This window comes from Meridianimaribacter sp. CL38 (assembly GCF_004328055.1).
GTDB lineage: Bacteria > Bacteroidota > Bacteroidia > Flavobacteriales > Flavobacteriaceae > Gaetbulibacter_B > Gaetbulibacter_B jejuensis.
On record NZ_QKWS01000001.1, the window covers coordinates 1,038,085 to 1,095,755 of the forward strand.

Consider the following 57,671-nt stretch of genomic DNA (forward strand, 5'->3'; position numbering starts at 1 on the left):
ATAGTTTCCTGAATTTAAATGTGAAACATCAATAGAGTTTTGACTAAGTTTAGCATTTACTACACGTTTGCCAGTAATATCGAAAATGGTGTAAAAAGCATCTGCTAAATTGTCTATTCTTCCTAAGTTTAAAATATCTTTAGTTGGGTTTGGATAAAGAATTAAATCATTAACCATTGAATCTTCTAGTCCTAATGTATTAGCTCCTTCTATAATTGTAATGCTTCCGTTAATTGAAGGGTTGTTAACTTGATCGATAATTCCTGATGGCCAATAAATTCTTATATAGTTTATAGAGCTATCTGTACCAATACCAAAATGTGTATTTAATGTACTCATGTGCCTAAAACCAGTTCCGCTTTGAACATCTCTAATTTGAGTTCCTAAAGCAGAATTAATTTCTACTCTAGCTCCAATACCATTAATATTACTATAACCACCAGCTTGATCTCCAATGGTAATAATTTTTATCCAGTTATTACTGTTGCCATCATTTACATAAACGCTATTAGTAAAGACATCTAAGAAACCATCATTGTTTATATCGCCAATTGAGCCACTAGGAGGACCACTATATACATTAAATTTTAATGTGCCATCACCAAACAAAATAGATCCATTTGAAAGCACATCTAAATACCCATCATTATCAAAATCACCTGCAACACACTCTATTCCTTGATTAGCGCTACTTATACCTGATCCTGCAGTAACATCAGTAAAAGTACCATCATTATTGTTGCGCATTATTTTATGGTCGTTTGCAGTACTTGAGCCAATGTAAACATCCATATCTCCATCGTTATCAAAATCACCCCAAGCCGAAGACCAAGTTTGCATTATATCGTCTAAACCAGCTACAGTTCCTACTTCGGTGTAAGTTCCATTTCCATTGTTTCTGTACAACTGGTTTGTTCTTCTTTCGGTACTACCGCCACATTTAGCCATAAACATATCTATATCTCTGTCGTTATCATAATCGACCCAAATAGAACCATAGTTTCCACCCGAAGCATAATCTCCTAATCCATTAGTGTTTTCATAGATGAGATTATTAGAACCATCATTAATATAGGATACGCTAGGAGCCGTGTCATGACAAACAAATGCATCTAAATGACCATCATTATTAATATCAACAAAGTTTGAACGTTGTGAAAAAACATATTCAGGACCAGAGATTTCGGTATATGCAGTTCCTGTTGAGTTAGCTTTCATGAATGTTACGCCAGAGTTCCCTCCATATAAAAGATCATTGTACCCATTAGCATCCCAGTCTCCTGCAGCTAAACTCCAAGACGGTTTATAATCAGGATAAGAAGTAACTATTTTGGTTTTTTGAAATGCTCCTCCAGCTAATTGATAACGAATAAAGATATAAGGTTTTTCAACAGTTGTGTAAATAGGGTCACCTTCAATATCATATCCTGAAACGTAAGTTGAATCGGTATTAACGGCAACTAAATCGTCTAGAAAATCGCCATTCATATCTACCATACCTCTTTTGTAAGAACCAGACATTCCAGAAGCCTGAGTTGTAAATGTAACAGGAACAGGAGGAGTTGGAGGATTTTCGGTTAATTCAAAGTCAAAGTCATTACTATCTGTATACTTGTTGTCCCAAACAATGTAGTACGTTTGATTTGCAGTTACCTCTACTGTTAACACAGATAAATACGAACCAGTATTTGTTCCTGTAAATGTACCTGAATCATCATCACCACTAACACAAGTTAAGCTTCCACAGGTTCCTGTGTAAATGTGTAAGCGAGTATCTTTATTTCCATTAACAGGAAGGTCAGAGCTCACCGTAATTGAATAATCAGCAGTTGGCACATATTTAACCCACTCAGCAGCAGTAACACTTGAGCTACTACCTGTTATACAAAAATCACTTGGTTCATCGCCATCTATTGTTCCTACAGAGTAAGTTCCGGCAGTAATTGTTGGAGCATTAAACGCATCAGTACATGAGTTATAACTTTGAGCGTTTACTGAAACAGTAACAAAAAAGGCAAAGATTGATATTATTATAGGTTTCATAATTAAGTTATATAAGTAGTATTATTATTCACATATAGTATTTAGCGAGTTTATCCATTCTTCTATTAAGTCAACACCTTCTTTGTGTATTAGTGTTCTTCCTAATAGAGGCATTCTCAAGGATTCCTCTGTTGTATTTAATCTTGTTGGTATTACAGAGCGTTGTATGTTTCCTGGGCTTACAATATAAGTTAACGCAGGATCAATAACTGTATGAGGTTCAACACAAACGCCTAGGTTGGTAATATCTTCTGATTCATTAAAAGCAAATCTTACAGGTCTATAATCGCAGTGTCTATCGTCTGAATGGCAATGCGCACAATTAATGTCTAGATAAGATCTAACACGAAGCTCTAGAGGCTCGCTTTCATCACTCCAGTCAACAACAGAGTAGATGTTTTGAGGAACACTTCCTGTTAAATAACCCATTTCAATCCATTTTTGAAGTTGGTTTTTTGTACCATCTTCATATAAAAAACTTTTGTTTAAGTTTTGTGGTTTAGGGCCTATTGGAATTGAAGTGTCACTAGATGATTTATGACAGGTTAAACATTCTGCTTCTGCAGGAATACGATAATTTACATTTCTTTCAATATTGTTTTCAGTAAAACTGAAAGCTTCAAAACTTCCGTTTAAATCAAAATTGGCTTCAGTTTGTTCTTCGTTCCATTTGTAATTTGCAAATACCCAACCTTCTTCCTTTAAAATCATTAACCTTGTTTCTAGAATTTTGGTTTGCGAACCAGGAGAAACAGTATCAAAATAGAAGTTTTTGATGAGAATTGTTCCAACAGGGAAGTTAAGAACAGAATGGTCATTAACATAGCTAGCACTTACATCTTCAGGCATCCAAACAAATCGTTTTTTGTGAGCATAATCTGAAAACAGAGGAGAAATTAAATCATAAGGTAAAACACCATAAACAGGGTTTAGGTTTGATAAGTCTCCTTCAAAGAAATTATATTCAGAAAGCGTTTGATAAGGAACAGACTCAATGTCAAAAACCACTGGAGACGTTTCAATAGGGTCTTCGTCTTGAGGTAAAGAAATGTAATTGTCGTCTTTGGCACATGAAAACTGTACCAAAACCAACATAATCAGACCGATACGCTGTAAGTAATTTTTTAGCATTTACAGTAAAATTTGGACACCTAAGATAACTATTCATGTAAAGCAAATAGAATTAATTAGTTGTACTACACGTTTTTACTGTTTATTTGAGTTAAAATGCTATTTTTTATATTAAATTTTCTTTAATCAAGTACTCAGCAATTTGAACTGTATTTGTAGCTGCTCCTTTACGAAGGTTATCGCTTACAATCCAAAGGTTTAAGGAATTGGGTTGTGAGCCATCTCGTCTTATTCTTCCAACAAAAACATCGTCTTTACCGTGTGCATTTATTGCCATTGGGTAAGAGTTGTTTTGTAAATCATCTTGAACCACAACACCATCAGTGTTTTCTAAAATATTTCGTACTTCTTTAAGGTCAAAATCATTTTCAAACTCTACATTAACTGCTTCACTGTGACCACCAGCTGTAGGTATTCTTACAGCAGTAGCAGTGACAGCAATAGTTCTATCATCAAGAATTTTTTGAGTTTCTCTTACGAGTTTCATCTCTTCCTTTGTGTAACCGTTTTCTTCAAACACATCGCAATGTGGAATGGCGTTTCGGTGGATTTGATATGGATAAGCCATTTCTCCTTCTACTCCTGCCATTTCATTTTCTAGTTGTTTTACAGCTTTTACTCCTGTTCCAGAAACGGATTGGTAAGTAGAAACTACAATACGTTTTATTTTATATTTTTTATGAAGAGGAGCCAACGCTAAAACCATTTGAATTGTAGAACAGTTAGGGTTAGCTATAATCTTATCGGTTTTTGTAAGTGTGTTAGCATTAATTTCTGGAACCACTAGTTTTTTGTCTAGATCCATTCTCCATGCCGAAGAATTATCAATAACAGTTGTTCCTACTTCAGCAAATTTTGGAGCCCATTCTAATGAGGTTCCTCCACCAGCAGAAAATAAAGCAATATCAGGACGCATTGCAACAGCATCTTTTAGTCCAACAACAGTATAGTTTTTACCATTAAACAAAACCGATTTTCCTACAGAACGTTCTGAAGCTACAGGAATAAGTTCGGTTAAAGGGAAGTTACGCTCGCTAAGAACATTTAACATTACTTCTCCTACCATACCTGTTGCACCAACTACAGCTACTTTCATTTTTTAATGCTTTTATAAATTAAGTTAACAAAGCTAAGTATTAATTCCTTTGTATTGAACGAAAAAAGCCTTCGTTTTTTTATCAACAAAGGCTTTTTAACAATAAATTTTCAATTGTTAAATTATTAACAAGAAACTACTTTTTTAATAAGTCTCTAATTTCTGCTAATAACTCATTATCTGATGGTCCTGCAGGAGCTGCTGGAGCAGGTTCTTCTTTCTTCTTCATTTTGTTAACTCCTTTTATAACCATAAACATTACAAAAGCAACAATTACAAAGTCGATAACGTTGGTTAAGAAATCTCCCCATAATACAGCAACTTCACCAACGGTTTCACCTGCATCATTTAAGGTGCCTTCGGTAATGATCCATTTTTGGTCTTTGAAGTCTGATTTGAAAATTAATCCAATTAAGGGAGAAACAATTCCGCCTGTAAACGAACTTACTACTTTGTTAAAAGCAGCACCCATTACAAAGGCAACAGCAATATCTACCAAGTTACCCTTCATTGCGAATTCTTTAAATTCTTTAAGCATAATAAATTGTTTTATAGTTAGTATGTTACTAAAATAACTAAAAAATTATTACAACACATTGAGTTAATCAATAAAAGTTCTTTTGATGCGTTGGGATATAGCAGTTAAAATTTCGTAGGAAATGGTACTTGCCGAGGAAGCAAGGGCTTCAGCAGTATATGTATTATCAAATACAATAACCTCATCTCCTTCTTCGCAGTCAATAGCTGTAACATCTACCATAATCATGTCCATACACACATTGCCAAGTATGTATGCGCGTTGATTGTTTATGGTAACAAACCCTTTTCCTTTACCATATTGTCTTCCAATACCATCAGCATGCCCAACAGGTATTGTTGCGGTTTTAACTGGGTTGTTGGCGACAAAACCTCTGTTGTAACCAAGGCTTTCTCCTTTATTAATATGATGAATTTGCGAGATTACAGATTTTAAACTTGCAATGGGTTTTAAGTTTTTGTTTTGTTCAGCTGAATTACCAAAACCATACAAGCCAATACCACTTCTAACCATATCAAAATGTGCTTCAGGGTAATTTAAAATACCAGAAGTATTGCACATGTGTTTTAAAACAGAATAACCTAGATTGTTTTCAAAAACGGATATGATGTTTTTAAAACTTTGTATTTGAGATCGCGTAAATTCTTTTTCGTTTAAATCTTCACTAGCTGCCATATGCGAAAAAATAGATTTCACTTTAACAGCATTAGTTTTTTTTAAGGTGTCAATAATCTCTTTACTGTCATTCTCATTAAAACCTAATCTATTTAAACCTGTATTAAATTTAATATGAATAGGATATTGCTGCTGCTTTTCTTTTTCAGCTTCAGCAATAAATGCTTTTAAAACTTTAAAGCTATATATACTTGGTTCTAAACAGCGTTCAATAATTGTTTTAAAATTTGTAGGTTGAGGATGAAGCACCAAAATAGGTTTGGTGACACCAGCATCTCGTAATGTTATACCTTCTTGTACATAAGCTACCGCAAAATAATCAGCATTTAAATCTTGAAGTTTTAATGCAATTCTACCAGGATCACTTCCGTATCCAAAAGCCTTAACAACAGCAAGAAACTTAGTGTTTTCTGAGGTTTTGGAAGTAAGGTAATTATAATTGTGCTCTAAAGATTTTAAGTTAATCTCAAGCGTAGTTTCTTGAACTTTAGGCATTGTCGTCTTGTGGTTTATTAGAAAGATCCTCAGGATCATTAACCTTCATGTTTCTTACCTTATCACGCAACATGGTTTTATAAAAAGCAGCTCTACTTAAAGGTTCGTATTCTTCAACTTCACCTAATAATACAAGATTATCATTTTTAGATTTTCTATAGCTGTACTGAGCCAGATTTCCTGTTTTTGTGCATATAGCGTGTACTTTTGTAACATATTCTGCAGTTGCCATTAAATAAGGCATTGGACCAAAAGGATTACCTTTAAAATCCATGTCTAAACCTGCTACAATAACTCGAATACCTTTGTTAGCTAAGTCGTTGCAAACTCTTACAATTTCATCATCAAAAAATTGAGCCTCATCAATACCTACAACATCACAACCATCAGCCAAAATAGGAATGTTGGCAGCAGCAGGAACAGGAGTTGAGCGAATTTCGTTAGAGTCGTGCGACACAACTTTTTCATCGTCATAACGTATGTCAATTGCAGGTTTAAAAATTTCTACTTTTTGTCTTGCAAATTGAGCTCGTTTTAATCTGCGAATCAATTCTTCGGTTTTACCCGAGAACATTGAACCGCAAATAACTTCAATCCATCCAAATTGTTCTTTATGATTTACTGTATTTTCGAGAAACATTTTGTAATTTTAACACTAAAACAGGGAAAATTCCCGTTTGCATAAAGGTGGCGTAAATTTATTAAAAATCAAAAGTATAATTTGGATTAAATTTTAAAAGTTATGAAGAAGAAATTGGAATCAGAATTAATTAGCATTGCGCATCGAATTCTTAAACTAAAAGGAAGAGAAGATGTTGATAAAATGCATGCTGAAGTATCTGCTCTGTATGAAAAACTTACCGTTTTAAAGTTTGCCCAAGAAAACTTTGAAGATGATATGCCAACCATAGGTGGAGACTCGTCGTTTTTTGGAATGTTGGATGTTGCTTTCAATAATAAAGTAAGTGACAATATTGAGGTTGAAGACAAAATTTACATAAACCTTGACGATGTTGAAGACGATGGCATTATGGAGCCAGTAATGGAAAAGATTAAGGATATTGTTGCCCAAATGCCTGAAGAAACCCAACAAATTGACGAAGTGTTTGAAAAAGCGATTCCTAAAACCAATTATCATAAAAACGATTTAGAAGAGTTAACAGCCGATTTTAAAGAGATGCCAATTTTTGAACCTGTTGCCGAAGCTAAACAAGACATAAAGAAGTCGCTTAACGATAAGCTAAAGCGAGGAGGAATTACTATTGGTTTAAATGATAAAATTGCATTTATCAAGCATTTGTTTGATGGTAAAAATGAAGATTACGATAGAGTGCTTTCTCAAATAAATACATCAAGCTCTTTTCAAGAAGCGAGTCATTTAATTCAAAATATCGTAAAACCTGATTACAACCAATGGGAAGGAAAAGAGGATTACGAAGAACGCTTCATGGAAATTATTGAAAGTAAGTTTGATTAATAATTTAAGTACAACCAACCCATAATAGGTTTTTGTAGTTCTGGTATTTCTAGTATATAATAATATGTGCCAACAGGTAATAAGCTAGAAGTTTCTGGGAATCCCATATTTGGTTTTCCATCCCAATTATTTCTGTAGTTATCACTTTGATAAATTTGAACTCCTAAACGGTTAAAAATCTTAATTCGGTTTTCAGGATAATCTTCAATACAAGGAATTACTAAAAAGTCATTTGAAGAATCATTGTTAGGAGAAATTCCTTGAGGTATTTCTAAGCAATTGTTTACAGCAACTTCGGCATTATCGCTATTGTTTGTATCGTCCCTATCAGTTTCATTTACTGTGCCCAATAAAGCAATGTTTAATAGGTTTTCAGAGGATAAAACACGAGCAGTAATCGTTAAAGTTTCTAATTGACCTGAAGTAAGTGAAGCAATAGACCAAGTAAAGCTTGATACATCAAAAACGCCTTCAGAAACAGTTGAAGATATGTACTCATAACCACTAGGTAAATTGTCAATAACCTCAATAAGTGTAGCTGTAGTTTGACCTAGGTTACTTGCGGTAATTGTAAAAATCACCTCTTCACCAATAGAAACTTCTTCTGGCGAAACAGATTTTAAAATTTCAATATCTACATCAGTAGTGTCTTGTAAAACCGTTAACTCAGCATAGGCTTGCGAAGTGTCAATATTGTTTTGGTCGCTAAAGTTAGAGCTGTCATTAATATGAGTGCCAATGCTACTAGATGTCACCGAAACTGCAAAAGTACAGCTTGCAACACCTTCAGGAAAGGTTAGGTTAGTTACGCCTACAAAGGTGTCTCCACCTGTTCCTGTAAATGTTGATGTACAACCATTGTCTTCAACCCAATAGGCTTCTCCAGAAAGTACTACACCAGCAGGTAAATTATCGGTAAATGAAATGTTGGTTTGCGAAGGGTTTGAAGCAATATTGTAAACTGTAAAAGTTAAAGTGCTTTCTTGACCTTCAAAAATAGTATCAGGATCAAAGGCTTTAGTTAAAGTAGGTGCAATAACTTGAACGTTGCTTATTGAAATATTTGTTTCAGGAGTTAACTCATTATTTTCAGCAATATCAGGTGTTGCTTCGGCTGTATTGTTAAAAGCTCCACCAAAACTCGGTGCAGTAACAGGAATTCGTATTCTAACAGTTGAACCAGATTCCATATTAGGAATCACTCCCGAAATAGTATTTCCGGTTACCGAAAAGCCACTCATGCAAGTAGCAGTACCAGCAGTAACGCTACATGTTGGAGTTCCAACAACTGTAAAGTTAGCGTCTAATATATCTTCAAAAAATATGTTTGTAGCGTTAGAGCTTGTTGTGCTATTACTTATGTCAATTATCCAATCAAAAGGCTGGTTAACTGTAACTTGAGTAAACTCAGGAAAGGTTTGTACAATTAAATCTACACAAGGTGCTAAATATGAAGTTACTTGAGAACTGTTATTTGAAGGACTTGCATCAATAATATCATCACCAATATGATTTGCTGTAACATTATTTATAACAGGAATAGCAGCGCTTGAACAACCAGGTTGCCAATTTACAGTTGCTTGAAATGTTACTGAACTTTGCGCAGGTAATTCCCAATTGTCTTCAACGGTAATTCCCCAAAATTCATCAAACTCACCATCTTCTGGTTCACCATCAAAAACCACATCTATGTTTGCGTTTGTAATAGTAAAACATTCAGCAGTACCAGTTGTTGAAACACATTCAACAGAAAGTAAACTAGCAGAAACAGGGATGCTTCCAGCTAAAGTCATATAATCTGAAAGCTCGATAAAAGTATCTACATCACCAGCATTTGTAACGGTTATTTCATAAGTGATTGGTCCCCAATCTGTAGTGTTGTTAACGTCTCCACCTTCAGGTAATTCTGGTGCAATTTGTGTTTTTATAACTTGTATATCAGATGCAGGACAAGATGCAGTAGGAGGTAATGTAACAAAATCACTTTGAGCGCTATTTTCAATATTTGAATCAAAAAGCTGACTTTGCATAATGTTGGTTCCGCTTCTTACATGAGCAAGTGTATTTTGTGTACTTGTTGAGCACTCTGGTTCTAGGAAAATTACTGTTGTTTCAATAGTAATGGTTGCTCCAACAGGCATAGTAAACGTATCACTAGCCCACAACGTATCCATATCAGTAATAGTAAAATCATCACATGTTACATCTCCTGTTGTGCCTAAACAGGTTATACTAATTATATCCCAAGTTACTGTAGTAGATAGGTTTTGTAGAAAGAAAACAATAGGAGCGTCAAGAGGTCCATTATTACAAACTGTAGTTTCAAAGGTGACTTCTTCTCCCCAATCAACAATGGTAGAAACATCAGGATTTGTTTGAATAGTATCAATACAAATATCAGTCACATTACATAATTCCGCAGTCAATAAATTAGTTTGAACTAAATTAGAACTATCCGAAGATTCATTAACGTGGTTTAGCTCAATATTAATATAACTATCTACAATTATTTGCTGTGGATCAAAAGCACAACTAGGTTGTAGAAATTGATAAACAACCTGAAAAGTTATAGAGCCGCCTGAAGTAAACACATGAGGTGTGCCATAACTAAAAATAGCTGACGTTGTATTTACAACAGATAACGGACCATTTACAGTAGAGAGATCTGGACACTCTGTTCCGTTGGTTGAGCCAACACATTCTATAGATTGTAATTGTACAACTGGTTGACCATATTCAAAAGGAGATTGCAATGTCATAAACCCAGTTATTCCATATAAAGGGTATGAAACACTACTATTATTGGTGATTGTAAATTCATAAGTTACAGTATCATTCCAGGCGCTAATTCCTGTTCCTTCAGCAGGACTTATTTGTGAATATACTACCGAAAAATCAATAGGTATGTCAATAACATCAATAGAAATTATAGACTGGTTGTTTGATGTATTGGTGTCGGTAGTGCCTGATGGAGGAGAGACTAATGCATCAAAAGCAATTCCTCCAATATCTGTAGGCGCATTAACATTAATTCGTATTTCAACACTAGAGTTATTGGGTAAACTAGCAACACTTCCTGTGAGGACGTTATTGAGGTCAAGGTTGAAGTTTTCAGCATCACTTGCACCTCCTAAATTGTTTTGCGAAACATAAGAGTTAACAACAACGTCATCATTAAGGTTTAAAGAAAAAGTAGCGTTACTTACCGCATTTCCAGAATTTATAATTGTAACTATGTACTGAAATTCTTGGTAGATTTGAACCTGAGAAACATCGGTACCATTCAGGTTTTGAGCCTCTACAACTACTGCTAAATCTGTCGTTTGAGCAGATAATTTAAAAAAACAGAGACAAAAAATCACGAGGCTTAAAACGCTTTTGTACATAGGTTGGTTTTTACAAATAGATGTCAAATAATAAAAATGGTTGTGTGAAGATAGTTTAAAAGATTGTAAATTTGACTGTTACTTAGCATTTATGAGCAAACTTTATATTGTACCCACACCAATAGGAAACCTAAAAGACATGACTTTTAGGGCTGTTGAAGTATTAGAACAAGCCGATTTAATTTTAGCTGAAGACACACGTACTTCAGGGAAATTACTAAAGCATTTTGAAATAACTACTCCTATGCAATCGCACCACATGCATAATGAGCATAAAATGGTTGAAAATTTAGTAAATAAACTAAAAAGCGGAACAACAATAGCGCTTATAAGCGATGCAGGAACACCAGCAATTTCAGATCCTGGATTTTTATTAACGAGAGCTTGTGTTGAAAACGCTATTGAAGTAGAGTGTTTACCAGGAGCAACCGCTTTTGTACCTGCTTTAGTAAATAGTGGTTTGCCTAACGATAAATTTGTGTTTGAAGGCTTTTTGCCTGTTAAAAAAGGGAGACAAACACGATTGACTTTTTTAGCAGAAGAAACCAGAACCATGATTTTTTATGAAAGCCCTCACAAACTTATAAAAACACTTACTAATTTTTGTGAGTACTTTGGTGAAGATCGCCAAGTATCTGTTTCTAGAGAGTTAACAAAACTCTATGAAGAAACGGTTAGAGGTACTGCAAAAGAGGTTTTAGAATACTACACAAACAAGCCACCAAAAGGCGAAATTGTAATTGTGGTTGCTGGGAAGAAGTAATTTGAAATTCTGAAATTGGATTCAGAATTAAAAACTGTTTTATGCAAGAACTACTAAACAACATAAAGCAATGTACTATCTGTAAAGACCATTTGCCACTTGGTCCAAACCCAGTTGTTTCAGCACATAAAAACTCTAAAATTGTAATTATTGGTCAAGCACCAGGAACCAAAGTACACGCATCTGGAATTCCTTGGGATGATGCTAGTGGAAAGCAACTTAGAACATGGCTTAATGTTACTGACCAAGAGTTTTACAACCCTGAACATTTTGCCATTATACCTATGGGTTTTTGTTATCCAGGAAAAGGGAAGAGTGGCGATTTACCACCACGACAAGAATGTGCTCCACAATGGCATGAGTTGTTGTTACAGCAAATGCCCAAAGTAGAACTTGTGATTTTAATAGGTATGTATGCGCAGAAGTATTATTTAAAAGAGAAGGCGAAGCAAACACTTACCAAAACAGTAAAAGACTTTAAAACGTATTTGCCACACTATTTTCCGTTACCTCACCCAAGCCCAAGAAACCGATTTTGGCTAAGCAAAAACCCTTGGTTTGAAGTTGAGGTGTTGCCAGAGTTGCAGAAGAGAGTTATAAGAGTTTTATAAACTTTTCTTGTTGTTTTTCTTCCAATTAGGTATCGAATATTTACTGTTCTTCTCATAATTTCCAATAGATTCAATTTTTGAATTATTAATTTTTTTAAATTGTTTAATTCTATATGATTTACCTATTTCTTTTATAATAACAATGATTATAGTTGCTAACCATAAATGCTCAATAAACGCCATTATTTTAAATTTTAAACTAAATTAAACTAAGCTGATAGATACAACTGTGACAAGGTTTAAGTTGTCATATTTATATAACGAAAAGGCATATTTTCTGTTTGAAATTCAAATCAGATTCATTAATACCTAATACAACAAGTAGCTTCGAGAAGAGCAATATATATCTAGGAAATCAATACAACAGCAAACAAAGTTGTATTTGATTTTAAAAAGAAATTAAGTGAAGAATCAGTTGTTTTATAACCCAATAAAATACTTTTGGTATTCTAATAGTTCTTGTGGGTTTTCTTTTGCGTTTAAACGTTTTATCTCGTTGCCATCTTCATCAAGTTCAATAAGGTAAGCTGTATCACCATCTTCAAAAAATCGTAAAAACTTAGCAAGACTCCCGTCTTCATTATAAAATTTGGTGGCTTCAAAGCTGTCGTAGTTGGAGTTAATCTGTTCACTATATACTTTACCGCCTCTTATGGTTTGGGTAATAGTTCTACCGTCTTTTATAAAGGTTTGCGATACAATATTTCCTAAAATGTCATAAGATGAAGACTCTACAGATTTTCCGTCTTTATAAGTTGCTTTAGTGGCAACTTGACCGCTTTCAAAATACGTTTCAACAGTTCCAGTTATCACATCATTGGCATACATAACGGTTTTTTTCAACGTCCCAGAAGGGTAATACGTTTTTTCAGCTCCATGTTTTTTACCTTTAGAATAAATGGCATGAGAGAAGATTTCGCCATTATTATGAAAAAGTAAATAATCACCATCTAGCAAGCCTTCTTTTACACTAAACTCTTCCCATTTGGTAAGTTCATTACCCACAACATAGTAACCATCCATTATTTTTTTATTCTTTTTATCTCTGTAAATAGAATGACCATTATAAGAATCAACCACATACTGTCCTTGCTCTATAAAAGTAAAAGACTTATCTGTTTTTTCAGTTTGGTTTTTACAAGCAATAAAGAATAGTGATAAAAGAAAAAGGCATAGTGTTTTTTTCATGTGATGTGGAGTGTTAAATATGTTTCCCTTTATTCCAACCGTGTTTTCCTAAATACTGTTCTCCACTTTCAACAGCTCCATTTTCAATACTTGTTCCCATGCTATCATTCCAACGGTTTAGGTAACCAAACAACGAAATGACACCTAACATCTCCACAATTTCACCTTCGTTCCAATGCTCATACAATCGTGTTTTTATGGAGTCGTCAACAGCATTTGGTACTTGACTAGCAGCCAAACTAAAATCAAGAGCTGCACGTTCAGCTTCAGAAAACGCAGGATGCGTTCTATACTCCCAAATATTATCTAGTTGTTCCTGTTCTGCTCCATAGCGTTCCGCTGCTCTTATAGCATGCGCTTGACAATAACGACAACCTGTAGCGTTGCTACTCACCCAAGCAATCATACGCTTTAAGGCCGAAGTAACTTTACCTTCATTCGCCATAACTGCTTTGTTGAGGTTGATAAATGCTTTTGAAATGTCAGGACGACGTTGCATAGTTAATACCGAATTTGGACAAAACCCTAAGGTTTCATTGTAAAAATCGGCTAGTTTTTGAGTTTCAGCATCGTGGTCTGGAGATAACGGAGTGACTAATGGCATAATCTATTTTTTAGTGGTATTTTTGAAGTAATAAGACACCTCTTTTTTGTAATTTAATGAAATTTTAAGAGGTCTTTTACGTCTTAAGTAATTAAAAATTTATTCATTACAATAAACAAAAAAATCTTCAAACATGACAAATAAAGTCTCTACACATTGGAAAGGAAATTCGCAGTTTGAATCTGATAACCCAAGCGGAAAAACCCTATTTATGGATACTTCGGAAGAACATGGAGGACATAATTCAGGGTTACGACCAAAGGCAATGATGTTATCGTCACTAGCAGGATGTTCAGGTTTAGACGTGGTATCTATTTTAGATAAAATGAAAGTGAAAATTTCTGATTTCAGAATTGACACTTATGGAGAATTGACCGATGAACACCCGAAATATTACCATACTGTTTCAGTTGAATATCATTTTTATGGTGATGATTTAAACGAAGACAAAATAAAGAAAGCGGTAGACCTATCGGTTGAAAAATACTGTGGTGTGATGGAAATGTTTCGCAAATTTGCTAATGTAAAAACGGCAATTCATTATCACAATTCATAAGTATGCGCTGGACTTTAAAGCCAAAACCAAATACTGAAAAATTAAAACAACTACAAGAAGCACTTCAGGTTGATGAGATTGTTGCTACACTATTATTGCAACGAGGCATTGAGACTTATGAAGCAGCTAAAACCTTTTTTCGCCCAAGCTTAAAAGATTTGCACAATCCGTTTTTAATGAAAGATATGGATAAAGCGGTTAATCGTATTGAGCAAGCGTTGGCTAACAACGAAAACATTTTGGTGTATGGCGATTATGATGTAGATGGAACGTCTTCAGTGGCTTTAATGAGTTCATATCTTAAAACAAAAACTAATCAAGTGGCTACTTATATTCCAGACCGTTACGACGAAGGTTATGGAGTGTCTTTTAAAGGTATCGATTTTGCGCATGACAATGAGTTTTCACTTATTATCGCTTTAGATTGTGGTGTAAAAGCTATTGATAAAGTAGCTTACGCTAAAGAAAAAGGCATTGATTTTATCATTTGTGACCATCACAGACCAGGTGATGAGTTACCAAATGCTAGTGCTGTTTTAGACCCAAAACGAGACGACTGTGAGTATCCTTACAAGGAGCTTTGTGGATGTGGTGTAGGCTTTAAACTCATACAAGCATTGGCTTCAAAAGAAGGAAAATCTGCAGAGGATTTAACTGAATATCTCGACTTGGTCGCAACAGCAATTGGCGCAGACATTGTTCCTATTACAGGAGAAAATAGGACTTTGGCGTATTATGGGCTGCAAGTGATTAATAAAAATCCTAGACCAGGAATACAAGCTATTATCGATCAAGTAAAAAAAGAGGAACTTACTATTACTGATGTTGTATTTATTGTGGCTCCTCGTATTAATGCTGCAGGGCGAATGCAACATGGTGATTATGCTGTAGCGCTTTTAACAGAAACCAATTTTAACCAAGCCAAACAATACGCTGAAGAAATTGAAGCGTTTAATACTGATAGGAGAGAAGCAGATCAACAAATAACAGAAGAAGCACTTCAACAAATAAAAGCGCATAATGAAGAGGAGCGTTTCACAACAGTTGTATATCATGAAGAGTGGCACAAAGGTGTAATAGGTATTGTTGCGTCACGTTTAACCGAAACCTATTACAGACCAACACTAGTCTTTACTAAAAGTGGCGATAAGCTTGCAGCTTCAGCACGTTCGGTTTCTGGTTTTGATGTGTATAATGCACTAGAGGCTTGTAGCGCACATATCGAGCAGTTTGGAGGTCATAAATATGCAGCAGGACTTACCTTAAAAGAAGAAAACTATGAAGCCTTTAAACAAGCCTTTGAAGACGAAGTTTCTAAGACAATAGATAAAACCTTGTTGGTTCCTGAAATAAAAGTAGATATGCTGATTAGCTTGCCTCAGGTTAATGATAAATTGTGGCGTATTATTCGTCAGTTTGCACCTTTTGGACCTAGTAATATGACACCTATTTTTATGAGTGAGAACCTTAAAGATACTGGTTATGGAAAATGTGTGGGTGAAGATGATAAACACTTACGTATTACAGTAACTCAAACAGGACAAGAAAAACTTGTAGGTATAGGTTTTGGCTTAGGAGACAAATACGATTTAATTACGAATAAAAAACGGTTTAAAGCAGTGTATTCCATAGACGAAAACCATTGGCAAGGGCATGTGAGTTTACAGTTAAAGTTGAGAGACATAAAATAAAGCTTTGTCATTCTGAACTTGATTCAGAATCTATATGATGGATTTCGTGCTGTAGTATGGGAAGACAAGGTTAAATTAAAATAATTTCTTTCAGTTTCCGTTTTTCTAAAATGAAGTATAAACTACTCACTTTTTCCCTTTTGTTTCAAACAATTCTTTTTTCACAAAATTTGGTTAAAAATCCAAGTTTTGAACATAGAAAGAGAGACAAGTGCTTTGTGTTTTTGGGAGACTTTGATAGTCAAACTTTAAATTGGTCGAAGCCCAACAATGGAAGTACAGATTCTTTTCTAACCTGTAGTTCTAACTTGGGAACGAAAAACTACAACGGTCAGCAAAGTCCTAAAGAAGGGAATACATACTGTGGCATTTATACATTTTCACCTTATAGTAATTACAGAGAGTATATTCAAGGAGAATTAAAAGAGCCTTTAATCGCAGGAAAAACGTACAAAGTAAAATTCTATGTAAGTCTTGCAGATATGGCTACGCATGCCATTAAGGAACTTCAAGTGTTATTTACTGAAGAAAAAATAAAAAGCTGTTTTGATAAAAACAGTTGTGAAAAAGTAATAGTTCCTAAAAGAGCAACTACCCAAAGGTTCATGTTACACTCTTTGAAAAATGAAGGTTTTTTAGAGGAAAGAGACACATGGGAAGAACTGTCTTTTGAATTTGTTGCTTCAGGATTTGAAAACTTTTTATCCATAGGAAATTTTAATAAAGATGGTAAAACAGAACTAAAGGAAATATTAACGGTTAGCCGAAAAGACAATAAGTTTTCTTACTACTATATTGATGAGGTTTCAGTTGAAGCAACTGAGAAATCAACTGAAGAAAAAATGACTTCACACACTAACAACACTACTAAAGAGTCATTTAAAAACAACACAACCTATGTCTTTAAAAATGTGTTGTTTGATTTTGATAAAGCCACTCTTTTAGAAACTTCTAAAGTAGAACTTAATACTTTGTATGACTATTTAAAAGAACATCCTGAACTCCACATAGAAGTTTATGGACATACAGATGCTATTGGTACAGAAACAAGAAACGAAGAATTATCAAAGCAACGAGCAGAAGCTGTTTCCAATTTTTTAGTTGAAAAAGGGTTAGAAAGTCATAAAGTAAAATGGTTTGGGTTTGGAAGCTCTAAACCAAAAGTAAGTAATGATACAGAAGCAAATAGAGCAATAAACCGACGAGTAGAGTTTAAACTTATCAAAAAATAAATTCTTTATTTAGATTTATTCTAAATAATTTTATCTTTGTAGTATAAAACCACTTCTCATGGAACAAGATATCTACAAAATATACCATAATAATTTCGGAATTTCTTTTAAATGGATTAACCCTCAAACCGAAAAGGTAAAAGGTAAAGTGCAACTTATATTTAGAGATATGGGTTTTTATCTTACACATAACGAGATAAAGCAGTTTTATAATTGTGTTTGTGCCGCAAAAAACACGCAACCTTGTAGTTGTTGTCAATCAAACATTGATAGTAAAAACATTCTGCTTAAAACACCAAGTAATAAAATAGATATTGCGGTTAATGAAAAGGAATTATCTCAAGTTGAAGATTTAATAAAAGGCACATTATTTCAGTTAGATTTAGAGTATTATTTAGAGACGCTTTGCAAAAATTAAAATAAGAAACTTGGATGTTTTACTTTTGTGTCAAAATCTAAACCAACAGTTTTGAGAGGTTATCATCTTGAAAAACCTCTTTAAATTCCTGTTTCCATAGGAAATGAATATGGCAAAAAAAGACCCTTACGCAGCGCTTCGATATAAAGAGTTCAATTTATTTATACTAGTTCGTTTTGCTTTGGTTTTTGCATGGTCAATGCAATTTATAATTATTGAATGGCAAGTCTATGCACTCACCAAAGACCCATTATATATTGGTTTAATTGGACTTATGGAGATTATTCCTGCATTAGGAATGGCGCTTTTTGCAGGACATATTGTAGACCAAAAAGAAAAGCGGAATCTTTTAGCACTTTGTATTGCTCTGTTTTCAATTATTAGTTTTGGATTATTTTGGATTACGTCTCCAAGTGTTTTTGAAACATGGTCCACAAAACAAATACTCTATTGTATTTATGCTTTAGTATTTTTTGGAGGACTGCTACGTTCGTTTTTTGGCCCAACTATTTTTTCGTTAGTGGCTTTAATTGTTCCTAAAAAAATATATCCTAATGCAGCTACTTGGAACAGTTCTACATGGCAAATGGCAAGAGTTTTAGGTGTCACTTTCGCAGGATTTTCAATTGGTTGGCTTGGAGAGAATGAACAAATGGGTGTGCATTGGTCGCTTTGTATTGTGTTTGGTTTAGTAATGTTTTCACTGATAATGTTATATCAAATTAAACGCAAACCCATTCTTAACCCAAACATTGGAGAACCAGTAGTTAAAAGTTTAAAAGAAGGTGTTTCATTTGTGTTTAAAACAAAAGCTATTTTGGGAGCCTTAACCCTAGATATGATTTCGGTATTGTTTGGTGGTGCAATTGCCTTGGCAGCAGTTTTCGCTACTGATATTTTAAAAGTAGGACCTGAAGGTTTTGGAATTTTGGTAGCTGCACCTAACATTGGTTCGTTTTTAACTATGTTGGTTACTGCATATATTCCTATTGTAAAGAAAGCTGGTATTAAACTGCTAGTAGCTGTGTTTGGTTTTGGGTTGAGTATTATTGCTTTTGGGGTGTCAACCGTATTTTGGCTTTCAGTAGCAGCTTTGTTTTTTAGTGGAGTGTTTGATGGTGTGTCTATGGTAATCAGGCAAACCATTTTGCAACTAAAAACACCAGACCATATGCGAGGTCGTGTGTCTTCGGTAAACTCAATGTTTGTTGGTTCTTCAAACGAATTGGGAGCTTTTGAAAGTGGTTTGACTGCAAAATTAATGGGAACAGTTACTGCTGTAGTTTTTGGAGGAACAATGACATTGATTACTGTAATTACAACAGGATTGGTTTCGCCTTCATTTAGAAAATTGGACTTGACAAAAGATTTAGAAGAACACGAAAAAGAAGACTAATACGTTTTTAGTTCCATTGTTGTTCCATCAAAAACGCCATAGGTATAGTAGTTGATCCAATCACCAAGGTTAATGTATTTTGAATTGTTTTCCAACGCAATTTCAAGCGGTAAATGTCTGTGACCAAAAATATAAAAATCGCGATGTTTTTCAGACTGTTTGCGTTTACAGTATTGTACTAACCATTCATTATCTTCACCTAAAAATTTAGCATCTTCTTCACCTGAAATCAATTTGTTTTCAACTGATAGGTATTGTGCTAACTTCACGCCTAAATCAGGATGTAACCAACGAAACAACCATTTACAAAAGCGATTGGTAAACACCTTTTTCATACGTTTATAACCCTTGTCTCCAGGACCTAATCCGTCACCATGACCAATGAAAAAGCTCGTGTTATTAAATGTAAACTCTTTAGGCTTATGGTATACAGGAATGTTAAGTTCTTCTTCAAAATAGCCATTCATCCATAAATCATGATTGCCAACAAAATAGTAAATAGGAATACCAGAATCAGAGATTTCTGCCAATTTACCAAGTGTACGAGTAAATCCTTTTGGCACTACTGTTTTGTATTCAAACCAAAAATCGAACAAATCTCCCATTAAGAAAATTGCAGCAGCATCTTTTTTAATCTCGTCTAACCAAGCTACAAACTTTTTTTCACGAGGAAGCGATGCCTTTTTATTTGGCGCTCCTAAATGATTATCAGAAGCGAAGTATATTTTTTTTCCTTTTGGGATGTTCATCGTTTATAAAAAATGTAATCAGTTACTGGTGGCTCAATTTCTTGTTGTCTTAAATCGGAAATAAGTTGCCCTTTATGGTGCGTAAAATGATTAGCGATATGAAACAAAATATCTTGTACTGTGTTTTCAAAATTATCGCCTTTTGAATTTGTGTACTTTATTGTTTCTTCAAAATCAAAAGTATCAATAATTTTTAATGTATCAACATAGTTGGTTTTGTCTATGTCTTTACACTTTTTAAGTGCATGTAATTGGTGTACTCCAAACGAGTCTGTTTTCAATATTCGTGCATTCCATATTTGATGTGCGTTTAAGCAATGCGAAAACAACGGAATGGTTCTTTTTGATATTAAAGCAGAATGTTCCAAAAACAGTTCTATCAACTTTTGGTTAAAGTAGTGATGATAATCAAATATGCTTTTAAAAAATGGTTTCATTTAATTGTCGCTAGCATACCATTCGGCAAAACTGGTTTCGGTTTCCTGAAGCTTTAAGGAATGCAGTTTTATGTTTTTTGGTAATCTGGTTTTGATTTTTTCAGCAAAATCAATGACCATCATCTCACTGGTTGGTTGGTAATTTACCAACAATACATTATGTCCTCTATCTTCAAGTTCTTTTGCTAACTCCACATGAGGCGTGTTTTTGTTGAACACTGTAGCATGATCAAAAACATCAACTATTTCTTCTTTTACAATTTTTTTTAAATCGCTAAAGTCTATAACCATTCCAAATTTAACATTGGTGTTGTCTGCTATAGGTTGACCAATAACTGTAACCGATAGTTTATAGCTGTGTCCATGTACGTTTTTGCACTTTCCATCATAGCCGTAAAGTGCATGTCCTGTTTCAAACGAAAACTGTTTTGTAATTCTAATATTACTCATCAAAAAATATTTTCATTACAAAGATATTGAATTTGTAAAAGCAATTGATTTTTAGATTACTTTTGCGCGCTTTTGTTTAAAAATTATGAAAGATACTATGGTTGAATCTCAAATTTTTGAGAATATCGATTTTGTTGAAAACCCTCAGTACGAAAAGGTTATCAGCGATATTATTTCGCAACAATACAGTATTGTTGAAGACTTTTTTTCTAAAGAAGAAGTGCATGCTTTAAGGCAATCGTTGTTAGAAAAACATGAAGAAGATCGGTTTAAAAAAGCAGCTATTGGTAATCGCGTTAATGAAGTGATTGTAAAGTCTATTCGTGGCGATGTGATTTTATGGATAGATGAAACTAAAGCTAACGCAGCAGAGCAATTGTTTTTCAACAAAATAAACAGCTTAGTAAACTACTTAAACAAAACTTGTTTTTTAGGAATATTACACAAGGAATTTCATTATGCATTATATCCAAAAGGAACGTTTTATAAGCGTCATTTAGATACATTTCAAAATGATGATAGAAGAAAACTGTCGTTTGTTTGTTACTTAAATGACGAAGATTGGCAGCCTGAAAATGGAGGTGAACTTGTATTGTATCTTGATGAAAACGGAAATGAGGTTCCAAAAAGCATTTATCCTTTTCCTGGACGCGTAGTCATTTTTGAAAGTCAAATTATAGAACACGAAGTAAAACCTGTAGAAACAGAACGTTTAAGTATTACAGGATGGTTAAAAACCAGATAAGACTAACGTCTTTTTCTTCGGTTATAGAAGTAAATAATTATTAATACGATTGCCAGTATAAGAAACAGTCTATTGCCCATAATTGTTTTTTTGAACTATTAAAACCCTAAAGTTACTGCTTTTGTGTAAGTGGCAAAAATAGTTTTCTAAATTTTATAATTAACGGAATGCCTCTGGCTATAATCCAAATGGTTAACGCAATAAATACAGCGTGTAACTTAAGGTTGTAGTTATCTAGTAAAAAAAGCGCAGGCACAAATACCAAAAACGTAGAAGCTAAAAGTAAATTACGCAGTATTTTCATTTTTCCTAAGCCTTTAAAAACGCCATCAAAAATAAAGGCTAAAGCACAAAGAGGTTGCATTGCTAATACAATCCAAAATACTGAGTAAAATTCATCTAAAACAGCAGTTTCTTGAGTGAATAATCGTCCAATTGGATAATAAAGAATACCTCCTAAAACTGCTAAAACAATACCTAAACCAATTCCATATTTAATTAAGGTATTACTTAATTTAATCAAATCACTATACTGTTTTGCACCAAAGAGTTTTCCTGATAAAATGTTACCAGCACTCGCATAACCATCAATAACAAATGCACCAAAAAACCAGAGGTTAATGGCAATAGTATAAGCAGCAATATAATTTTTGCCATAGGCTGTAGCAAACCTAGTTGCAAAATATAATGTGATGTTTAGCGCTAAGGTGCGTACAAATAAATTAAGCACCATTAAAGAGAAGTTTTTAATCTCTTTGTTAAAAGGCAGCTTAACCATAAGCGGAACATCGGTTTTTTTAAGTATAAAGTAAGCTGAAAGCAAAGCCATTAACAATTGAGCAACAACACTTGCGTATGCAGCACCTTTAATATGCATTGGCGCAATAAACCCTTCAACGCCATACACTAAAACAATATCTAAAACAATATTTGTTAAAGCACCAACAACTGCAATTATCATAGGATGAAAGGTGTTTTGTAAACCTCTAAATGTTCCAAAAACTGCAATGGTAAATAAGGTAAACGGAAACCCAAACACTCTAATTTTGTAATATTCACTACAGTATTCTAGAATTAAACCAGAGGCATTATAGAGTTTGAAAATAGAATTTGTAAACGGATAAGTGCCTACGATAATCAACAAGCTTAAAGATGTTATAATTAAAATAGCTTGTGCAGGCAGATTTTTAACTTCATTAATTTTATTTGCACCAAGGTATTGCGAAATAATTGACGAAATAGCACTTCGCGTTTGTCCAAAAATCCAGATAAGCATAGATAAAAACGTGCCAACAATACCAACAGCAGCGATTGACTCTGCTGTATTTATTGGAATATTACCAATAATTGCAGCATCAGTAAGCGATAATATAGGTTCTGAAATCCCTGAAATTAATGCAGGTATTGCTAATCGGTTAATATGTTTTGTGCTTATGTCTATATTCAAAATACCAATTCGTAACAGTAAAAAGGATATTCACTTTGTTTAGGAAAATAAATGTCACCTAAACGTTTGTAACCTCTTTGTTCGTAAAATTTTTGATTTCTTTTATTTTGAGAAAATGTATCAAGTCTAACTGATTCGTAATCGTTTGTTTTTGCAAATATTTCAGCAAAGTCCATAAACTGTTGTGCATACCCTTTTCCTTGATGGTTAGGGTGAACAGCTAACCTATGAATGTAAATGTTTTTTTCATTTTTAGTGAGCCATTCAATAGGTATATATTCTTCATCCATTAAAGTAGAAATTACTACACATCCAATAATAGTGTTGCCAATTTCCAATACATAAAGTTCTGATCGTGCTACATCATTTAAAAAAGCATTTTCACTTGGATAATGCTTATTCCATTGATAAATGTTGTTAGCTATCATGTGTTTAGCACAAGCGTTAGTGAGCTGTAGTATAGAGCCAATATCGTTAAGCGTAGCTTTGCGAATCATTAATAATGTTTATTTTTGCGAGTAAATTTACTTTTAATTTATAGAATATGAAGAATATTTTAGTTCCTGTTGGTTCGTCCAAAAATGCAGTAAGTCATTTACAGTATGCAGTTGATTTTGCTAAAGCGTTTGGTGCAAAGTTGTATGTAGTACAAGTTTATAACGTGTATACCAAGGCAGGAACTATGATAAAAGTAGATGATATTTTGGAGCGTGAGAGTTTGGAGTTTTTAAAATCTCATGTAGATAAAGTAGATAAAAAGGGTGTTGAGGTAGTGATTAAAACCTTTAAAGGAAAACTTGTTGATACGCTTGAATTGGTTTGTAAATCATTAGATATTGATTTAATAATGATTGAGCCAAGAACAAATTCGGTTAAAGAAGAAGTGTATTTGGGTAAAACGTCTGGAAAGATTATTAAACAAACCAATATACCAGCATTAATAGTACCTGAAGGATATGTGTTTAAGCCTATTGTATATATTTTAATGGCATTAAAATCTGCTGTTATTAAAAATCATAATGCACTAATACCACTAAAATCTATTAAAGACCATTTCAAGTCAATTGTAAATCTTTTATTGGTGAAAACACCTTTTTATAATGAAGGTGACTTTGACGTAGATCAAGAACTTTCAACATTAATAACCAAAACTACCAAAAGCGAAAATGCTACTACATTTCAAGGCGTATTGGAGCATTACAAAGACAATGACCCTGACTTACTTTGTGTGGTAAGACGTAAAAGAGGGTTCTTCACTAAACTTTGGGAGAAAAACACAATACTTAAAAGAGATTTTCATAGCTCTAAGCTACCTGTTTTAGTACTTAGCGGATTAAAATAATTTTAGCATTAGCTTATTGTTAGAATTTTGAATTGATAGTAAAAGGTCAATTACTTTTACGCCACAGTTTGTCTAAGATATTGACAACTTTATACTGTTAACGGTATTTTTGTGACTTATAATCGAGTTTTTTGATACTCGATAAGGCTTTTTTGTAAGTTTCGACTGATTAATAGCACCCCAAATGAAATTTATACTACTATTCTGTCTGCTCAGTATAGGATTGTATGCGCAAGAAAATGCATATAACTTAGAAGAGTCTTCAAACAAACTTTACAATTTTGCTGAGTTTACTGCAACTGACAAACCTGAATTATCAATTGAAGAGGTTTTAAACAGTGATTTAGAATTTACTCCACTTGCTTCTGACAATCATAGTATTGGTTTTACTTCACAGAGTTTTTGGACCAGATTTAAACTTTTTAATCCAGATAGCGAATCAAAAACGTACTATCTGCAAACAGCAAGACCAATAACTGATATTGCTGATTTATATCAAATATCAAAAAATGGTATTGAAAAGTTTAGTAGTGGAGATCAAATTCCTTTTAATGAAAGGCAGGTTGAACATAGAGAAACCATTTTCAAAATAACATTACCAGCTAATACAACCCAGCAATTTTATTTGCATTTAGCAAGTGATGGTGAAACCATAAACATACCATTAGACATTTATAGTGAGTTTGATTTTTGGGTAATAAACTATAAACAGCAATTATTTTTAGGGTTGTTTTATGGGTTGTTATTTCTTGCAGGTGTAATTTATCTTTTCTTTTACACCAGTTTAAAAGAAAAAACATTTTTGTATTATGGGCTTTATGTGTTTTCAATTGCTTTAATGCAAGGTGCATTAGATGGTTTAATCTTTCAATACGTATTTCCAAAAGGAGGCTTTATAAATAGTAGAGCAGTAATGATAGCTGCATTGGCATCAAACTTCTTTTTACTTAAATACTGCGAGTACTTTTTAAAGGTAAAACAGCGAACACCAAAAATATACAGTGTTTTTAAAGGCATTTATGTTTTTATTGCTGTATTATTTGTTATGGTGTTCTTTAGTGAAAAGACACTTGAACTTACCTATCCAATAGCAAACTTAAATGGGCTTATAAGCTTAGTTTTTATACTTGCTACATTATTTATAATACGTTTTAAAAAGATAAAAATAGATCCTTATTTTTCTATTGGAATTTTCTTTTTAGTAATAGGTTTATTAGGCTTTGTAATGAATAATTTAAGCCTATTACCAAACAATTTTTACACACTCAATAGTGCCAAATTTGGTTCAGGGTTTGAGGTGATTTTCTTATCGCTTTCCATGACTAATCTTATCAAAAAGTTACGTATGGAAAAGGAGAAATCTCAGGTCTTAGCGTTAAAGAAATCGGAAGAGATTAGTAAACTAAAAACGTATTTTATGTCTAACATGAGTCATGAATTACGAACACCCATAAATGCTATTATGGGTATTGCTGAGAATCAATTAGAAACTAATAAAAGCAATACAAGCAGAAAGAATTTTGAAATCATTAAAAATGCGTCTCTTAGTTTGTTGAGTAACGTAAATGATATTCTAGATTTTGAAAAGATTGAAAAGAAAGAACTTAAGCTAAGAAGTGAAGAGTTTAACCCTTCTGTAGTACTTAATCAGATAAGCTCAAATTGGAAGTTAGAAGCCGAAAAAAAAGGGTTGACTTATGCTTTTGAAATGGATTACAACATTCCTACGAGAGTAAAAGGAGATAAAGAGCGTTTTGTTCAAATAATAAACAACATCCTTAACAACGCCATTAAATTTACAATAAAAGGAGGCGTTCATTTAAAACTTAGCTGTACTCAACAGCCAAATGATCTGTCACGTTTTTCTTTTGTGGTTTCTGACACAGGTGTTGGAATGTCTGATGATATGAAAGAGAATATGTTTGATAGTTTTAACCAAATGAAGCATGATAACAAAAGGCAATTTGGAGGAATTGGTTTAGGAATGACCATCGCAAAGTATTTAGTTGAACTTTTTAACGGTACAATTAGTATAGAAAGTAGCGAAGGAAAAGGGACTAAGGTTTTTGTTGAGCTTCCTTTAGAAGTTATTAGTAAACCTAAAGAGGAATCTTTTTTAAATGTTAACCAAAAAGACCCTTTAAAAGTCTTGGTGGTTGAAGACAATGTGATGAACCAAATGATTATGCGCAAGCTTTTAGGAAGTTCAGAGCATATTAATTTTGCTGTGGCGCAAAACGGTCAGGAGGCTTTAGAAATTCTAAAAAAAGATGTTTACGATGTTGTCTTAATGGATTTACAAATGCCAGTAATGGATGGTTATGAAGCCACAAAAATTATTAGAAGTGGAACATTAGGACAAGTTATTGGCGAAATTCCTATTATAGCAGTAACTGCTGATGCAATGCAAGAAACCAGACAACGAGTGCTTGATATTGGTATGAATGACTATATGACCAAACCAGTAAATAAAGACTTATTAATGGAAAAAATAAATTACTGCTGTAAACCTAAACTACAAATAGCATAAGTGGGCTTTAAACTTCTTTTTCTATAAAATCGATATTTGGATTACAAATTTCTAAAATAAGATTTTTTAACTCTACCGTATAGTTCTCTAAGGTTTCTTGAGAAATTAATGTGTTTTTGTTTTCAGTGAATTTTAAAAACCCACTGCCTAAGTTTTTAAACGAAATTATTCCTGCTTCAACAGGTGCTGTAAACGGCTTTTTAGAGTTTAACATATAAGCATAAGCCAGTATTTGAAATGGTTTACTGTATTTATCATAGTCGGTAGTTAGATCTTCCCATTGAGAAATTTTAACTTTAGAAGCCTCTACTTTTCCAGATTTATAATCAATAATACGAGTAGTACCATTAAACTCATCAATTCGGTCCACTTTTCCTGTTAAATAAACAGGAAAGTCTAGTTCAGGAATATCAATTTTCACTTTATTATCTTCTTCAACCGAAATAATTTTTATAGTATTTCCTTGCTGAAGCGCATCTATTTCTAAATCTAAAAAATTAGAAACATACCGCTTTGCTATTTCAAAAATGATAAGGTTTTTACCTTTTGTGGTATCCCCTTTTTTATATTCATTTTTAAAGTGCTTTAAAACAGTATCATGTATTTTAGGCTTCATTGCTTCAACGTCTTTAGAAGTAAGCTCTTTGCCAATGTAAGGCGTATAAAAGTCCTCTAAAGTGTTGTGGATTGTAGTTCCTAACGTATTAGCTGCAACAGTTTCTTCAACATCATCAAACTCTTTAATTCCGAGAATTTTTTGCTTATAAAAGTCAATTGGGTTTCTAATGTAATTTGTTAATGAAGAAGGCGAGAACCCTTTTTCTGCAATTTCTTTTATGCGAGATAGTACTGCATCAGTCTTTTTAATTTGAGTGAGACTTTGTTGAATAGCAGGTACTTTAGGCGACACTATGTAATGGTTAATATTGTGTGTGTCATCAATTTCTAATTGAGTGATAAATCTACTTTTTTCATTGCCTTGTAACACATCTGGTTCGGTATTGTAAACCAAAAAAACAGTGTTAGCTCGTTGTAATAGCCTATAAAAATGATATGTGTAAACTGCATCTTTTTCCTTATAGGTTGGCAGGTTGTTTTCTATTTTAACATCAAAAGGAATAAAAGAATTATTACTTTTTCCAGCAGGTAGCACACCTTCATTAACCGAAGCAATAATAACTGTCTCAAAATCGAGAACTCGAGATTCTAGCATTCCCATAATTTGAAGACCTTGCAGAGGTTCTCCCTTAAAATCTAATGTTTCGTTTTTAATAAGTTCTCTATATAAACCATGTAAAGTATTTATAGATTCAATATGCTCATGTTTTGTCAACATTAGTCTTAATGTATTGAATATTTCATTAAACCTATATAAGTACTCTAATGAGAGTAATTGTTTTGATTTATCCTTGTCTAAAAACGCTTTAATAGACATGATAAGTTTGCTACAATTTGATAAGCCACTTCTTGGATTATTGTTCCAATTATTGAAAAGGAGTTCTAATAACTCTGTTTTAGATGGAGCTAATTCAGTAATTCCTTCAGCAGTAATATTAGCAATATTATTGTTTTGAATATGGTCAATTATTGTATCTGCATGGTCAATATCATTATAAACAAGAAGCGGTTTTATAAATTGATGGGACAGTATTGTTATTACATCTTTGTAATACAGAGTTTTTGAAGTTGATTTTTGAATTGCAAATAGTTTTTCAAACAAAGACGCCAATGGAATTGCATTTAAAGGCAAACCCATAGTAATATTAATGGGACCAATATCTTCAGGCATTGAATTTAATAAAGGCATTAATAGGCTTTCATTGCCTAAAACAACAGCTGTGTTTTTTAATGAGCTCTTCTTGTGTTTTAAACGCTGTAGCAACTCACCTATATATTTTACTTGACCAATATTTTTTGGAGTACCAATAATATCTATAGTCTTTGGTTTGGAATAATTGTTCGATAACCAATTGATAGGATTTTTTCTAAAATAAGGCCAATTCGCTTTATGTTGTCTTATAAACATACCAGCATCATGAATTGAATCTTTAAAAAATCGTTGGTCTAAATCCCAATAGATAATAGCTATATCTTGTTGTAAAAGTTCTTGTATTATGGTTTCTTCGGCTTTGTTAAGTGCGTTAAAACCAACAAACACAAATGTCTTTTCTTGGTTTGCAGCTGTAAACTGCTCAAGGTTATTTACTGCTTCTCTATACACCAAGCCTTGGTATCCTTTTCGCTTTGAAATGAGTTGGTCGTTTAATAACTCATAATATTGTTTTAAACGTTTCCAAAAGGCTAGATAGTTTTTAATATAATCGGTTTGATTTTCATCAACTGACCAATGATGATGCTCTATTTCTTTAATAGCAGTTAAGTAATCAAAAATATTTTGAGGCGCTACAAGATAACGGTCTATTTCATTAAAATCCTGAAGCAGTATTTGAGCCCATTTATAAAATTGGTCAAAGGGCTCCACATTTTCTTTTGGAGTTACCTTAAGATATACATCATAAAACTCAAAAATCAACTCGGTATTATTGATGTATTGTAAGTTAGATAGTGTTTCTACAAATGTTTCAGTAGAAAGAATTTCAGGTGCAAAAAAAGTGCTTTTAAATACTTTAGATAATTCGTGTTTTAAGAAAACACCAGCTCTTTTACTAGGAAGTACAAAGGTTAATTCTGAAACGTTGAGGCTTTTTTCATGTATGTCAATAATAACCTCTTCTATAAAACTTGTCATATCATAAAAATAAAAAACGCTCCGAATTTCGGAGCGTTTTTTAAACTTATTTTATAGTGTTTTAAAACTTAATTATTTTTTAAGTTTTACTTCTACACGTCTGTTGTTTTTTCTTCCAGAAGCAGTAGAGTTAGAATCTATTGGGTTAGCTTCACCAAAACCAGCAGCAGTTAATCTGTCAGCGTTGATACCGTTAGCGATTAAGTAATCTCTTACAGCGTTAGCTCTTCTTTCAGATAATAATTGGTTAGATGATTTAGATCCAACGCTATCAGTGTGTCCTTCAATAGAGAAGTTAGCTTGTGGATATTCTTTAAAGATAGCAGTCATAGCTTGTAATACAGGATCAGTTTCTTTTTTGAAAGAAGATTTTCCAGTATCAAATAAGATAGTTCTAGCGTAGTTGTTTAAAGTTTCCATTACTTCAGCAGTAGGAAGAACTTCTGGGCAACCATTGTTAGCAACAGTACCAGCTTCGTTAGGACATTTATCGTCTTTGTCTAATACACCGTCACCATCAGTATCTGGCCATGGGCAACCGTTGTTAGCAGCAGGACCAGCTTCGTTAGGACATTTGTCATCTTTATCAGCAACACCGTCACCATCAGCATCTGGACATCCAGCTAAAGCTTTTAAACCAGCAACTGTAGGACAGTTATCATCTTTATCAGCAACACCGTCACCATCAGTATCAGGGCAACCGTTAAACTCAGCTAAACCAGCTTCGTTAGGACAATCGTCTTTAGAATCTTCAATACCATCGTTGTCAGAATCTGGACAACCGTTGAATGCTTCTAAACCAGGAACGTCTGGACAAGCATCATCTTTGTCATATATACCATCTCCATCAGTATCTTTTCCACCAAATTTGATAGCAAGACCAACTGAATGTTGGAAGTGAGTAGCTAAATAATCTTCAAATGCATGTTTGTAAGATGTTTGTACAGTTAAACCAACGTTTTCACTAAACCAAAGGTTAAAACCTGCAGTACCATTTAATGTACCAGCTCCGATTTCGTTGATCCAAGTGTAACCACCACCTACTCCTAAGTAAGGGTCAATTAATTTAGAGTTGATTAATTTTGCAAAGCTATATTTTACTGTACCATCTAAAGCGTAGTAAGATAAATCGTCAACTGTAGAATCACCAAAGCTATCAATTTCATTGATAGAACCAGCAGCAGTTAATGTAAACCCATCACTTAAATATCTAGAAACAGATACTGTAGATAATGATGGCAAAAAGTTGTAGTGATCACTAAGGTTGAAAAACTCGTCAAAGTATTCACCTAACGGAGCATCTTCTCCAGTAGGATAAAAGTCAACTGCATTTACACCAATTCCAACAGCCCAAGGATTGTTTTCATCTTGTGCATTAGCATTGAAGCTTAATAAAAGCAACATAGCGAAAAATAATCTGCTAAGATTTTTCATATTCTAATAATTTTAATTTTAAGTGTTAATTGTAAGCAAAAGTAAGTTGTTAAATTTTATTAACAAAGACAAATATATAAAAATATTGATTATTTGCCCTAAAATAGAGGTGTTTGGAACAAATTTAAATTATTTCTAAAGATTTTCCAACCTTAATAAAAGCAGCAATAGCCTTATCTAAGTGCTCTTTTGTGTGTGCTGCCGAGAGTTGTACTCTAATTCTTGCTTTTTCTTTAGGAACTACAGGGAAAAAGAATCCAATCACGTATATTCCTTCGTTTAAGAGCATTTTTGCCATTTTTTGAGACAATTTAGCATCATATAGCATCACAGGAACAATAGCTGAGTCTCCGTCAATGATGTCAAAACCAGCGTCTTTTAACCCTTTTTTAAAATAAGCAGTATTGCTTTCTAAAGTATCTCTTAATGAGGTGTCTTTGGCAAGCATATCAAAAACCTTAATAGAAGCTCCTACAATTGCAGGTGCCAATGAGTTTGAAAACAGATATGGTCTTGAGCGTTGACGCAGTATTTCAATAATTTCTTTTTTACCAGTTGTATAACCTCCCATTGCTCCTCCAAGAGCTTTACCTAATGTTCCGGTTATAATATCTATTCGTCCTAAAACGCCTTTGTCTTCAAGTGTTCCTCTACCTGTTTCACCAATAAAACCAGCAGCATGACATTCATCAATCATAACCAACGCATCATACTTATCAGCCAAGTCGCAAATTTCATCTAAAGGCGCAACTAAACCATCCATTGAAAATACTCCATCTGTGACAATAATTTTAAAACGCGCTCCATTTTCATTAGCTGCAATTAATTGCTTTTCAAGATCTTCCATGTTGTTATTTTCATAACGGTATCTTGCTGCTTTACATAAACGAACACCATCAATTATTGAGGCGTGGTTAAGCGAGTCAGAGATAATAGCATCTTCTTTTCCTAATAATGGTTCAAAAACACCACCATTAGCATCAAAAGCTGCGGCATAGAGTATAGTGTCTTCAGTACCATAAAACTCAGCTATTTTTTCTTCAAGTTCTTTATGAATATCTTGTGTTCCGCAAATAAAACGAACAGAAGACATTCCAAATCCATGTGTATCCATTGCGTCTTTAGCTGCTTGTACAACTTCAGGATGTGAGGATAAACCTAAGTAATTATTAGCGCAAAAATTTAAAACATTTTCTCCTGTAGTTAAAGTAATTTCGGCACCTTGAGGCGAAGTAATTATACGTTCTTCTTTGTAAAGACCAGCTTCTTTTATGTCTTTTATTTCGTTTTGTAAGTGTTGTTGTATCTTTCCGTACATATCGTCTTTGGTTTTTTTACAAAGTTAAAATTCTTTTACCTGAATATCATCATTTATGTACACAAGAATTTTTTTGGTCACGTTGTAATTCATGTCTTGTAAAACTGAGGTGTAGAGTTCTAATTGTTGCTTATGAGAGCTTTTTTCAGCTCCAGTTTTGTAGTCTATAATTATTGCTTTATTGGTGTTTATTACTAAACGGTCTGGTCGTAAAATTTGACCGTCTTTAGTAATGATATCTCTTTCATTGTAAATCAAATTATCGCTTTCAAAGTAAGGTTTCAAGAGTTGGTGATCAACAATTTTTAAAACCATTGGTTTTAGTTCGTCGTATTGTTGACTATTGATAGTTCCTGATTCGATGTACTGATTGAACACAAAATCAATATCTTCTTTGGTTTTAATTTCAGCCATGATATTATGAACCAAATTCCCTTTTTCAATAGATTTCTCTTGATCAGTATCCCATAAATAAGCCGAATTGGTAATGATATTTAAATTGTGTTGCGCTCTTGAAGTAGAAATAAATAGCTCTTGTTGAACAGTTGGTTCTGCTTCATGCGACTGCAATGTTCTTTTTGGGTTTCCAAAAGTATATTCGGTTTCAGTGTCATTCCACAGTGCTTTAGATTTTAAGAAATTGATAAAAAGCCCTGAATAGTATTTTAGCTTCTCTTCGTTTTTAGCGTCTGTGTCATATTCTGAAATGACATATAATTGTTCAACAGCTCTGGTCATAACAACATACAGTAAGTTAATGGCATCGAGCTCTAATTCAGATTGATAGTTTGTATAAATTTCGTTACCAGTGTTATCTAGTTCCTCAAGGTCTTTATTTAGGTTGATGTACATGTGTGAGAAACCATTAAACGCTTCAGTATTTACAGGAAACCAAACTTTTGGAGACATGTCAAAATAAATATTCTGATTAGCATAAGGGAAAATCACCACAGGAAATTCTAATCCTTTAGATTTATGAATAGTCATTATTTGTACTGCATTATCGTTTTGTGATGATACAATACTTAGCTTATCTTTTTTGCGTTCCCAAAACTCTAAAAAACTAGAAATACTAGAACCGTGTTTTTGTGAAAAATCGAGAATTTCATCTAAATAAAACTGAATATAAGCATTTGAGGTTGTATTTAATTTAAAGGCTCTTATAATATGTTCTACGGCTTCATAAATTGGCAAGCTAGAAAATGTCCCAAAGTGAAAATTGAAACCATACTCTTTCAATGCAGTAAATAGTTTGCTTGATGGTAAATGCACCAAACTACTAACAAAATCATGTTTTTGTTCAAGTTTTAAGCTGTGTTCAGCAATGAAGAGTAAAATATCACATTTTACTTCATTATTTTGAGGCTGTATGCTTAGTTGTAAAATGGACGTTATAAAGTTAACCTCAGGAGCATTTTTGAGCATAAGCGATTCTGAAGACACTACATTTATTCCATTTTGACTTAAATATTCGGCAATTGCGATTCCTTCTTTACTTTTTCGGGTAATAACACAAATATCACCTAGCTTAAAGCCATTGTCCAAAGCCTTGTAAATTGAGAACAGTGTTTTTTCGCAATGTAATTCATCCTTATCTTGATCTTTGGTATTTAAAAATGAGAGTTCTACATAACCGTTTTCTTGAATAAAAACGTCTTGTGAACTCGCTTGATAAATAGCTTGATGTTCAGGACTTGATAGCGCAAAACTACTAATGTGCTTAAAGAAATCATTATTAAAATCTACAACAGTTTTAGTACTTCTAAAATTATAATCTAAATGCTTGGTGGCAATCTCAATATGAAACGGATTGACCTTTTCGGTATACATATCAATAAACTGTTCTGCTTTTCCACCTCTCCATCTGTAAATGGCTTGTTTAGCATCGCCAACTAGCATTATGGAACCTGTTTCGCCTTTTAAATTCTCACCTGAAAGCACATTGTCTGCTAAAGGAATCAGGTTTTGCCATTGCAAAACCGAAGTGTCTTGAAACTCATCAATAAAATAATGTTTAAACTTTTCACCCAAACGTTCATATATAAAAGGAGCTGGTTGATGTTTTATCTCTTTATGAATAATAGAATTAAATTCTGAAATCAGTAAGAGGTTGTCTTCTTCTTTCAGTTCATTTAAAGTATTGTTTATAGCGTTTAAAACCGAAAGAGGCGTAATGTTTTTTATGCAATTGTTTAAAAATTTATATTCAGAAACCGCTTGTTTTGTATCGTTAAAAGCTAAAATAAGTTGAGGCTGTATAGCATTAATAGTGTCAGCAACTTCATTTGAAACACGTTTAGGGTATAAGGTGTTGCCTTCAAGAAGGTCGTTTTGCCAACCTAAATTAAACGATACATTTACATCAGAACTACTAAGTTTTTGAAAATACTTAGGTAAATAGCCTCTGGAAAAATCGTTGTGTTCTAAACCTGCTTCATTTATTAGCGTTAAAACTTTATTTGATGTTTCTACTAGGCTTGACTCTTTGGCTTTGAGGGTTTTAATAAGTACAGACTTTAAATCTGAAAAATCCTTTAATTGTTTGCTTTCAAGTTGCTCAATAAATTCAATATCATTTTCATTAACCAGTAGTTTAGCAATAGTATTAAAATCATAAGAGATGTCCCAGCTTCTATCGTCATCGGCTTTTTCAATAGCAAAGTCAACCAGCACTTTAGTTAGTTGCTCATCTTCTCCTGCTTTATCAATAAGCTTATCTACAGCTTTGGCAAGTAAATAAGGCGTATCTAGTTCAACTTCAAAATTTACAGGAAGTTTTAAGTCGTGTGCAAATGTTCTAATAAGCCTATGGTTAAACTTGTCAATAGTTGAAATATCAAAAGACGCATAGTTATGAATAATAGTTTGCAGTATTACTTTTGATTTTTCATGAAGCTCATTTGGCGAAATATCAAGCTCTTCAACCAAAAGGGAGAACATACTATTAGGGTGTTCTATAATTGAAGTCTCAGAAAACGCTTTAAGCATATTTATAATACGCTCTTTCATTTCATTTACTGCCTTATTAGTAAAGGTTAGAGCTAACACAGTTCTAAAAGCAAGTAAGCTGTTGGAGTTCAGTAAAATTTTCAAATACTCTTTAACCAGTGTAAACGTTTTTCCGCTACCTGCAGATGCATTATAAATGGTAAAAGCCCTGTTTTTTAGCATGTAGAAATTTTTGATACAATATAAAAACAATCAATAGATTGATAACAATATATTATTTTAAATCATCTGTTTTTTTGCGTATTATGTGTAAATTTGAAGAAATAAACAATAACAACATAAAAATCAAATATTATGGCTTTTGAATTACCAAAATTAAAATATGCTTACGATGCTTTAGAACCAAATATTGATGCACGTACAATGGAAATACACCATTCAAAGCACCATCAAGGATATACAAACAACCTAAATAATGCAATTGCAGGAACAGACTTAGAAGGAAAAACAATTGAAAATATCTTAGACAATTTAGATATGGACAATAAGGCTGTAAGAAATAATGGAGGAGGTTTTTACAACCACTCATTATTTTGGGATGTTATGAATCCTGAAGGAAAAGGATATTTATCAGGAGAATTAAAAGATGCTATTGAAGCAGAATTTGGTTCGGTAGATGCTTTTAAAGATGCATTTAGTAAAGCAGCAGCAACTCAGTTTGGTTCAGGTTGGGCTTGGTTGTGTGTACATAAAGGCGGAAAAGTTGAAGTATGCTCTACGCCAAACCAAGATAACCCATTAATGCCTGGAGTAGGCTGTGGAGGAACACCAATTTTAGGATTGGATGTTTGGGAGCACGCATACTATTTAAATTACCAAAATAGAAGACCAGATTATATTAATGCATTTTTTAATGTAATTAACTGGAATGAAGTAGAAAGACGTTACGCAGAAGCAAAATAGTTTTTCTAAAAATAAATTAATGAAGAACCAAGCTGAATAGGCTTGGTTTTTTTTATTTCTATAAATGAAAAAAGGTGAACGAGTGTCCACCTTTTTTGCCCCAAATCTACCATAAACTTAACCTACTTATGTTATGGTGACAGCAAATATATAGCGACATGTTTCAAACTGTTAAATTTATTAGATAAACGACACATAAATTAGCTTAAAAGATTTTTTGTTAGTTAAAAGTGTTGATATATCTAAGGGTTTTGAAGATTTTGAGTTTTATTGGGTGAAAAAGTTTTTGAGAGAAGACCTACTTTGAAAAAATAAAAAAGGTGAACGAGTGTCCACCTTTTTTGCCCCAAATCTACCATAAACTTAACCTACTTATGTTATGGTGATGACTAATATAGAGCTACTTACAATAAAGTGTTAATAAAATAGATAAACGACACAAAAATTAGTTTAAGGAATTTTTTGAGCTTAAAATGAGATATAATGAAAATGTGAAAGGAAATTTTAAACGAATTGCATAAAAAAAGGTGAACAAGAGTTCACCTTTTTTTGCCCCAAATCTACCATGAACTTAACCTACTTATGTTATGGTCTTACTAAAGTATGCGTAATTTGTTAACAAAGTACAAATATTAGATGAAATGCATTTTTTTTAGATAAACAACGCATTTTTTCGGATAAAGTGTATTTTTTCTCGGTTTTTTTACTTAATAAGCACGCTCTTTATTTCCTTCGTAAAAATTAATGAAAGCCCTGTTAACCACTCTGTTACCTCCAGCAGTTGGGTAATTGCCTGTAAAGTACCAATCGCCCAAATTTTTAGGACAAGCTTTGTGTAAATTTTCTACCGATTGAAAAATGGTTTCCACTTTAGCACTTACTGTGTCGTCAGAGATTAATTCTGAAATCTTATCAGAAATTTCTTCGTCAGTAAATACATCATATAAATCTTTTACAAAATTGTGTACATCTTTGTCTTCAAGATCGACCTGAGCTTTACATTTATTATAAACTTCTTCAACTAAGTGATACTTGTTATTTTCTTTTAATAATTCTAACATAGCTCTAAAAGCAATTAAGTCTTCTAGTCTTGCCATGTCAATACCATAACAGTCGGGATAGCGTATTTGAGGAGCAGAAGAAACCACAACAATTTTTTTAGGGTTTAATCTGTCCATCATTTTAATAATACTCTTTTTAAGGGTTGTACCTCTTACAATACTATCATCAATGATTACAAGATTATCATTTGGTTTTATAACACCATACGTTACATCATAAACGTGCGCAACTAAATCGTCTCTACTACTGTCTTCAGTAATAAATGTTCTTAGTTTTACATCTTTAATAGCAACCTTTTCTATTCTAGGTCTTTCCGATAGTATTTCAGTAACACGTTCAGCCGAAAGCATACCGTTGCCATCTAAAATAGCTTGGGTTTTCTTTTCGTTAAGGTGTTTTTCTACAGTTTCAATCATTCCAAAAAACGACGTTTCAGCAGTATTTGGAATGTATGAAAATACAGTGTTTTGTGTGTCGTTATTAATGGATTTGAGAACTTTAGGCATTAACAGTTTACCTAGCTCTTTTCTTTCTTGATAAATTTCGGCATCACTTCCTCTAGAAAAATAAATACGTTCAAACGAACACGCTTTTCTTTCAAGTGGCTCTATGATTTGTTTTATTGAAACTTCTCCAGATTTTTTGGTAATAATAGCGTGTCCTGGTTCTAGTTCTTTTACTTCTTCAAACGGAACATTAAAAACAGTTTGAATTACAGGACGCTCAGAAGCTACTACTACAACTTCATCATCTTTATAATAATATGCAGGTCTTATACCAGCAGGATCTCTTAAAACAAATGCATCTCCATGACCAAGTAAACCAGCCATAGCATAACCACCATCCCAGTTTTTGGATGACTTTTTTAGGATCTTTGCAATATTAAGACGCTCGGCTATTAATGGAGAACACTCATGTTTACTGTAACCTTCTTGCTTTAGTTTTTTGTAAACTTTAGAAACAGCATCATCCAAAAAATGACCGATTTTTTCCATAATGGTAATTGTGTCGGCTTTTTCTTTTGGGTGTTGTCCTAATCTTACAAGACCATCAAATAACTGATTAACATTGGTCATGTTAAAGTTTCCTGCAACAATAAGATTTCTGTGCATCCAGTTATTTTGTCTTAAAAACGGATGAACACTCTCTACACTGTTTTTACCAAATGTTCCATAACGAACATGACCTAAAAGCACCTCTCCTATGTAAGGAATGTTCTTCTTTTGTGCTTCTACATCATCAGCATATTCAGGATGTTCACTTAATTCTTTATTGATACGATCGTTAATTTGCCCAAAAATATCTTGAATAGGTTGTTGAGCAATAGAGCGCACTCTACTTATATAACGTTCTCCTGGAGTTGTATCTAATTTAATGCTGGCAAAACCTGCACCATCTTGTCCACGATTGTGCTGTTTCTCCATCATGAGATACATTTTGTTTACGCCATAAAAAGCACTCCCATATTTTTCTTTATAAAATTCTAATGGTTTTAAAAGCCTTATTTGTGCGATTCCGCATTCGTGTTTTAAAGCATCACTCATTGTGTTGTGTTGTTGTGAGTTACAAAAATAAAACGCGCTCAGTTTTGAGCGCGTTGGTTTATGTTAGTTCAATATCAAATTGTGTTAAGTCTTTAAACTGCTGCAAGCGTTGATGAACTTCTTTTTTAGGGAGGTTTTCCATACGCTCTGTACCAAATTTTTCTACACAAAATGAAGCCAGTGTAGAGCCATAAATAACAGCGTTTTTCATGTTTTCAAAAGAGACATCTCCAGTTTTTGCTAAATAACCTGCAAATCCACCAGCAAAAGTATCACCTGCTCCAGTTGGGTCAAACACCTCTTCTAGAGGTAAAGCAGGAGCATAAAACACACTATCGTTATGAAACAATAATGCACCATGTTCTCCTTTTTTAATAACTACATATTTTGGTCCCATTTCATGAATTTTTCTTGCTGCTACAACAAGAGAATATTCTCCTGTTAGTTGTCTAGCTTCTTCATCGTTAATGGTAATAACATCAACACGCTTTATAACATTGTGTAAATCTTCAAGCGCTGAGTCCATCCAAAAATTCATAGTGTCTAAAATAGCCAGTTTTGGCTTTTTAGTCATTTGATCCAAAACACTAGATTGTACTATTGGGTGTAAGTTACCAAGCATTACAATTTCAGCGTCTTTATAATCTTGTGGTACAACAGGATTAAAATCAGCTAATACATTAAGCTCAGTTGCTAAGGTATCTCTAGAGTTCATGTCGTTATGATAGCGACCACTCCAAAAGAACGTTTTACCGTCTTTTATGATTTCTATTCCTGAAATATCAATATTTTTTTCAGATAATAAATCTAAATATTCTTGAGGAAAATCTCCTCCAACAACCGATACAATTGCAGAATCTACATTAAACTGTGAGGCAGACAAACCTATAAAAGTTGCTGCTCCTCCTAATATCTTATCGGTTTTTCCGAAAGGTGTTTCAATAGCATCAAAAGCTACAGTACCTACAATAACTAATTTACTCATAAAGAGATTTCAAAATTTTGTGCAAAGATAGGGTTTTAAGCTCTAAATAACGAATATTATTTTCTGCCGAAATCTGCAGGAATTTCTCCCCAAGCTTTGGTTTCCCATTTTACAATTACAGTAGTATAAGTATTGTTTTTTAACCAGTTTACTGCTCTGTCAACAAGTTCAAAGAGTACCTTGTTTTTATCATTGCGCTCTAATTTGGTATTACAGGTTTTCTTTTTTACCCAACTCATTGCAGTTTTAGAGTCGGTATATATTATGCAATTACTGTTTTTCTTTTTTAGCAGAGCTAAACCATGAACAATGGCTAAAAACTCACCAATATTATTTGTGCCTTCTTCAAAAGGACCTTGAATAAAGAGTTGCTTTTTTGTTTTGGTGTCTACACCTCTGTATTCCATTTTTCCAGGGTTTCCGCTAGAAGCTGCATCAACAGAAATAGAGTTGTAATTAGGTTGACCTATTTTTTTTAATTGTTCTTCAGAAAGTTCACTTTTAAACGTTTTGTTTTTTCCTACGTAGTCAAAATAATTACCTTTTAAAGCCTTTTTAGCGGCTTCAAATGTGGGAAACGATTTGTATTGAGCGCCTTGAAAATCTTTTATTTGAGCTTTGCAATCATCCCAAGATTCAAAAACACCTGTGTGGTGACCTTTCCAAACTGTGTAGTATTTTTTCTTTTTTTTGGACATGAACTACTAATTTTCAAAAACAGCAACAGCTCTTACAGGAGAACCTGTTCCTCCTTTAATCTTTAAAGGTAAGGCAATAAAACGAAATCTTTTTCTTCCTATTAACTTATATAAATTAACCATGTTTTCATAGTGCGTAAATCCTAATTCACCACAAATATGATGTACTTCTTTGTTTGAAATTCCTGAAACACCTGGAGACATTGTTTCCACTCCAAAAGCAGCAATTTTTTGATTTCCCAACCACCTGGCTGCTTCTGCACTAACTCCTGGTCCTTTGCTCCAGTTTTCCGTCCCAAATGCTTTTCTATAATGGTCAGTATAAATTAATACAGTATCATTTTTTTTAATACTTACGCCTTGCTTTTTACAAGCAGTTTCCAAATCGCTTATTTCAATTAATTCTCTAAAAGATTTGTGAGAAAGGTCTAAGCAAATTCCTTCTGTATAAAACATTGATAAAGGCATTGTGTCGATAGACTGACCTTTATATTGTTTTGCCATGTGGTTTAAAGCATCAACATGAGTGCCTGTATGCTCGCCCAATTCTAGTTTATGTACAGCAGGCGTTTTGGTTTTAGAATCAAAATCGCCATCCCAATCTTCGTGGGTGTTATGAACAGACATTTTTACTTGAGGCAAATCTTTATAAACAGGCATACCTTCATAAATGTCTTGGCTTAAATCTATAATTTCAGTCATTGCCTTAGTATTATGACTTTAATAAGTCTTCAACTACTTTTGGAAAATGCTCCATTTCAAGCTCATGAATTTTTGCCGCTACAGCTTCGGCAGTATCAGACGATTCTACGCTACATTTAGCCTGAAAAATAATAGCACCTTCATCATAGTTTTCGTTAACATAATGAATGGTAATACCAGTTTCGGTTTCGTTATTTGCTACAACAGCTTCATGAACGTGCATACCATACATGCCTTTTCCTCCATATTTAGGTAATAAAGCAGGATGTATATTAATGACTTTATTAGGGAAATGTTGTAAAATATGCTCAGGAAATTTCCATAAAAAACCAGCTAGTATTATTAAGTCTGGTTGAGCAGCTTTTAGGATGTTTAGGACATCATCGGTTTTTGAGAAAGCAACTCTGTTGAATGATAAAGCGCTAACGTTCAGGTTTTTTGCGCGTTCTAGTACTTTGGCATGAGGATTGTTGGTCAACACCTGAATAACAGACGCATTATCTCTGTTGTGAAAAAACTTAATTAAATTTTCAGCATTGGTTCCACTTCCGGACGCAAAAATTACAATACGTTTCATTTACAGATATAATGTTAGGATTATTCGAAACAAAAAAAAGAATAATTATTAACAATTAGAAGCCAAAATAGAAATACTTAAAAGTAATTTTAGTAAATTACATTCACATTTTTAAAGTAAAGATGTGTATTAAATAAAGTTTTTTTATTTTTGCGCTCTAATTAAAACTTAAAATTTAAAAATTATGTCAGACATTGCATCAAGAGTAAAAGCGATTATCGTAGACAAATTAGGTGTTGATGAGAACGAAGTTGTAACTGAAGCAAGCTTCACAAACGATTTAGGAGCAGATTCATTAGACACTGTAGAATTAATTATGGAATTCGAAAAGGAATTTGATATCCAAATTCCAGATGATCAAGCTGAGAACATTGCAACAGTTGGTCAAGCTATCTCATATATAGAAGAAGCAAAATAATTCACGTTAATTTATGGAATTAAGGCGAGTTGTAGTTACTGGGTTAGGTGCACTTACTCCTATAGGCAATACCAAAGATCAATATTGGGAAGGCTTATTACAAGGAAAAAGTGGTGCAGCACCTATAACATATTTTGATACTGAAAAGTTCAAAACCAAATTCGCTTGCGAATTAAAAAACTTTAACGCTACCGATTTTCTTGACAGAAAAGAAGCTAGAAAGATGGACAGATTTACGCAATATGCAATGGTAGCTTCTGATGAAGCTATTGCAGATGCGAAACTAGATCTTGAGGCTGTTGATAAATTGAAAGTTGGAGTTATTTGGGGAGCAGGTATTGGAGGTTTGGAAACATTCCAGGACGAAGTACTAAACTTTGCGGCTGGAGATGGAACACCAAGATTTAATCCATTTTTCATCCCAAAAATGATTGCAGATATTGCTCCAGGAAACATATCTATTAAACATGGATTTATGGGTCCTAATTACACAACAGTATCTGCCTGTGCATCCTCTGCCAATGCTATGATTGATGCTTTAAACTATATTCGTTTAGGGCACTGTGATGTTATAGTAACTGGTGGTAGTGAAGCAGCAGTAACCATTGCTGGAATGGGTGGTTTTAATGCTATGCATGCATTATCAACAAGAAACGAAAGTCCTGAAACCGCTTCAAGACCTTTTGACGCAACCAGAGATGGTTTTGTATTAGGAGAAGGCGCAGGAGCAATAATTCTTGAAGAGTATGAGCATGCTAAAGCAAGAGGTGCAAAAATATATGCTGAAGTTATTGGAGGCGGATTGTCTTCAGATGCGCATCATATGACAGCTCCTCACCCTGAAGGTATAGGTGTAATGGCTGTAATGAGAAATTGTTTAGATAATGCTGGTATAAACCCTGAAGAAGTTGATCATATCAACACGCATGGTACATCAACACCTCTTGGAGATGTTGCTGAACTTAAAGCGATTTCGGAAGTGTTTGGTGACCACGCAAAACACATCAATATTAACTCTACTAAGTCCATGACTGGACATTTACTTGGAGCTGCAGGAGCTATTGAGTCTATTGCTGCTATTTTAGCAATAGAACATGGTGTAGTGCCTCCAACAATAAACCACGAAGTAGTAGATGAAACTATTGATCCTGAATTAAATTTAACATTAAATAAAGCTCAAAAAAGAGACGTTAAAGTTGCTATGAGTAATACATTTGGATTTGGAGGTCACAATGCTTGTGTATTATTTAAAAAATTAGATTAATTCCTGAATGAATTACATTCGTAACATATTAAATTCCCGTTCTAACGATAACGGGAATTTTTTTTTGCAACTAAAAAATATTCTAGGGTTTAAACCCAAAAACAAGAACTACTACATTACTGCATTTACCCATCGTTCTATGAATATAAAGGACAAAAAAGGAAATGCAATTAACTATGAAAGGCTAGAGTTTGTTGGCGATGCCATGTTAAGCTCAGTAATAGCTGCTTATCTTTTTAGCGAAGTTCCTCATGGAGATGAAGGCTATCTTACAAAAATGCGTTCTAAAATTGTAAGTAGAGAACACCTTAACGAATTGGGTAAAGAGCTTAATTTAATTGACTTTGTAGAAAGCAAAATTTCAAAATCCAATTTTGGTAATAACATTCATGGTAATCTTTTTGAAGCCTTAGTTGGAGCTATATTTTTAGACAGAGGTTATAGATACTGCGAAAAATTTATTTTTAAAAGAGTAATTAATCCGCATGTTGATATTGAAACCCTAGAAGGTAAGGTTATTAGCTACAAAAGCTTACTTATTGAGTGGTGCCAAAAAGAAAAAAAGACCTTTGACTACAATGTGTATGAAGACACAGGAAACGATAACCTAAAACACTTTTCGGTTAAGTTATCTATAGACGATAAAGTGGTGGCAAAGGCAAGAGCAACTTCAAAAAAGAAAGCCGAAGAAAAAGCTTCAAAACGTGCTTTTTTTGCGTTTCAAAATAAAATCACCAAATTTTTTAACGAATAATTAGACGCTTGTAAAAATTCAAACGTTTTCGTTAACAGGTCTTGATAAGATTAATGTTAACTTCATTTTTTAATTATTATATTATACTATATTTACATCGTATAGTTGATTAATTATGGCATTGCATAAATTACTTGTTGACGATTTCTATGATGCTTCTTTCACGCTTTTAGCTATTCATTGCAGACTGGAAGATTATAGATTGGCTTATCTTCTTAATAAAAATTTAGAGATAAATTTAGAGCGTAAACCACAAGATTTAGACTACAAGTATTTTTCGGCATCTTACTCTATTTATGAGTGGGAAGACAAAGAACAATACACTACTTGGAACCTTATGTCCAACGTGTGTAAAAAAGAAGAAGACAGCCTGCAAAGTACAGGATCTTTATTTGAAGCTCAAGGCAAAGTCCTAAAAACATATCACCTATTACCAGAATTGAAAAACGTTGACTATCTGTTTAAAATAGATAATGACACCCAATATTTAAACGAGAAAATAATTCTCAATAAAATACAGTCTATACCACAAGTTATCACAGCTTACAGTGTAGATGTAGAACAACTAAAATCTAAAGACCACTTAATTTTTTAATTAATGCCAAAAAGAAAGAAAACCAAAATAGTAGCAACATTAGGACCAGCAACCAGTACAAAAGATGTTTTAAAAGGCATGCTTGAGGAAGGTGTTGATGTGTTTAGAATTAACTTTTCACATGCCGACTATAAAGATGTTGAACAACGTATAAAAATGATAAGAGAGCTTAATGAAGAGTTTGGATACAATGCAGCAATTTTAGGTGATTTGCAAGGACCAAAACTTCGTGTTGGCGTAATGAAAGGTGAAGTCATCGTTAATGAAGGTGACGAAATTATTTTTGCAACCGGAAAACGTTTTGAAGGCACAAAAGAACGTGTTTACATGACCTATGATAGTTTTCCACAAGATGCAAAACCAGGAGAGCGGATACTTTTGGACGACGGAAAATTAATTTTTGAAGTGGTTTCAACCGATAAGAAAAAGGAGGTAAAAGCACGCGTTATTCAAGGTGGACCGTTAAAATCCAAAAAAGGAGTTAACCTTCCAAATACCAATATTTCGCAACCTGCACTTACTGAAAAAGATATTGAAGATGCCATTTTTGCTATAAAAATGAAAGTGGATTGGATTGCGTTGTCGTTTGTACGTCACGCTGAAGATTTAATCCAGCTCGAAGAACTTATTAAAGAACATAGCGAGCATAAAATTCCAATTATCGCTAAAATTGAAAAACCTGAAGCTGTTGAGAATATCGATAAAATTGTTGCCTATTGCGACGGATTAATGGTAGCTCGTGGTGATTTAGGTGTAGAGGTTCCAGCCGAGGAAGTTCCGCTTATTCAAAAGCAATTGGTATTGCGTGCAAAACGAGCAAGAATACCTGTAATTATTGCTACGCAAATGATGGAGACCATGATTTCCAGTTTAACGCCAACACGTGCTGAGGTTAACGATGTGGCAAACTCAGTTATGGATGGAGCTGATGCAGTAATGCTTTCAGGAGAAACATCGGTTGGTAGTTATCCTGTTCAAGTTATTAGGCAAATGGCAAACATTATTAGAAGTGTTGAAGACTCATCACTTATACAAGTACCACAATCGCCACCACACATTCGTACTAAGCGCTACATTACAAAATCTATCTGTTACCATGCAGCACACATTGCTAACGAAATTGATGCCAAAGCCATTTCTACATTGACCAATAGTGGTTATACAGCGTTTCAAATTTCGGCTTGGAGACCAAGCGCACACATCTTGGTGTTTACATCCAACAAACGTATTTTAACGCAATTAAGCTTGCTTTGGGGAGTTAAAGCGTTTTTTTACGACAAGTTTGTAAGTACAGATGAAACCATTGAAGACGTAAACGCTATTGCCTGTAAAAAAGGCTATTTAGAAACAGGAGATATGCTGGTAAGTCTTGCTGCAATGCCTATACAAGAAAAAGGTATGGTAAACACACTAAGAGTTACTGAAATTACAAGCTGTAGTTTTTAAACTATTTTTTGGCGTTTGCTACGTCGTTTAGCGTCGTAGCACTGCGCTTTCCGTAGTCGCTCTCTTTGAGGAGCTCCAACAATACGTCAATCGCTAACGCAAACAAAAACCACTGATAATTCAGTGGCTTTTTTATTTTAGGAGATAGTAGCTTGTTATTGGTTTAGCAATAAGCGAGTAATAGATTATACACGTTGTTACCAGTAGTTTTTATTTAGTTTTTTTATCAGTTCTAAAAATTTCTCTTCTTTCAGTTGCGTTTTTTCTTTTCCGTAGCTTTTAAACATAATTGTTATTTTACAATTATTTTCGTCCGTAATTATAATCTTCTCGTTTTCAATTACGTCAATTTTAGTAATCAGATAATTTGGAATTCGGTTTTCCTTGTTGTCTTTTAAGTTCTGATTTGTGTGGAAAATAAACCTTGTTTTTCGATGTCTATAATAGTCAAATCCGTAAATCAATAAATTATTTTCGGAATAGAGTATGTTCAGGTCAACATCGAGCAAAATATGTATTCTTGAAAACTTAACTTTTCCGTTTGTTTTAATCCGATTAGGGTATTCAGATTCTAACGATTTTAAAAATTCAGTAGTTCTTTTTTTCTTTTTACTCGAGTAGATTGTAACTACAGTTACAATTAGAATTAAAATGAGTAAAAAAGTGTAATTCATTTTTTTCAGAGTGAGTTTCTTAAATTACCTACAATAATAAATATAAGGATAGTTTTAATTATCTATATCGACAGTTAAACGAAGGTCGGCTATTTTTTTGATAAAGTCAAACGCCTTAAAACTCAAACTGCAATTGTACACTCACTGATTTTTCGGGTGTTTTTTTTAGTTTACTATTATTGGAATCACAACGTCTCCTTTGTCAAAAGTTTTAATTTGAATTGCTCCATTTTTTCCTTCTCGTTTTCCCCAAATTGCAATTGCTTGATTAATTCCTATTCTATTTATTTCTTTTATTTTTCTCGAAATTAGATATTCAGCGACAAAATTGTAATTGTGAGTTGGCATTCCGTCAATCATATAGAAAATTGATTTTTTAGGGTCAATTTCTTTAAAGAATTCATAATCAATTCCTAATTCAGTATTAAATTCCGATACTTTATTTATTCCGATTATTTTCTCAATATTGTTTTCGTATTTAATTTCAGAACGAGGTAATTCGACAAGCTCTATATTCGGTTCAGTTTTTATTTTATTAATAAAATCATTTGGGTTAATCAAAACCCATTCATTATTAACAACAACTAATGTATTGTTATCAATTTTTATATTATCCAATGTCAATCTCGATTTACAATTTGTTAAAAGGATTGAAAATAAAAGCAAAATTCTTATTGATTTCCTCATTTTTCTCAAATGCACTATAATATTGAAGATAAGGACAGTTTTAATTATCCATATCACAATTAAACGAAGTACGACTATTTTTTTGATAAATTCAAATACCTTAAAACTCAAACTGTAGTTGTACACTCACTACTTTTTCGGGTGTTTTTACAGTGGCTTTTTTATTTAGGAACATAGCAACTTGTCATAGACGAGTGCTAGAAAGTGGTTTTCGTTTAACATATTTGTATATGAAAAAAGTTGCGAAAAAATTCTCAAGACCTTTTCCATAATAGCCGAAAGGCAGTAAAATTGCGTTGAAATTCCGACAGGAATTTTGATCACAATAAATTGCAGTAATTGTAAGCTATAGTTTATAGGCTGCAGTTATTATTTAGAATATCATCCAAAGAAGGATTATATAGATTATTTGTAATTACTAATTCTCCATAGATGCCATTATTGAAGAGATTTGTTAGATCACAGAAATCAGACAATAATTCATTTGGTGCATCCCAACCAAACTGTGTTTCACCTCCAATTATAATATCATCTGTTACTAATAAGTTTTCTAACCCAATTAATGAAGTTAAATTATCATTATTCTGAATATATAAATTTCCATTTATAGCTGTCAAGGTTTCTGCACCTGATAAATTAGTCAGAAAATCACAGTTTTCTATCATTAAATCACCTCCAATTGTTGATAATAAAAGACCTGAAAGAGAAGTTAATGCATAACCCGAAGAAATCTCTAAATTTCCATTAATAGTATTCAGATTATCTAAACCCGTAAGATTTTGAAATAAAGAACGCACAATTTTAAAATCACCATTAATTTCAGTTAAATTATCAAGACCACTAAAATTTTCCATAGTATTAATAGAACGAATATAAAAATCACCATTTACAACTGTTAAATTATTTAGTCCATTAAGGTTAACTAAATCATCAACAGAAATAGATAAATTACCAACTTCTTCTAATGAGGATAAAAATCCTAAGTTATTTATATCAGTTATAAAATCTGGGTCACCAATATTTAAGTCGCCTGTAATTTCAGTATAATTATTTGAACCAAAAGACTCTACCTCCTCTTGAGTCAATAAATTGACATCACCAACAAAAATATTTTCATTATTTTCTAATGAATTGTCATTAGAACAAGAGAGAAATGAATTAAGCAGTAATAGAAATAATGTTTTTCTCATAATTTAGTTATTTGTGGTTCTCATGATATAGATGTAAATATTATTAAATGGTTGCGTTAAGTTTTTGAAAAAATTACAGCTAATAACTTTCTTAAAGACTAGTTTTTAGCTTATGTTAAACGAAGTACGACTATTTTTTTGATAAAGTCAAATACCTTAAAATTCAAACTGCAATTGTACACTTACTGCTTTTTCAGGTGTTTTTACAGTGCTTTTTTTAGAGGTTTCAGTATTTAAATTAGATAATGAAATACCCAATAAACGTACCGAATTGCTCAACTTGTCTTGGTATAATAAATCTTTAGCAGTCTCTAAAATAATACTTTTATCACTAATAAAATAAGGTAAGGTTTTACTACGTGTTTGTAGTGTAAAATCGCTGTATTTTATTTTTAAGGTTATGGTTTTTCCAGCAACTGAGCTTTTGTTTAAACGTCGAGCTACTTCTTCAGCAATATGGTCTAGTTTTTCGAGCATAAACACTTCAGAAGACAGGTTTTCACTAAAAGTACGTTCAGCAGCTAAAGATTTTCTGGTTCTATTTGGCTTTACTTCGCTGTTATGAATGCCTCTAACCACATAGTAATAGTAACGCCCAGATTTACCAAAATGTGCATCTAGATATTCCAGCGATTTTGCTTTTAAATCTTTTCCTGTAAAAATGCCTTTTTGGTACATTTTTTCGGCAGTAACTTTACCAACGCCATAAAACTTTCTAATGTCTAGAGCTTCTAAAAACTCAATCACTTCTTCAGGATTCACGGTTTTTTGTCCGTTAGGTTTATTGTAGTCGCTTGCTACTTTTGCAATAAATTTATTGATAGAAATTCCTGCAGAAGCAGTTAAGCCAACTTCATTAAAAATACGTTGCCTTATATCTTTAGCAATAAGTGTTGCGCTTGGGTGTCCTTTTTTGTTTTGGGTAACATCAAGATAAGCTTCATCAAGTGATAACGGTTCTACCAAATCGGTATAATCATGAAAAATTTTCCTGATTTTTTTAGAAATTTCATGATAGCGATCAAAACGCGGACGCACAAAAATAAGCTCAGGACAAAGACGTCTTGCTTTAACGCCACTCATAGCACTTCTTACACCAAATGTTCTGGCTTCATAGCTTGCAGCACTTACAACACCACGTTTACTACTACCACCAACAGCAATGGGTTTACCTTTTAATTCAGGATTGTCCATTTGCTCTACAGATGCATAAAAAGCATCCATATCTACATGAATGATCTTTCGTATTGGTAAATCGTTTTGCATAGTGTAAATTTACTAATTCCTGCGAAGGCAGGAATCTCAAAATTTGTATTTTAAAGCGTGAATTGATATCCTGCTCATTTAGTCAAAACTATGATTGAAATAGAACGTAAATTTTTAGTAACTTCTCATGCGTTTAAAAACCAAGCGTATTCAAAAACGCATATAGTACAAGGGTTTTTAAGCACCGACAAAGCACGAACAGTTAGAGTAAGACTCAAAGGTGATAGAGGTGTATTGACTGTAAAAGGACCATCTACAAGTGATGGATTATCGCGTTTTGAATGGGAAAAAGACATCGATAAAACAGATGCTGAAGCGCTTTTAAAACTCTGCGAAAAAGGAGTAATTGACAAAATGCGTTATGAGATTAAAGTTGCACAACATATCTTTGAAGTTGATGAATTTTTTGGAGACAATGAAGGTTTAATTATTGCCGAAGTTGAACTAAACTCCAAAGATGAACATTTTGAAAAACCCGATTGGTTAGGAGAAGAAGTAACAGGAGATATTAAATATTATAATTCACAAATAAGCAAAAAACCATACAACACCTGGAAGTTATGAAAAGACTATTACTATTGTGCGTTGTAGCATTATTATATGTTGCATGCAAAGAAGAACCTAAACAAACCACTACTGAAATAGAAGAACCTATTGAAGTTGTTGAGGACTCAATCGTAATTGAAGTAAAGGAAGAGGCAACACCTGAAAAGTCTATTAGTGAGTTAAAAAATGAACTTGCTGAAAAAGGGTTTAAGACCTTTGATTATGTTGATGAAAAAACGCAAGACACTATAATCATGCAACAGTATTTTATTGCTTTTTTAAAGCGAGGTACAATACGAAATCAAAATGAAGAGGAAGCTGCAATTTTACAAGAAGAGCATTTAGCACATTTACAAAAAATGTACGATTTAGGTTATGCTGATATTTCAGGACCTTTTGGTGACGATGGAGATATAAGAGGTATTACCATATATAATGTGCCAACACAAAAAATGGCCGACAGTTTAGCAAATGCAGATCCAATGGTACAAGCAGGACGACTGGAAATTGAAATCCATCCTTGGTGGGCAGCAAAAGGGTTTCCTTTACGATAATAAAAAAAGCCACTCAAAAATGAGTGGCTTTTTTATTTAATTGCAGTTAGTAACTAACCTTTTTATTTGTTTGAGAACGATTCAACCGTTTTCATATTATTAACTTTATACATATCACCAGCTTTAGTAACCGCTTCTTCTAAAGAGCTTGTGGTAACTTTAGCTTCGTCATACTCAACCATTGCTAAATGCTTGTCAAAATCTACAGTAGCAGATTTTACACCTTCCATTTTAGCAAGTTTCTTTTCGATGGTTTTTGCACAACCAATAGCACATGTCATTCCTTCAATACCAAATTCTGCTTTTGCATAAGTAGCATTTGGGTCTAATTTTACTGAAGTTTCTTCAACATTGGTATCTACAGTTTTAACTTCAGGTTTTGCATCGTTTTTACAAGACACTATAAAAAGTGCTAAAACAGAGACAACTAATATATTTTTTATTGTTTTCATAATGAATTAAATTTTTCTCCTTTAGGGTATTTAGTGAATTTTAATCTGAAACAAATCTAATAAATATTGCTGTTTTTAGTGAAATAATTAACGAATTTTGTGATTTACAGCAATATTGCATAAAAAAAACCGAAGTGTATAAACTTCGGTTTTTAAAAAATTATTTAAAGACTTAATTAGTCAAAATCAGCATCAGATACACCTTCGTTGATTTTAACTTCTTTAAGTTTAAACTCAATAACTTGTCCCATTTGACTTCCAGATCTAACTCCAGGAAACTTTAATCCTTCAATTAACTGGTAGTCTTTTAAATCTGTTTCTTGACTTTGAGTTTGACCTTGCATATTAGTTGTTTGAATCTCTTTAACTTTTAATCCAGTTTCAACATCATAAAAATACGCTAGAGAAATTACTTCTCCTGAAACTTCAACTCTATAAGCATCTTTACCATCAATAGACTCAATTCCAGCTAATTTTACATTATCAGCATTAAGCATATTTAATTCTGGGAATAAACCAGCCATAATGCTCATGTCTTTAGCCATATTTTCTGGTAATGGGTTTTTGTTCATTGTAACTTTTTCTTGAGTCATTACAACAGCCATCATAGGGCTACCATTCATAGAAATGCTTTGAGAAGCTTTTCCATCAAGACGTTTTTCTTCACTTACAATAGTTGCTCCCATTGCTGATGCTTCGTAAGAGACTAATATAGAGTTAGTAGATTCAATTTTTGCTTTTCCACCTACAGCTTCTAAATAGTCATTAATAACTTTTTTGACATCTACACCTTCAGGCATTGCTACATCATAGGTTGGTTTTTCAACAGGGTTTGCATATGCATCGTAATATTTAATTGGAATACCTGTTTTTTCAAGGTTTTCTAAAACATCACTTCCTTTACCTACAACTACTACACGAGCATTTTCAGTTTTAAAGTATTTGTTAGATACTCTTTGTACATCTTCAACAGTTACATCGTTGATTTTTTGAAGATAAGTAGTATAAAAATCTTTAGGTAAGTTGTTTAACTTGATGTTTAAAGCATAGTTAGCCACAGTTTGTGGTTGCTCTAATCCCATAATAAAGTTACCAACATATTTTGCCTTAGCGTCTCTAAGTGTTTGTGGGTCTACAGGTTCAGTTTTAATACGATTGATTTCTTTTAATGCTTCAACTACAGCACTATCAGTTACCATGTTTCTAACTTTAGCAGAAGCGTTGAAACGTCCTAAACCATATCTGCTAGCTCCAAGACTAGAGTAAGCTCCATAAGTATATCCATGCTCTTCACGAAGGTTTTTAAACAAATAACCTTCTCCACCACCACCTAAGATGTTGTTTGCAATTAAAGCTGCATGATAATCTTTATCATTCATTTTTAAATCAACATTGTTAGTTACAGTAATGCTTGATTGTGTAGCTGTTGGGAAATCTACAAAATTGATTTGAGTGTATTGCGCATTTGGAGCAGCGGGAAGGACTTTATTAGAAACGTCAATAGATTTTTCCCATCCATCAAAGTGAGCTTCAATTTGCTTTTTAATAGTTCTGTAGTCAATATCACCTATAACAACTAAATAAGCGTTGTTAGGATTAAAGTACTTTTCATAAAAAGCAACTACATCTCCAAAAGTTATATTGTTAATAGTTTCTTCTGTTATGTATTCACCATAAGCATGATTTTTTCCATAAGCTAATACGTTACGTACACGACTACTAATAGCGTCAATACTTTTTTCTTCTTGTTTTAGGCTTTCAATTAGTTTTACTTTTTCTTTTTCAAACTCCTCTTCAGTTAATAAAGGATTAATTGCAGCATCTGCCATTAATTCTAAAACACGATCAGAATATTTTGATAAAGAGCTAGCGAATCCACCACTAAACCCAAAGTTAAGACTAGCACCTAAAAAGTCTATTTCTTCATTAAACTCATCTTTAGAAATAGAAGTAGTACCATTTCCTAACATGCTTCCTAAGATGCTTTCTACACCTGCTTTTTGACCAGTAGCTATTGGGTTGTTGTCAATACGTAATGAATACGATACTCTTGGTAATTTATGATTTTCAACAACCAATACTTTTAATCCGTTTTTTAATTCAAACTCACTAGGAACTTCCAACGAAATTTTTGGTTCTGGTCCTGCTTTAGGTGGCTTAGAACGGTCAATTTGAGCAGTAACACTTACTGTCACAAAAAACAGTACAATTAATACAGATAGTTTTGTTTTCATGTTATTATATATCGTTTTCATCTTAGTTTTCGTCTTTTTGAGGTAAGTATTCCAATTCTACACGCTGATTAGGGCTAAGATATTTTTTTGCCACATCACGAATTTCTTCTCTAGTAATTGATCTGTAAATATCAATTTCTTTATTGATTAAATTTACATCTCCATAAAGTAGGTAGTATGTAGCTAATGAGCTTGCAATACCTGCAATACTTGAGTTAGAGTTTACAAATTGATTTTCAAATTGATTGATAAGTTTTTGGTAATCACGCTCAGAGATTAATTCAGTTTGCATTACAGCAATTTCCTCATCCATTTCAGTTAAAAGTGTTGTTAAATCAACTTCTCCTAATGGAATAGCAAATAAGGCAAATACACTGTAATCCATTTGACCAAGGTTTACAGCTTGTACAGCTAAAGCTTGTTTTTGTTCGTCAACCAACTTTTTGTACAATACAGAACTTTTCCCTCCACTTAAGTAAGAAGAAATCATGTCTAAAACATAAGCATCTCTTGTTCCAAAACCAGGAGTTCTATAAGTAGCTATAATTGCTGGTACTTGGATATTTTTGTCAAATGCTTGAGCTTTGATAGTTTCAGTAATTGGAGTTTCTTTAGGGAAGTTTCTTACTACTTCAGGACCTCTTTTTACTTCACTAAAATAATCGCTAACCATTTTCTTGGTTTTATTAATGTCAATGTCTCCAGCAACAACTAAAACCGCATTATTTGGTCCATAATAATCTTTGAAATATTGATTAAACTCTTCTAAAGTAGAAGCGTCTAAATCTTCCATGTAGCCAATATTTGGGTCTTTGTATGGGTGAACTTTAAACAAGTTAGATCCAATAGCCTCTAAAATTCCACCATAAGGAGCATCATAACGTTGGCGCTTTTCTTCTTTTACAACTTCGTTTTGAGTATCAACACCTACCTGGTCAATAACTGGATGAAGCATTCTTTCAGACTCTAACCATAACCCTAACTCCAATTTATTTGAAGGAAAAATTTCATAGTAGTACGTTCTGTCTTGAGAAGTATTAGCATTAAATGTACCACCATTTGCAGGAATAATTTTCATAAATTCCCCACGCTCAATGTTTTCAGACCCTTCAAATAAAAGGTGCTCAAAAAAGTGAGCAAACCCTGTACGAGGTGCATCAGGAGTTCCTCCAACATCTTTTCCACCTACGTTGTACATAACTGAGGTGATAACAACTGGAGCAGTATTATCTTGATGCAAAATAACGTGCAATCCGTTATCTAGATCAAATTCTTCAAATTCAACTTCTTGTGCAGATGTAGCAAAACCAGCTAATACAAATGCAGCTAAAGTAAATAAGCTTTTTTTCATTGTGAGTTTGTTTTTAGTTTATAATATAAATTGTAAGTCTTCGAGTTGCGAAAAATGTTACAAGTTTCACAAAAATAGTAAATCATACTACGCATTGTGTGAAATAAATGTAAAAAAGAGGCATAAAATTATTTATATACGCAAATTTTCACGAAATTTAAAGGACTTGATTTCAAACATTTATATTATGAAAACATCTTTTTCGGTAGCATTAAAATATGGAATTTTTATTGCGGTAACTTTAATAGCCTATTTTTTGTTTGTAAGATTGTTTAATCTTCATGAGAATATTTGGTTAAGACTTTTTAATGGGCTTATCATGGCCACAGGTATTTATTACGGCATAAAATATTATAAGTTATCTGTTAGTGACAGCTTTACTTATATTGACGGTTTTAAAACAGGATTAATTACAGGTTTTGTAGGAACAGTTGTATTTACAGCTTTTATGGCTATTTACATGTTTCATATTGACCCAAAATTTACTGAAACGCTTTTAGGAGAATGGTTTAGTAACTATGGAGAAGGCACTGGAATCTTAGTGTTTATTATCTTAATTGAAGGATTGGCTTCAACCGTTGTGCTCACCTTAACATTCATGCAATTGCTCAAAAAAAGCTATAATATCTCTCAAAAAGCATAAAAGGTTTGTAGATTAAAGATTTAGGCGTATATTTGCACTCATTTTTGAGTAAAATTATTAACACAAACTTAAACGTTACGCTATGTACGCAATTGTAGAGATAGCAGGGCATCAATTTAAAGTTGAAAAAGACCAAAAAGTTTTTGTTAACCGTTTAGCAACAGAAGAAGGTGAGAAAGTTTCTTTCGATAACGTTCTTTTAATTGGTGATGGTAACAATGTAACTGTAGGCGCCCCAGCTATAGACGGAGCTCAAGTAGGAGCAAAAGTCGTTAAGCACCTAAAAGGTGATAAAGTTATTGTTTTCAAAAAGAAAAGAAGAAAAGGTTACCGTGTAAAAAATGGTCACAGACAAGCCTTATCTGAAATCGTTATTGAAAGCATCGTAGCTTCAGGAGCTAAGCCAGCTAAAAAAGCTGAGAAAGCAGCTCCAAAAAAAGAAACTAAAAAAGCTGAACCTAAAGTAGAAGCTAAAGCTGCACCAAAAAAAGCAGCAGGAAAAGCTGACGATTTAAAGAAAATCGAAGGTATTGGTCCAAAAATCGCTGAAACTTTAATTGAAGCTGGTATTGTAACTTATGCAGATTTAGCTAAAGCTAAACCAGAACAAATTTCAGAAATCATCGCAGACGTTCGTGGTAGTCATGTACCAGACACTTGGCCAAAGCAAGCTAAATTAGCAGCTGATGGAAAATGGGATGAATTAAAAGAATTACAAGACAAATTAGATGGTGGTATAGAAAAATAATTTCTGTATCATTTAATATTAACAATATAAAACCTTAATACAATGGCTCATAAAAAAGGAGTAGGTAGTTCCAAGAACGGTAGAGAATCAGAATCGAAACGATTAGGTGTTAAGATTTTTGGTGGTCAAGCTGCTGTAGCTGGAAACATCATCGTAAGACAAAGAGGTACAGCTCACAATCCAGGAGAGAATGTGTATGCTGGGAAAGACCACACTTTACACGCTAAAGTAGATGGTATTGTAAAGTTTGAAAAGAAAAAAGGTGGTAAATCTTACGTTTCTGTAGAACCTTTCGAGGCTTAAGAAACAGTTCTTTTAAAAAATTAAAGCGGCTAGATGTATTTCTAAGCCGCTTTTTTATTTCATAACATTAACATCATACAAACAATAAGTTTGGGTAACACTTGTAGCGTTTCTTTATAGGTTTATAAAATAGTTTGCATTTTGTCTACTTATAAACAAACCATTACAATATTTGCTTTTTTTTTATCTGTGTCTCTTTGTGCTCAAATGTCAATCAATACTATAAATGAGATCGACACTAAGTTATATGATTTAAAAAAGGAACTTGAGTTGGCTAAAACCAGTTCCAACACTTCAAAAACAGCGCAAGTACATGTTAAACTAGGAGATTTTTTTAGTCGCTTAGAACTCTATAGTGAAGCGATAAAGAACTATCAAGCGTATCTTGATATTCATAAAACTAAAGATTCAGGACTGGTTTATATTCAAAATGCACTTTCAACAATAAACCTTGATTTAAAAAAGTATAGTGAAGCCAGCAAGTATGCGCAAAATAGCTTAACAATTTCTGATGACATAAATTACTCAAGAGGAAAAGCAAAAGCAAATGCTTTGTTGGGTAGTG

General features: G+C 33.2%; 54 protein-coding genes (2 of these 54 only partly in view). 23 read left to right on the top strand and 31 right to left on the bottom strand.

The window, feature by feature from the left end; genetic code table 11:
* The 6 genes from DMZ43_RS04745 to DMZ43_RS04770 all read right to left on the bottom strand — a co-directional run.
* A protein-coding gene (locus DMZ43_RS04745) for an FG-GAP-like repeat-containing protein (protein ID WP_131506435.1) crosses the window boundary here: on the bottom strand, window positions 1–2,043 show its 5' portion. The gene continues 57 nt to the left of window position 1, outside the view; 2,043 of the gene's 2,100 nt are visible here — the first part of the coding sequence; the start codon lies at window positions 2,041–2,043; the stop codon falls past the left edge of the window.
* Between the two features lie 24 nt (window positions 2,044–2,067).
* Window positions 2,068–3,174, bottom strand: a complete 1,107-nt coding sequence (locus DMZ43_RS04750) for a hypothetical protein (RefSeq protein WP_131506436.1) — start codon at window positions 3,172–3,174, stop codon at window positions 2,068–2,070.
* A gap of 106 nt (window positions 3,175–3,280) precedes the next feature.
* Window positions 3,281–4,270, bottom strand: a complete 990-nt coding sequence (locus DMZ43_RS04755) for an aspartate-semialdehyde dehydrogenase (RefSeq protein ID WP_131506437.1) — start codon at window positions 4,268–4,270, stop codon at window positions 3,281–3,283.
* 136 nt (window positions 4,271–4,406) lie between these two features.
* Window positions 4,407–4,808, bottom strand: coding sequence for a large-conductance mechanosensitive channel protein MscL (gene mscL, locus DMZ43_RS04760; RefSeq protein ID WP_129759847.1), 402 nt, complete (start codon window positions 4,806–4,808; stop codon window positions 4,407–4,409).
* Between the two features lie 63 nt (window positions 4,809–4,871).
* Window positions 4,872–5,978, bottom strand: coding sequence for an alanine racemase (gene alr / locus DMZ43_RS04765; RefSeq protein WP_131506438.1), 1,107 nt, complete (start codon window positions 5,976–5,978; stop codon window positions 4,872–4,874).
* Window positions 5,971–6,618, bottom strand: a complete 648-nt coding sequence (locus DMZ43_RS04770; RefSeq protein ID WP_129759849.1) for a thymidine kinase — start codon at window positions 6,616–6,618, stop codon at window positions 5,971–5,973. Before DMZ43_RS04770 ends, alr begins: the two co-directional genes overlap by 8 nt.
* Window positions 6,619–6,720: 102 nt before the next feature.
* Here DMZ43_RS04770 and DMZ43_RS04775 point away from each other — a divergent pair, with 102 nt between their 5' ends.
* Window positions 6,721–7,455: a hypothetical protein gene (locus tag DMZ43_RS04775; RefSeq protein ID WP_129759850.1), complete on the top strand. Its 735-nt coding sequence runs from the start codon at window positions 6,721–6,723 to the stop codon at window positions 7,453–7,455.
* On the opposite strand, the gene DMZ43_RS04780 is transcribed toward DMZ43_RS04775, so the two are convergent.
* On the bottom strand, window positions 7,452–10,841 hold the full coding sequence (locus tag DMZ43_RS04780; RefSeq protein ID WP_131506439.1) for a gliding motility-associated C-terminal domain-containing protein: 3,390 nt from the start codon (window positions 10,839–10,841) through the stop codon (window positions 7,452–7,454). The two genes, DMZ43_RS04775 and DMZ43_RS04780, sit on opposite strands and share 4 nt — an antisense overlap.
* 91 nt (window positions 10,842–10,932) lie before the next feature.
* Here DMZ43_RS04780 and rsmI point away from each other — a divergent pair, with 91 nt between their 5' ends.
* Both rsmI and DMZ43_RS04790 read left to right on the top strand, forming a co-directional pair.
* On the top strand, window positions 10,933–11,604 hold the full coding sequence (gene rsmI / locus DMZ43_RS04785; protein WP_131506440.1) for a 16S rRNA (cytidine(1402)-2'-O)-methyltransferase: 672 nt from the start codon (window positions 10,933–10,935) through the stop codon (window positions 11,602–11,604).
* A 41-nt stretch (window positions 11,605–11,645) separates the two neighbouring features.
* Window positions 11,646–12,215, top strand: a complete 570-nt coding sequence (locus DMZ43_RS04790) for a uracil-DNA glycosylase family protein (RefSeq protein WP_131506441.1) — start codon at window positions 11,646–11,648, stop codon at window positions 12,213–12,215.
* On the opposite strand, the gene DMZ43_RS15015 is transcribed toward DMZ43_RS04790, so the two are convergent.
* The 3 genes from DMZ43_RS15015 to DMZ43_RS04800 all read right to left on the bottom strand — a co-directional run bounded on the left by DMZ43_RS15015 (window position 12,210) and on the right by DMZ43_RS04800 (window position 14,007).
* Window positions 12,210–12,398: a hypothetical protein gene (locus DMZ43_RS15015; protein ID WP_238155770.1), complete on the bottom strand. Its 189-nt coding sequence runs from the start codon at window positions 12,396–12,398 to the stop codon at window positions 12,210–12,212. The genes DMZ43_RS04790 and DMZ43_RS15015 overlap by 6 nt on opposite strands.
* 237 nt (window positions 12,399–12,635) lie before the next feature.
* Entirely contained in the window at window positions 12,636–13,403 is a 768-nt protein-coding gene (locus DMZ43_RS04795; protein WP_131506442.1) for a toxin-antitoxin system YwqK family antitoxin, read from the bottom strand.
* Window positions 13,404–13,416: 13 nt separating this feature from the next.
* Complete coding sequence (locus DMZ43_RS04800; protein WP_131506443.1) at window positions 13,417–14,007, bottom strand: carboxymuconolactone decarboxylase family protein; 591 nt, start codon at window positions 14,005–14,007, stop codon at window positions 13,417–13,419.
* A 133-nt stretch (window positions 14,008–14,140) separates the two neighbouring features.
* On the opposite strand from DMZ43_RS04800, the gene DMZ43_RS04805 reads away from it, so the two are divergent.
* The 5 genes from DMZ43_RS04805 to DMZ43_RS04825 all read left to right on the top strand — a co-directional run bounded on the left by DMZ43_RS04805 (window position 14,141) and on the right by DMZ43_RS04825 (window position 19,300).
* Entirely contained in the window at window positions 14,141–14,563 is a 423-nt protein-coding gene (locus DMZ43_RS04805; RefSeq protein ID WP_131506444.1) for an OsmC family protein, read from the top strand.
* 2 nt (window positions 14,564–14,565) lie between these two features.
* Window positions 14,566–16,254: a single-stranded-DNA-specific exonuclease RecJ gene (gene recJ, locus DMZ43_RS04810; protein ID WP_131506445.1), complete on the top strand. Its 1,689-nt coding sequence runs from the start codon at window positions 14,566–14,568 to the stop codon at window positions 16,252–16,254.
* A gap of 308 nt (window positions 16,255–16,562) precedes the next feature.
* Window positions 16,563–17,486 carry an OmpA family protein gene (locus DMZ43_RS04815; RefSeq protein ID WP_238155771.1) on the top strand — a complete coding sequence of 308 codons (924 nt, stop codon included), beginning with the start codon at window positions 16,563–16,565 and terminating at the stop codon, window positions 17,484–17,486.
* A gap of 58 nt (window positions 17,487–17,544) precedes the next feature.
* Window positions 17,545–17,904, top strand: a complete 360-nt coding sequence (locus DMZ43_RS04820) for a hypothetical protein (protein WP_131506447.1) — start codon at window positions 17,545–17,547, stop codon at window positions 17,902–17,904.
* 109 nt (window positions 17,905–18,013) lie between these two features.
* Window positions 18,014–19,300 (top strand): MFS transporter, encoded by a 1,287-nt coding sequence (locus tag DMZ43_RS04825; RefSeq protein WP_131506448.1) that lies wholly within the window; start codon window positions 18,014–18,016, stop codon window positions 19,298–19,300.
* Here the strand turns inward: DMZ43_RS04825 and DMZ43_RS04830 are convergent.
* The 3 genes from DMZ43_RS04830 to DMZ43_RS04840 are packed head-to-tail and all read right to left on the bottom strand — an operon-like array spanning window position 19,297 to window position 20,936.
* Window positions 19,297–20,049, bottom strand: a complete 753-nt coding sequence (locus DMZ43_RS04830; protein ID WP_131506449.1) for a UDP-2,3-diacylglucosamine diphosphatase — start codon at window positions 20,047–20,049, stop codon at window positions 19,297–19,299. The two genes, DMZ43_RS04825 and DMZ43_RS04830, sit on opposite strands and share 4 nt — an antisense overlap.
* Window positions 20,046–20,486, bottom strand: a complete 441-nt coding sequence (locus DMZ43_RS04835) for a DinB family protein (protein ID WP_131506450.1) — start codon at window positions 20,484–20,486, stop codon at window positions 20,046–20,048. Before DMZ43_RS04835 ends, DMZ43_RS04830 begins: the two co-directional genes overlap by 4 nt.
* Window positions 20,487–20,936 carry a 6-carboxytetrahydropterin synthase gene (locus DMZ43_RS04840; protein WP_129759864.1) on the bottom strand — a complete coding sequence of 150 codons (450 nt, stop codon included), beginning with the start codon at window positions 20,934–20,936 and terminating at the stop codon, window positions 20,487–20,489. It abuts the gene before it with no gap.
* 85 nt (window positions 20,937–21,021) lie between these two features.
* On the opposite strand from DMZ43_RS04840, the gene DMZ43_RS04845 reads away from it, so the two are divergent.
* A complete protein-coding gene (locus DMZ43_RS04845; protein ID WP_238155772.1) occupies window positions 21,022–21,681 on the top strand; it encodes a 2OG-Fe(II) oxygenase in 660 nt (219 codons plus the stop codon).
* 112 nt (window positions 21,682–21,793) lie between these two features.
* Here the strand turns inward: DMZ43_RS04845 and DMZ43_RS04850 are convergent, their stop codons facing one another.
* Both DMZ43_RS04850 and DMZ43_RS04855 read right to left on the bottom strand, forming a co-directional pair.
* A complete protein-coding gene (locus tag DMZ43_RS04850; protein WP_131506451.1) occupies window positions 21,794–23,128 on the bottom strand; it encodes an MATE family efflux transporter in 1,335 nt (444 codons plus the stop codon).
* Window positions 23,125–23,625, bottom strand: coding sequence for a GNAT family N-acetyltransferase (locus DMZ43_RS04855; protein ID WP_131506452.1), 501 nt, complete (start codon window positions 23,623–23,625; stop codon window positions 23,125–23,127). Before DMZ43_RS04855 ends, DMZ43_RS04850 begins: the two co-directional genes overlap by 4 nt.
* Window positions 23,626–23,672: 47 nt before the next feature.
* Between DMZ43_RS04855 and DMZ43_RS04860 the strand changes: the two genes are divergently transcribed.
* Window positions 23,673–24,470: a universal stress protein gene (locus tag DMZ43_RS04860; protein ID WP_131506453.1), complete on the top strand. Its 798-nt coding sequence runs from the start codon at window positions 23,673–23,675 to the stop codon at window positions 24,468–24,470.
* 184 nt (window positions 24,471–24,654) lie between these two features.
* Window positions 24,655–27,000, top strand: coding sequence for a hybrid sensor histidine kinase/response regulator (locus DMZ43_RS04865; protein WP_131506454.1), 2,346 nt, complete (start codon window positions 24,655–24,657; stop codon window positions 26,998–27,000).
* Between the two features lie 7 nt (window positions 27,001–27,007).
* Here DMZ43_RS04865 and DMZ43_RS04870 read toward each other — a convergent pair whose 3' ends face one another.
* From DMZ43_RS04870 to DMZ43_RS04885, 4 genes are all read right to left on the bottom strand, one after another.
* Complete coding sequence (locus DMZ43_RS04870) at window positions 27,008–29,749, bottom strand: PD-(D/E)XK nuclease family protein (RefSeq protein WP_131506455.1); 2,742 nt, start codon at window positions 29,747–29,749, stop codon at window positions 27,008–27,010.
* A gap of 72 nt (window positions 29,750–29,821) precedes the next feature.
* Window positions 29,822–31,183: an OmpA family protein gene (locus tag DMZ43_RS04875; protein ID WP_129759874.1), complete on the bottom strand. Its 1,362-nt coding sequence runs from the start codon at window positions 31,181–31,183 to the stop codon at window positions 29,822–29,824.
* A 124-nt stretch (window positions 31,184–31,307) separates the two neighbouring features.
* Entirely contained in the window at window positions 31,308–32,501 is a 1,194-nt protein-coding gene (gene kbl / locus DMZ43_RS04880) for a glycine C-acetyltransferase (protein WP_131506456.1), read from the bottom strand.
* Between the two features lie 24 nt (window positions 32,502–32,525).
* Window positions 32,526–35,672, bottom strand: a complete 3,147-nt coding sequence (locus DMZ43_RS04885) for an exodeoxyribonuclease V subunit beta (protein ID WP_131506457.1) — start codon at window positions 35,670–35,672, stop codon at window positions 32,526–32,528.
* 132 nt (window positions 35,673–35,804) lie between these two features.
* Here DMZ43_RS04885 and DMZ43_RS04890 point away from each other — a divergent pair, with 132 nt between their 5' ends.
* Entirely contained in the window at window positions 35,805–36,413 is a 609-nt protein-coding gene (locus DMZ43_RS04890; protein ID WP_131506458.1) for a superoxide dismutase, read from the top strand.
* A 707-nt stretch (window positions 36,414–37,120) separates the two neighbouring features.
* On the opposite strand, the gene DMZ43_RS04895 is transcribed toward DMZ43_RS04890, so the two are convergent.
* The 5 genes from DMZ43_RS04895 to purN are packed head-to-tail and all read right to left on the bottom strand — an operon-like array spanning window position 37,121 to window position 41,981.
* Window positions 37,121–39,019, bottom strand: coding sequence for an amidophosphoribosyltransferase (locus tag DMZ43_RS04895; RefSeq protein WP_131506459.1), 1,899 nt, complete (start codon window positions 39,017–39,019; stop codon window positions 37,121–37,123).
* Between the two features lie 58 nt (window positions 39,020–39,077).
* Entirely contained in the window at window positions 39,078–40,004 is a 927-nt protein-coding gene (locus tag DMZ43_RS04900; RefSeq protein ID WP_131506460.1) for a PfkB family carbohydrate kinase, read from the bottom strand.
* Between the two features lie 56 nt (window positions 40,005–40,060).
* A complete protein-coding gene (locus DMZ43_RS04905; protein WP_131506461.1) occupies window positions 40,061–40,702 on the bottom strand; it encodes a viroplasmin family protein in 642 nt (213 codons plus the stop codon).
* A gap of 6 nt (window positions 40,703–40,708) precedes the next feature.
* Window positions 40,709–41,404, bottom strand: a complete 696-nt coding sequence (locus tag DMZ43_RS04910; RefSeq protein ID WP_131506462.1) for a cyclase family protein — start codon at window positions 41,402–41,404, stop codon at window positions 40,709–40,711.
* 10 nt (window positions 41,405–41,414) lie between these two features.
* Window positions 41,415–41,981 carry a phosphoribosylglycinamide formyltransferase gene (gene purN, locus DMZ43_RS04915; protein ID WP_131506463.1) on the bottom strand — a complete coding sequence of 189 codons (567 nt, stop codon included), beginning with the start codon at window positions 41,979–41,981 and terminating at the stop codon, window positions 41,415–41,417.
* A gap of 184 nt (window positions 41,982–42,165) precedes the next feature.
* On the opposite strand from purN, the gene DMZ43_RS04920 reads away from it, so the two are divergent.
* The 5 genes from DMZ43_RS04920 (at window position 42,166) to pyk (ending at window position 46,458) form a co-directional block, all read left to right on the top strand.
* A complete protein-coding gene (locus DMZ43_RS04920) occupies window positions 42,166–42,399 on the top strand; it encodes an acyl carrier protein (protein WP_008269813.1) in 234 nt (77 codons plus the stop codon).
* Window positions 42,400–42,412: 13 nt separating this feature from the next.
* Complete coding sequence (fabF, locus tag DMZ43_RS04925) at window positions 42,413–43,663, top strand: beta-ketoacyl-ACP synthase II (RefSeq protein WP_129759883.1); 1,251 nt, start codon at window positions 42,413–42,415, stop codon at window positions 43,661–43,663.
* A 7-nt stretch (window positions 43,664–43,670) separates the two neighbouring features.
* Window positions 43,671–44,417, top strand: coding sequence for a ribonuclease III (gene rnc / locus DMZ43_RS04930; RefSeq protein WP_129759884.1), 747 nt, complete (start codon window positions 43,671–43,673; stop codon window positions 44,415–44,417).
* Window positions 44,418–44,532: 115 nt separating this feature from the next.
* Window positions 44,533–45,012, top strand: a complete 480-nt coding sequence (locus tag DMZ43_RS04935; RefSeq protein ID WP_131506464.1) for an IPExxxVDY family protein — start codon at window positions 44,533–44,535, stop codon at window positions 45,010–45,012.
* Window positions 45,013–45,015: 3 nt separating this feature from the next.
* The gene (gene pyk / locus DMZ43_RS04940) at window positions 45,016–46,458 is read left to right on the top strand and encodes a pyruvate kinase (RefSeq protein WP_131506465.1); all 1,443 of its coding nucleotides are present in this window, start codon (window positions 45,016–45,018) and stop codon (window positions 46,456–46,458) included.
* A 197-nt stretch (window positions 46,459–46,655) separates the two neighbouring features.
* Here pyk and DMZ43_RS04945 read toward each other — a convergent pair whose 3' ends face one another.
* The 4 genes from DMZ43_RS04945 to dinB form a co-directional block, all read right to left on the bottom strand.
* Window positions 46,656–47,132: a hypothetical protein gene (locus DMZ43_RS04945; protein ID WP_131506466.1), complete on the bottom strand. Its 477-nt coding sequence runs from the start codon at window positions 47,130–47,132 to the stop codon at window positions 46,656–46,658.
* Between the two features lie 165 nt (window positions 47,133–47,297).
* Entirely contained in the window at window positions 47,298–47,750 is a 453-nt protein-coding gene (locus DMZ43_RS04950; protein ID WP_131506467.1) for a hypothetical protein, read from the bottom strand.
* A gap of 422 nt (window positions 47,751–48,172) precedes the next feature.
* Window positions 48,173–49,009 (bottom strand): hypothetical protein, encoded by an 837-nt coding sequence (locus DMZ43_RS04955; protein ID WP_131506468.1) that lies wholly within the window; start codon window positions 49,007–49,009, stop codon window positions 48,173–48,175.
* A 156-nt stretch (window positions 49,010–49,165) separates the two neighbouring features.
* A complete protein-coding gene (gene dinB, locus DMZ43_RS04960; protein ID WP_131506469.1) occupies window positions 49,166–50,275 on the bottom strand; it encodes a DNA polymerase IV in 1,110 nt (369 codons plus the stop codon).
* A 90-nt stretch (window positions 50,276–50,365) separates the two neighbouring features.
* On the opposite strand from dinB, the gene DMZ43_RS04965 reads away from it, so the two are divergent.
* Together DMZ43_RS04965 and DMZ43_RS04970 are read left to right on the top strand one after the other, a co-directional pair.
* Complete coding sequence (locus DMZ43_RS04965; RefSeq protein WP_131506470.1) at window positions 50,366–50,839, top strand: CYTH domain-containing protein; 474 nt, start codon at window positions 50,366–50,368, stop codon at window positions 50,837–50,839.
* Window positions 50,836–51,375 carry a YciI family protein gene (locus DMZ43_RS04970; protein ID WP_131506471.1) on the top strand — a complete coding sequence of 180 codons (540 nt, stop codon included), beginning with the start codon at window positions 50,836–50,838 and terminating at the stop codon, window positions 51,373–51,375. Before DMZ43_RS04965 ends, DMZ43_RS04970 begins: the two co-directional genes overlap by 4 nt.
* Before the next feature lie 62 nt (window positions 51,376–51,437).
* On the opposite strand, the gene DMZ43_RS04975 is transcribed toward DMZ43_RS04970, so the two are convergent.
* The 3 genes from DMZ43_RS04975 to DMZ43_RS04985 form a co-directional block, all read right to left on the bottom strand.
* On the bottom strand, window positions 51,438–51,827 hold the full coding sequence (locus DMZ43_RS04975) for a heavy metal-associated domain-containing protein (RefSeq protein ID WP_131506472.1): 390 nt from the start codon (window positions 51,825–51,827) through the stop codon (window positions 51,438–51,440).
* A gap of 176 nt (window positions 51,828–52,003) precedes the next feature.
* A complete protein-coding gene (locus tag DMZ43_RS04980; protein WP_131506473.1) occupies window positions 52,004–54,061 on the bottom strand; it encodes a pitrilysin family protein in 2,058 nt (685 codons plus the stop codon).
* Window positions 54,062–54,083: 22 nt separating this feature from the next.
* The gene (locus DMZ43_RS04985) at window positions 54,084–55,412 is read right to left on the bottom strand and encodes a pitrilysin family protein (protein WP_131506474.1); all 1,329 of its coding nucleotides are present in this window, start codon (window positions 55,410–55,412) and stop codon (window positions 54,084–54,086) included.
* Between the two features lie 187 nt (window positions 55,413–55,599).
* Here DMZ43_RS04985 and DMZ43_RS04990 point away from each other — a divergent pair, with 187 nt between their 5' ends.
* From DMZ43_RS04990 to DMZ43_RS05005, 4 genes are all read left to right on the top strand, one after another.
* A complete protein-coding gene (locus DMZ43_RS04990; protein WP_131506475.1) occupies window positions 55,600–56,055 on the top strand; it encodes a DUF4199 domain-containing protein in 456 nt (151 codons plus the stop codon).
* An 82-nt stretch (window positions 56,056–56,137) separates the two neighbouring features.
* Window positions 56,138–56,803 carry a 50S ribosomal protein L21 gene (gene rplU, locus DMZ43_RS04995; protein ID WP_131506476.1) on the top strand — a complete coding sequence of 222 codons (666 nt, stop codon included), beginning with the start codon at window positions 56,138–56,140 and terminating at the stop codon, window positions 56,801–56,803.
* A 42-nt stretch (window positions 56,804–56,845) separates the two neighbouring features.
* Entirely contained in the window at window positions 56,846–57,106 is a 261-nt protein-coding gene (gene rpmA, locus DMZ43_RS05000; RefSeq protein WP_129759897.1) for a 50S ribosomal protein L27, read from the top strand.
* A 141-nt stretch (window positions 57,107–57,247) separates the two neighbouring features.
* Window positions 57,248–57,671 carry the start of a tetratricopeptide repeat protein gene (locus DMZ43_RS05005; protein ID WP_131506477.1) on the top strand. It continues 1,151 nt past the right edge of the window, so the window shows 424 of its 1,575 coding nt (coding positions 1–424); its start codon is at window positions 57,248–57,250; its stop codon lies beyond the right edge, outside the window.

Bases quoted from the DNA above. Each gene is read 5' to 3' on its own strand.
- DMZ43_RS04750 (WP_131506436.1), bottom strand. From the start codon at position 3,174: ATGCTAAAAAATTACTTACAGCGTATCGGTCTGATTATGTTGGTTTTG.
- DMZ43_RS04755 (WP_131506437.1), bottom strand. From the start codon at position 4,270: ATGAAAGTAGCTGTAGTTGGTGCAACAGGTATGGTAGGAGAAGTAATG.
- mscL (WP_129759847.1), bottom strand. From the start codon at position 4,808: ATGCTTAAAGAATTTAAAGAATTCGCAATGAAGGGTAACTTGGTAGAT.
- alr (WP_131506438.1), bottom strand. From the start codon at position 5,978: ATGCCTAAAGTTCAAGAAACTACGCTTGAGATTAACTTAAAATCTTTA.
- DMZ43_RS04770 (WP_129759849.1), bottom strand. From the start codon at position 6,618: ATGTTTCTCGAAAATACAGTAAATCATAAAGAACAATTTGGATGGATT.
- DMZ43_RS04775 (WP_129759850.1), top strand. From the start codon at position 6,721: ATGAAGAAGAAATTGGAATCAGAATTAATTAGCATTGCGCATCGAATT.
- DMZ43_RS04780 (WP_131506439.1), bottom strand. From the start codon at position 10,841: ATGTACAAAAGCGTTTTAAGCCTCGTGATTTTTTGTCTCTGTTTTTTT.
- rsmI (WP_131506440.1), top strand. From the start codon at position 10,933: ATGAGCAAACTTTATATTGTACCCACACCAATAGGAAACCTAAAAGAC.
- DMZ43_RS04790 (WP_131506441.1), top strand. From the start codon at position 11,646: ATGCAAGAACTACTAAACAACATAAAGCAATGTACTATCTGTAAAGAC.
- DMZ43_RS15015 (WP_238155770.1), bottom strand. From the start codon at position 12,398: ATGGCGTTTATTGAGCATTTATGGTTAGCAACTATAATCATTGTTATT.
- DMZ43_RS04795 (WP_131506442.1), bottom strand. From the start codon at position 13,403: ATGAAAAAAACACTATGCCTTTTTCTTTTATCACTATTCTTTATTGCT.
- DMZ43_RS04800 (WP_131506443.1), bottom strand. From the start codon at position 14,007: ATGCCATTAGTCACTCCGTTATCTCCAGACCACGATGCTGAAACTCAA.
- DMZ43_RS04805 (WP_131506444.1), top strand. From the start codon at position 14,141: ATGACAAATAAAGTCTCTACACATTGGAAAGGAAATTCGCAGTTTGAA.
- recJ (WP_131506445.1), top strand. From the start codon at position 14,566: ATGCGCTGGACTTTAAAGCCAAAACCAAATACTGAAAAATTAAAACAA.
- DMZ43_RS04820 (WP_131506447.1), top strand. From the start codon at position 17,545: ATGGAACAAGATATCTACAAAATATACCATAATAATTTCGGAATTTCT.
- DMZ43_RS04825 (WP_131506448.1), top strand. From the start codon at position 18,014: ATGGCAAAAAAAGACCCTTACGCAGCGCTTCGATATAAAGAGTTCAAT.
- DMZ43_RS04830 (WP_131506449.1), bottom strand. From the start codon at position 20,049: ATGAACATCCCAAAAGGAAAAAAAATATACTTCGCTTCTGATAATCAT.
- DMZ43_RS04835 (WP_131506450.1), bottom strand. From the start codon at position 20,486: ATGAAACCATTTTTTAAAAGCATATTTGATTATCATCACTACTTTAAC.
- DMZ43_RS04840 (WP_129759864.1), bottom strand. From the start codon at position 20,936: ATGAGTAATATTAGAATTACAAAACAGTTTTCGTTTGAAACAGGACAT.
- DMZ43_RS04845 (WP_238155772.1), top strand. From the start codon at position 21,022: ATGAAAGATACTATGGTTGAATCTCAAATTTTTGAGAATATCGATTTT.
- DMZ43_RS04855 (WP_131506452.1), bottom strand. From the start codon at position 23,625: ATGATTCGCAAAGCTACGCTTAACGATATTGGCTCTATACTACAGCTC.
- DMZ43_RS04860 (WP_131506453.1), top strand. From the start codon at position 23,673: ATGAAGAATATTTTAGTTCCTGTTGGTTCGTCCAAAAATGCAGTAAGT.
- DMZ43_RS04865 (WP_131506454.1), top strand. From the start codon at position 24,655: ATGAAATTTATACTACTATTCTGTCTGCTCAGTATAGGATTGTATGCG.
- DMZ43_RS04870 (WP_131506455.1), bottom strand. From the start codon at position 29,749: ATGACAAGTTTTATAGAAGAGGTTATTATTGACATACATGAAAAAAGC.
- DMZ43_RS04875 (WP_129759874.1), bottom strand. From the start codon at position 31,183: ATGAAAAATCTTAGCAGATTATTTTTCGCTATGTTGCTTTTATTAAGC.
- kbl (WP_131506456.1), bottom strand. From the start codon at position 32,501: ATGTACGGAAAGATACAACAACACTTACAAAACGAAATAAAAGACATA.
- DMZ43_RS04885 (WP_131506457.1), bottom strand. From the start codon at position 35,672: ATGCTAAAAAACAGGGCTTTTACCATTTATAATGCATCTGCAGGTAGC.
- DMZ43_RS04890 (WP_131506458.1), top strand. From the start codon at position 35,805: ATGGCTTTTGAATTACCAAAATTAAAATATGCTTACGATGCTTTAGAA.
- DMZ43_RS04895 (WP_131506459.1), bottom strand. From the start codon at position 39,019: ATGAGTGATGCTTTAAAACACGAATGCGGAATCGCACAAATAAGGCTT.
- DMZ43_RS04900 (WP_131506460.1), bottom strand. From the start codon at position 40,004: ATGAGTAAATTAGTTATTGTAGGTACTGTAGCTTTTGATGCTATTGAA.
- DMZ43_RS04905 (WP_131506461.1), bottom strand. From the start codon at position 40,702: ATGTCCAAAAAAAAGAAAAAATACTACACAGTTTGGAAAGGTCACCAC.
- DMZ43_RS04910 (WP_131506462.1), bottom strand. From the start codon at position 41,404: ATGACTGAAATTATAGATTTAAGCCAAGACATTTATGAAGGTATGCCT.
- purN (WP_131506463.1), bottom strand. From the start codon at position 41,981: ATGAAACGTATTGTAATTTTTGCGTCCGGAAGTGGAACCAATGCTGAA.
- DMZ43_RS04920 (WP_008269813.1), top strand. From the start codon at position 42,166: ATGTCAGACATTGCATCAAGAGTAAAAGCGATTATCGTAGACAAATTA.
- fabF (WP_129759883.1), top strand. From the start codon at position 42,413: ATGGAATTAAGGCGAGTTGTAGTTACTGGGTTAGGTGCACTTACTCCT.
- rnc (WP_129759884.1), top strand. From the start codon at position 43,671: ATGAATTACATTCGTAACATATTAAATTCCCGTTCTAACGATAACGGG.
- DMZ43_RS04935 (WP_131506464.1), top strand. From the start codon at position 44,533: ATGGCATTGCATAAATTACTTGTTGACGATTTCTATGATGCTTCTTTC.
- pyk (WP_131506465.1), top strand. From the start codon at position 45,016: ATGCCAAAAAGAAAGAAAACCAAAATAGTAGCAACATTAGGACCAGCA.
- DMZ43_RS04945 (WP_131506466.1), bottom strand. From the start codon at position 47,132: ATGAATTACACTTTTTTACTCATTTTAATTCTAATTGTAACTGTAGTT.
- DMZ43_RS04955 (WP_131506468.1), bottom strand. From the start codon at position 49,009: ATGAGAAAAACATTATTTCTATTACTGCTTAATTCATTTCTCTCTTGT.
- dinB (WP_131506469.1), bottom strand. From the start codon at position 50,275: ATGCAAAACGATTTACCAATACGAAAGATCATTCATGTAGATATGGAT.
- DMZ43_RS04965 (WP_131506470.1), top strand. From the start codon at position 50,366: ATGATTGAAATAGAACGTAAATTTTTAGTAACTTCTCATGCGTTTAAA.
- DMZ43_RS04970 (WP_131506471.1), top strand. From the start codon at position 50,836: ATGAAAAGACTATTACTATTGTGCGTTGTAGCATTATTATATGTTGCA.
- DMZ43_RS04975 (WP_131506472.1), bottom strand. From the start codon at position 51,827: ATGAAAACAATAAAAAATATATTAGTTGTCTCTGTTTTAGCACTTTTT.
- DMZ43_RS04980 (WP_131506473.1), bottom strand. From the start codon at position 54,061: ATGAAAACAAAACTATCTGTATTAATTGTACTGTTTTTTGTGACAGTA.
- DMZ43_RS04985 (WP_131506474.1), bottom strand. From the start codon at position 55,412: ATGAAAAAAAGCTTATTTACTTTAGCTGCATTTGTATTAGCTGGTTTT.
- DMZ43_RS04990 (WP_131506475.1), top strand. From the start codon at position 55,600: ATGAAAACATCTTTTTCGGTAGCATTAAAATATGGAATTTTTATTGCG.
- rplU (WP_131506476.1), top strand. From the start codon at position 56,138: ATGTACGCAATTGTAGAGATAGCAGGGCATCAATTTAAAGTTGAAAAA.
- rpmA (WP_129759897.1), top strand. From the start codon at position 56,846: ATGGCTCATAAAAAAGGAGTAGGTAGTTCCAAGAACGGTAGAGAATCA.